Source organism: Halorhodospira sp. 9621 (genome assembly GCF_022228055.1).
In the GTDB taxonomy this organism is placed as follows: domain Bacteria; phylum Pseudomonadota; class Gammaproteobacteria; order Nitrococcales; family Halorhodospiraceae; genus Halorhodospira; species Halorhodospira halophila_A.
In genome coordinates this window covers 1-57,671 of sequence record NZ_JAJNRD010000011.1, presented here as the reverse complement: position 1 = coordinate 57,671, position 57,671 = coordinate 1, and the positions used below count along the sequence as shown (strand labels likewise).

General features: G+C 68.1%; 48 protein-coding genes and 1 tRNA gene (1 of these 49 running past the window's edge). 12 read left to right on the top strand and 37 right to left on the bottom strand.

Going from position 1 to position 57,671, the window contains the following annotated elements; genetic code table 11:
• The 3 genes in view from LRF89_RS07210 to LRF89_RS07200 are tightly spaced (at most 11 nt apart) and all read left to right on the top strand, a layout consistent with a single transcriptional unit that may run on beyond the window.
• A protein-coding gene (locus tag LRF89_RS07210) for an NAD(P)/FAD-dependent oxidoreductase (protein ID WP_201171154.1) crosses the window boundary here: on the top strand, positions 1–180 show its final stretch. 882 nt of this gene lie to the left of the window's left edge; 180 of the gene's 1,062 nt are visible here — the last part of the coding sequence; the start codon falls outside the window, past its left edge; it ends in the stop codon at positions 178–180.
• Positions 177–758 (top strand): tRNA (mnm(5)s(2)U34)-methyltransferase, encoded by a 582-nt coding sequence (locus tag LRF89_RS07205; protein ID WP_201171155.1) that lies wholly within the window; start codon positions 177–179, stop codon positions 756–758. Before LRF89_RS07210 ends, LRF89_RS07205 begins: the two co-directional genes overlap by 4 nt.
• 11 nt (positions 759–769) lie before the next feature.
• The gene (locus LRF89_RS07200; protein ID WP_238632506.1) at positions 770–1,441 is read left to right on the top strand and encodes an SDR family oxidoreductase; all 672 of its coding nucleotides are present in this window, start codon (positions 770–772) and stop codon (positions 1,439–1,441) included.
• Here LRF89_RS07200 and LRF89_RS07195 read toward each other — a convergent pair.
• Positions 1,416–1,742 carry a HigA family addiction module antitoxin gene (locus LRF89_RS07195; RefSeq protein WP_201171163.1) on the bottom strand — a complete coding sequence of 109 codons (327 nt, stop codon included), beginning with the start codon at positions 1,740–1,742 and terminating at the stop codon, positions 1,416–1,418. The genes LRF89_RS07200 and LRF89_RS07195 overlap by 26 nt on opposite strands.
• A 141-nt stretch (positions 1,743–1,883) precedes the next feature.
• On the opposite strand from LRF89_RS07195, the gene LRF89_RS07190 reads away from it, so the two are divergent.
• Positions 1,884–3,662, top strand: coding sequence for a phosphoenolpyruvate carboxykinase (GTP) (locus LRF89_RS07190; protein WP_201171165.1), 1,779 nt, complete (start codon positions 1,884–1,886; stop codon positions 3,660–3,662).
• Positions 3,663–3,758: 96 nt separating this feature from the next.
• Here the strand turns inward: LRF89_RS07190 and metF are convergent, their stop codons facing one another.
• The 9 genes from metF to guaB form a co-directional block, all read right to left on the bottom strand.
• The gene (gene metF / locus LRF89_RS07185) at positions 3,759–4,673 is read right to left on the bottom strand and encodes a methylenetetrahydrofolate reductase [NAD(P)H] (RefSeq protein WP_201171167.1); all 915 of its coding nucleotides are present in this window, start codon (positions 4,671–4,673) and stop codon (positions 3,759–3,761) included.
• 223 nt (positions 4,674–4,896) lie between these two features.
• Complete coding sequence (gene ahcY, locus LRF89_RS07180) at positions 4,897–6,189, bottom strand: adenosylhomocysteinase (RefSeq protein ID WP_201171169.1); 1,293 nt, start codon at positions 6,187–6,189, stop codon at positions 4,897–4,899.
• A gap of 28 nt (positions 6,190–6,217) precedes the next feature.
• Positions 6,218–7,384: a methionine adenosyltransferase gene (gene metK, locus LRF89_RS07175; protein ID WP_201171171.1), complete on the bottom strand. Its 1,167-nt coding sequence runs from the start codon at positions 7,382–7,384 to the stop codon at positions 6,218–6,220.
• 96 nt (positions 7,385–7,480) lie between these two features.
• Positions 7,481–8,317 carry a sarcosine/dimethylglycine N-methyltransferase gene (locus LRF89_RS07170; RefSeq protein WP_201171173.1) on the bottom strand — a complete coding sequence of 279 codons (837 nt, stop codon included), beginning with the start codon at positions 8,315–8,317 and terminating at the stop codon, positions 7,481–7,483.
• Between the two features lie 4 nt (positions 8,318–8,321).
• Positions 8,322–9,128 carry a glycine/sarcosine N-methyltransferase gene (locus LRF89_RS07165; RefSeq protein WP_201171175.1) on the bottom strand — a complete coding sequence of 269 codons (807 nt, stop codon included), beginning with the start codon at positions 9,126–9,128 and terminating at the stop codon, positions 8,322–8,324.
• A gap of 349 nt (positions 9,129–9,477) precedes the next feature.
• Positions 9,478–11,253, bottom strand: a complete 1,776-nt coding sequence (locus LRF89_RS07160; protein WP_238634426.1) for a helix-hairpin-helix domain-containing protein — start codon at positions 11,251–11,253, stop codon at positions 9,478–9,480.
• Between the two features lie 51 nt (positions 11,254–11,304).
• Positions 11,305–11,763 carry a tRNA adenosine(34) deaminase TadA gene (gene tadA / locus LRF89_RS07155; protein ID WP_338018466.1) on the bottom strand — a complete coding sequence of 153 codons (459 nt, stop codon included), beginning with the start codon at positions 11,761–11,763 and terminating at the stop codon, positions 11,305–11,307.
• Entirely contained in the window at positions 11,760–13,349 is a 1,590-nt protein-coding gene (guaA, locus tag LRF89_RS07150) for a glutamine-hydrolyzing GMP synthase (protein WP_201171202.1), read from the bottom strand. Before guaA ends, tadA begins: the two co-directional genes overlap by 4 nt.
• Positions 13,350–13,368: 19 nt before the next feature.
• Positions 13,369–14,835 (bottom strand): IMP dehydrogenase, encoded by a 1,467-nt coding sequence (gene guaB, locus LRF89_RS07145; protein ID WP_201171214.1) that lies wholly within the window; start codon positions 14,833–14,835, stop codon positions 13,369–13,371.
• Between the two features lie 150 nt (positions 14,836–14,985).
• Here guaB and xseA point away from each other — a divergent pair, with 150 nt between their 5' ends.
• From xseA to LRF89_RS07130, 3 genes are read left to right on the top strand one after another with little or no spacing between them, the layout of a single operon-like run.
• Complete coding sequence (xseA, locus tag LRF89_RS07140) at positions 14,986–16,362, top strand: exodeoxyribonuclease VII large subunit (protein WP_201242946.1); 1,377 nt, start codon at positions 14,986–14,988, stop codon at positions 16,360–16,362.
• Positions 16,352–17,185 carry a peptidoglycan DD-metalloendopeptidase family protein gene (locus LRF89_RS07135; RefSeq protein ID WP_238636842.1) on the top strand — a complete coding sequence of 278 codons (834 nt, stop codon included), beginning with the start codon at positions 16,352–16,354 and terminating at the stop codon, positions 17,183–17,185. The genes xseA and LRF89_RS07135 overlap by 11 nt, the downstream gene beginning before the upstream one ends.
• 28 nt (positions 17,186–17,213) lie before the next feature.
• Positions 17,214–18,398, top strand: a complete 1,185-nt coding sequence (locus tag LRF89_RS07130) for a thiolase family protein (protein ID WP_201171223.1) — start codon at positions 17,214–17,216, stop codon at positions 18,396–18,398.
• 122 nt (positions 18,399–18,520) lie between these two features.
• Here the strand turns inward: LRF89_RS07130 and LRF89_RS07125 are convergent, their stop codons facing one another.
• From LRF89_RS07125 to LRF89_RS07115, 3 genes are all read right to left on the bottom strand, one after another.
• A complete protein-coding gene (locus LRF89_RS07125) occupies positions 18,521–19,474 on the bottom strand; it encodes a glutathione S-transferase family protein (RefSeq protein WP_238636841.1) in 954 nt (317 codons plus the stop codon).
• A gap of 102 nt (positions 19,475–19,576) precedes the next feature.
• Complete coding sequence (locus tag LRF89_RS07120; protein WP_238636840.1) at positions 19,577–20,158, bottom strand: hypothetical protein; 582 nt, start codon at positions 20,156–20,158, stop codon at positions 19,577–19,579.
• Between the two features lie 108 nt (positions 20,159–20,266).
• The gene (locus LRF89_RS07115) at positions 20,267–20,851 is read right to left on the bottom strand and encodes a DUF4175 domain-containing protein (RefSeq protein ID WP_238636839.1); all 585 of its coding nucleotides are present in this window, start codon (positions 20,849–20,851) and stop codon (positions 20,267–20,269) included.
• A gap of 269 nt (positions 20,852–21,120) precedes the next feature.
• On the opposite strand from LRF89_RS07115, the gene LRF89_RS07110 reads away from it, so the two are divergent.
• Positions 21,121–21,867 (top strand): glutathione peroxidase, encoded by a 747-nt coding sequence (locus tag LRF89_RS07110; protein WP_238636838.1) that lies wholly within the window; start codon positions 21,121–21,123, stop codon positions 21,865–21,867.
• A 75-nt stretch (positions 21,868–21,942) separates the two neighbouring features.
• Here LRF89_RS07110 and LRF89_RS07105 read toward each other — a convergent pair whose 3' ends face one another.
• The 21 genes from LRF89_RS07105 to LRF89_RS07005 all read right to left on the bottom strand — a co-directional run bounded on the left by LRF89_RS07105 (position 21,943) and on the right by LRF89_RS07005 (position 47,112).
• Positions 21,943–22,632, bottom strand: coding sequence for a TIGR04219 family outer membrane beta-barrel protein (locus LRF89_RS07105; RefSeq protein WP_238636837.1), 690 nt, complete (start codon positions 22,630–22,632; stop codon positions 21,943–21,945).
• Between the two features lie 80 nt (positions 22,633–22,712).
• Entirely contained in the window at positions 22,713–24,272 is a 1,560-nt protein-coding gene (locus tag LRF89_RS07100) for a SpoVR family protein (RefSeq protein ID WP_238636836.1), read from the bottom strand.
• Positions 24,273–24,327: 55 nt separating this feature from the next.
• The gene (locus LRF89_RS07095) at positions 24,328–25,608 is read right to left on the bottom strand and encodes a YeaH/YhbH family protein (RefSeq protein ID WP_201171240.1); all 1,281 of its coding nucleotides are present in this window, start codon (positions 25,606–25,608) and stop codon (positions 24,328–24,330) included.
• Between the two features lie 24 nt (positions 25,609–25,632).
• Entirely contained in the window at positions 25,633–27,579 is a 1,947-nt protein-coding gene (locus LRF89_RS07090) for a PrkA family serine protein kinase (RefSeq protein WP_201242955.1), read from the bottom strand.
• Positions 27,580–27,771: 192 nt separating this feature from the next.
• On the bottom strand, positions 27,772–28,743 hold the full coding sequence (locus LRF89_RS07085; protein WP_201171245.1) for a cysteine synthase A: 972 nt from the start codon (positions 28,741–28,743) through the stop codon (positions 27,772–27,774).
• Between the two features lie 143 nt (positions 28,744–28,886).
• Complete coding sequence (gene secF / locus LRF89_RS07080; protein ID WP_201242956.1) at positions 28,887–29,849, bottom strand: protein translocase subunit SecF; 963 nt, start codon at positions 29,847–29,849, stop codon at positions 28,887–28,889.
• Positions 29,850–29,851: 2 nt separating this feature from the next.
• On the bottom strand, positions 29,852–31,708 hold the full coding sequence (secD, locus tag LRF89_RS07075) for a protein translocase subunit SecD (RefSeq protein ID WP_201242957.1): 1,857 nt from the start codon (positions 31,706–31,708) through the stop codon (positions 29,852–29,854).
• 3 nt (positions 31,709–31,711) lie between these two features.
• A complete protein-coding gene (yajC, locus tag LRF89_RS07070; RefSeq protein ID WP_201171261.1) occupies positions 31,712–32,053 on the bottom strand; it encodes a preprotein translocase subunit YajC in 342 nt (113 codons plus the stop codon).
• A 17-nt stretch (positions 32,054–32,070) separates the two neighbouring features.
• Positions 32,071–32,436: a preprotein translocase subunit YajC gene (gene yajC, locus LRF89_RS07065; protein WP_201242969.1), complete on the bottom strand. Its 366-nt coding sequence runs from the start codon at positions 32,434–32,436 to the stop codon at positions 32,071–32,073.
• 83 nt (positions 32,437–32,519) lie between these two features.
• On the bottom strand, positions 32,520–33,632 hold the full coding sequence (gene tgt / locus LRF89_RS07060; protein ID WP_238634654.1) for a tRNA guanosine(34) transglycosylase Tgt: 1,113 nt from the start codon (positions 33,630–33,632) through the stop codon (positions 32,520–32,522).
• Positions 33,633–33,748: 116 nt separating this feature from the next.
• Positions 33,749–34,396: a carbonic anhydrase gene (locus LRF89_RS07055; RefSeq protein ID WP_201171251.1), complete on the bottom strand. Its 648-nt coding sequence runs from the start codon at positions 34,394–34,396 to the stop codon at positions 33,749–33,751.
• Between the two features lie 86 nt (positions 34,397–34,482).
• Positions 34,483–35,145: an MOSC domain-containing protein gene (locus LRF89_RS07050; protein ID WP_201171253.1), complete on the bottom strand. Its 663-nt coding sequence runs from the start codon at positions 35,143–35,145 to the stop codon at positions 34,483–34,485.
• Complete coding sequence (locus LRF89_RS07045; RefSeq protein WP_201242959.1) at positions 35,142–36,020, bottom strand: ribonuclease H-like domain-containing protein; 879 nt, start codon at positions 36,018–36,020, stop codon at positions 35,142–35,144. The genes LRF89_RS07050 and LRF89_RS07045 overlap by 4 nt, the downstream gene beginning before the upstream one ends.
• Positions 36,021–36,042: 22 nt before the next feature.
• Positions 36,043–36,864, bottom strand: coding sequence for a TlpA disulfide reductase family protein (locus tag LRF89_RS07040; RefSeq protein WP_201171272.1), 822 nt, complete (start codon positions 36,862–36,864; stop codon positions 36,043–36,045).
• Positions 36,861–37,484: a gamma-glutamylcyclotransferase gene (locus tag LRF89_RS07035; protein ID WP_238636835.1), complete on the bottom strand. Its 624-nt coding sequence runs from the start codon at positions 37,482–37,484 to the stop codon at positions 36,861–36,863. The genes LRF89_RS07040 and LRF89_RS07035 overlap by 4 nt, the downstream gene beginning before the upstream one ends.
• Before the next feature lie 19 nt (positions 37,485–37,503).
• Positions 37,504–39,477 (bottom strand): putative bifunctional diguanylate cyclase/phosphodiesterase, encoded by a 1,974-nt coding sequence (locus LRF89_RS07030; protein WP_238636834.1) that lies wholly within the window; start codon positions 39,475–39,477, stop codon positions 37,504–37,506.
• 176 nt (positions 39,478–39,653) lie between these two features.
• Positions 39,654–40,385: a sulfite exporter TauE/SafE family protein gene (locus LRF89_RS07025; protein ID WP_201171280.1), complete on the bottom strand. Its 732-nt coding sequence runs from the start codon at positions 40,383–40,385 to the stop codon at positions 39,654–39,656.
• A 75-nt stretch (positions 40,386–40,460) separates the two neighbouring features.
• A complete protein-coding gene (locus tag LRF89_RS07020) occupies positions 40,461–41,894 on the bottom strand; it encodes a coniferyl aldehyde dehydrogenase (RefSeq protein WP_238636833.1) in 1,434 nt (477 codons plus the stop codon).
• Positions 41,895–41,942: 48 nt separating this feature from the next.
• Positions 41,943–44,366, bottom strand: coding sequence for a DEAD/DEAH box helicase (locus tag LRF89_RS07015; protein ID WP_238636832.1), 2,424 nt, complete (start codon positions 44,364–44,366; stop codon positions 41,943–41,945).
• 73 nt (positions 44,367–44,439) lie between these two features.
• Positions 44,440–46,527, bottom strand: a complete 2,088-nt coding sequence (locus LRF89_RS13575; protein WP_238636831.1) for an ATP-dependent helicase — start codon at positions 46,525–46,527, stop codon at positions 44,440–44,442.
• A 3-nt stretch (positions 46,528–46,530) separates the two neighbouring features.
• Positions 46,531–47,112, bottom strand: coding sequence for a DUF1439 domain-containing protein (locus LRF89_RS07005; RefSeq protein WP_201171289.1), 582 nt, complete (start codon positions 47,110–47,112; stop codon positions 46,531–46,533).
• Positions 47,113–47,503: 391 nt separating this feature from the next.
• On the opposite strand from LRF89_RS07005, the gene LRF89_RS07000 reads away from it, so the two are divergent.
• The 3 genes from LRF89_RS07000 to LRF89_RS06990 are packed head-to-tail and all read left to right on the top strand — an operon-like array spanning position 47,504 to position 52,820.
• The gene (locus LRF89_RS07000; protein WP_201242965.1) at positions 47,504–48,775 is read left to right on the top strand and encodes a metallophosphoesterase; all 1,272 of its coding nucleotides are present in this window, start codon (positions 47,504–47,506) and stop codon (positions 48,773–48,775) included.
• Positions 48,772–52,308, top strand: a complete 3,537-nt coding sequence (locus tag LRF89_RS06995; protein ID WP_238636830.1) for a hypothetical protein — start codon at positions 48,772–48,774, stop codon at positions 52,306–52,308. The genes LRF89_RS07000 and LRF89_RS06995 overlap by 4 nt, the downstream gene beginning before the upstream one ends.
• Entirely contained in the window at positions 52,305–52,820 is a 516-nt protein-coding gene (locus LRF89_RS06990; RefSeq protein WP_201171298.1) for a SprT family zinc-dependent metalloprotease, read from the top strand. The genes LRF89_RS06995 and LRF89_RS06990 overlap by 4 nt, the downstream gene beginning before the upstream one ends.
• A 29-nt stretch (positions 52,821–52,849) precedes the next feature.
• Here LRF89_RS06990 and queA read toward each other — a convergent pair whose 3' ends face one another.
• Together queA and LRF89_RS06980 are read right to left on the bottom strand one after the other, a co-directional pair.
• Positions 52,850–53,887: a tRNA preQ1(34) S-adenosylmethionine ribosyltransferase-isomerase QueA gene (gene queA, locus LRF89_RS06985; protein ID WP_238636829.1), complete on the bottom strand. Its 1,038-nt coding sequence runs from the start codon at positions 53,885–53,887 to the stop codon at positions 52,850–52,852.
• Complete coding sequence (locus tag LRF89_RS06980) at positions 53,884–55,905, bottom strand: methyl-accepting chemotaxis protein (RefSeq protein WP_238636828.1); 2,022 nt, start codon at positions 55,903–55,905, stop codon at positions 53,884–53,886. Before LRF89_RS06980 ends, queA begins: the two co-directional genes overlap by 4 nt.
• A gap of 176 nt (positions 55,906–56,081) precedes the next feature.
• Here LRF89_RS06980 and LRF89_RS06975 point away from each other — a divergent pair.
• Positions 56,082–56,167, top strand: a tRNA-Leu gene (locus LRF89_RS06975).
• A gap of 599 nt (positions 56,168–56,766) precedes the next feature.
• Here the strand turns inward: LRF89_RS06975 and LRF89_RS06970 are convergent.
• Positions 56,767–57,671, bottom strand: a 905-nt coding sequence (locus tag LRF89_RS06970) for a tetratricopeptide repeat protein (protein WP_238636827.1), incomplete at its 5' end; no start/stop codon positions are given.

Here is a 57,671-nt window from a genome sequence, read left to right as displayed (position 1 = left end):
GCCACCCCGCAGCGCTGCCCGGTGCTCGGCCGAATCCCCGGCCGACCGGCCGCCGTACTCAACGGCCTCGGCGCCCGCGCCATGCTCCAGGCCCCCTACCTAGCCGAGCGGCTGGCCGAGCACCTGCTCGAGGACGCACCACTGCCCGAGGGTTGCCTGGCACCCGCTCGCCCGGAATGAGCGAACCCCTGACGCAGACCGCTCACCGCCACGTGGCCCAGGTGCTGGGCCGTGGCGGCCGCGCGGTCGACGCCACGGCCGGCAACGGCCACGATGCCTGCTTCCTGGCCGCCCAGACCAACCCCGGAGGCAGTATCCTGGTCATCGATCTGCAGTGGGACGCCCTGCAGAATACGCGGGCTCGCCTAGCAGCACGCGGACACCTGCCCGCCTGCCACCTGGTCCAGGCCGATCATCGGCACCTTGCCGGCTTGACGCCGCCGGACTGGCACGGCAGCGTCGATACCGTCATGTTCAACCTCGGCTACCTGCCCGGAGGCGACCGAAGCGTCACGACGCACCCGGAGCGGACCAGGCCGGCACTGGACGCCGCCCGGCAACTGCTCAGGCCCGGCGGCCTGATCAGCGTCATCGCCTACCGGGGGCATCCCGGCGGTCCGGATGAGGCCCGCTGTGTGGCGAGCTGGATGGCCACCGCCGCGGCCGCCGGCGACCTCTGGCAGGAGCGGGGGAGTGGCGGCGATACCGCCCCGATCCTCCACCTGCTCTGGCGCCGCGCCGAGGGCGATCACCACTAGGAGGCAGCATAATGGCGAAATTGATCCTAGGCGCCAACCGAGGCATCGGCCTGGAGACCACGCGGCAGCTTTGTGCGCGCGGCGACCACGTAATCGCTACCGCGCGCAGCGCCTCGGAGGAGTTGCGCAACACCGGCGCCCAGGTCCACGAAGGAGTGGACATCACCCGGCACGACACGCTCGATGCCCTGGCCGACCAACTGTCCGGGCAACCCCTGGAATGGGTCCTGGTGGTCTCCGGGCTGATGCGGGTCCAGCGCCTGGGCGCCCTCGACGAGGCCGCAGTGGCGGGTATCCGCGCCCAGTTCGAGACCAACGCCCTCGGCCCGCTGATGGCCGCGGAAGCTCTCCATCCCCTGCTCAGCGACGGCGGTAAACTGGGGATCGTCACCAGTCGCATGGGCTCGATCGGCGACAACACCTCTGGCAATAGCTACGGATACAGGATGTCGAAAGCCGCGGTGAACATGGCGGCCGTTTCGCTGGCCCACGACCTACGCCCGCGCGGGATCGCCGTGGCCCTGCTACACCCCGGCTGGGTGCGCACGGACATGACCAGCCAAAACGGCCTAATCGACCCGCCGGAGTCCGCTGCCGGGCTGATCGACCGGATGGACCACGTCAGCCTGGAGGACTCGGGGCGCTTCTGGCACGCCCCTAACCGGGAGATCCTTCCCTGGTAGCCAGCGGCTGGATCGTCTCCAACTTGCCCTGCAAAACGATCTGCGCACGATCCAGGTCGTACTGATTCTGCAGCTGCAGCCACAGTTCCGGCGCAGTGCCGAAAAAACGGGCCAGACGCAGCGCGGTATCCGCTGAGATGCCGCGCTTGCCCAATACCAGTTCATTGATGCGCCGGGGCGGCACGCCGATGGCGCGGGCCAGCTTGTACTGGGACAACCCGGCCGGCTCAAGGAACTGCTCGAGCAGCACCTCGCCCGGGTGGATAGGCATCCCGGCGGTGGTGTTCCGTCTTTGGCTCATGCCGTAACCATAACGCACCCCGTTCAGGCCGCAAACGCGGACACCGTGGTAGGCTGCGACTTAACAATCGCGAAACCATGACCCATCATGTTCATTGATAGGTCGTTGCTAAAACCGACGCCGTGCCCCACGGGAGGAACCATGACGGAACACCAACAGCTGCTTCGTTGGGTCGAGGAGATCCGCCAGCTGTGCCGACCGAGCAACGTCCACTGGTGTGACGGGTCAAGGGACGAGTACCAGGCCATGTGCCAGCTCATGGTCGCCGACGGAACCGCCCAGTGGCTCAACCCCGAGCTACGCCCCAACAGCCTGCTCATTCGCTCGGACCCGGCCGATGTGGCTCGGGTTGAAGACAGCACGTTCATCTGCTCGACCGATCCCGACGACGTCGGCCCCACCAACAACTGGGCCGACCCGGAGGAGATGCGCAGCCACCTCCGCGGCCTGTTCGACGGCTGCATGGAGGGCCGCACCCTCTTCGTGATTCCCTTCTCGATGGGGCCGGTGGGCTCGCCGATCGCGCACATCGGCGTCCAGCTCACCGACTCGCCCTACGTCGTGGCCAACATGCACATCATGACCCGTGTAGGTCAGCCGGTGCTCGACGTCCTCGGCCGTGACGGACGCTTCGTCCCCTGCCTCCACTCCGTGGGCTATCCGCTGCGTGACGGCGACCCCGGCGTGCCCTGGCCCTGCGATCCGGACAACCGTTACATCGTCCACTTCCCCGAGTCCCGGGAGATCTGGTCCTACGGCTCGGGCTACGGCGGCAACGCGCTACTCGGCAAGAAGTGCTTCGCCCTGCGCATCGCCTCGGCCATGGCCCGGGACGAGGGCTGGCTGGCCGAGCACATGCTGATCCTCAAGCTCACCAGCCCCGATGGCGACGTCCAGTACATGGCCGGGGCATTCCCGTCGGCCTGCGGCAAGACCAACCTGGCCATGCTGCGGCCGCCCATGCCGGGCTGGAAGGTCGAGACCATCGGCGACGACATCGCCTGGATGAAGTTCGGCTCTGACGGGCGCCTCTACGCCATCAACCCCGAAGCCGGCTTCTTCGGGGTGGCGCCGGGCACCTCGTACAAGTCCAACGCCAACGCCATGGAGGCCCTCCACGGCAACGTCATCTTTACCAACGTCGCCGGAACGCCCGAGGGCGACGTCTGGTGGGAAGAGATGACCGACGAGCCGCCGGCCGAACTCACCGACTGGAAAGGACGCCCGTGGACGCCGAACAGCGGCGAGCCGGCAGCCCATCCCAACGCCCGCTTCACGGCCCCGGCCCACCAGTGCCCGGCGATCGCCCCCGAGTGGAACGACCCGGCGGGTGTGCCCATCGACGCCATCATCTTCGGTGGCCGCCGGGGCGAGACCATCCCCCTGGTCCAGGAGGCGCGAGACTGGCAGCACGGGGTCTTCCTCGGCTCGGTCATGGGCAGCGAGAAGACCGCCGCTGCCACCGGCAACCTGGGGGCCCTGCGCCGCGATCCCATGGCCATGCTGCCGTTCTGCGGCTACAACATGGCTGACTACTTCGCCCACTGGCTCCGGCTGGGCGAGCAGTCGGGACGCCAGCTACCGACGATCTATCACGTCAACTGGTTCCGCAAGGACGACAACGGCCGCTTCATCTGGCCGGGCTTCTCCGATAACGCCCGGGTCCTGAAGTGGATCTTCCAGCGCAACCGAGGCGAGATCGACGCCCTCGAGAGCCCGATCGGGCGGCTGCCTCGCCCCGGCGACGTCGACCTCAGCGACCTGGAGATCGGCCCGGAGACCCTCACCGACCTGCTGGAGGTGGACGCCCCGGGCTGGCGGCGGGAGATCGAGCTTATCCGCGATCACTACGCGCAGTTCGGCGACCGGCTCCCGGCGCAGCTCTGGCAGGAGCTGGAATGGCTGGAGGAGAACCTCTAAAACCGACCCATCGGCCCCAGCCCATTGCAAAAGACCCCCGCCAGGCACCTGCCCGGCGGGGGTCTCGTTCCGGCCGATTCTGGTGCAGCGCCGGTCTCAGGGCTGCGCCGGCACCTCGACCTCGTCCGGCTTGCGCACCTCGCCGCCGGTCTGCTCCGACAGCCCGAGGTTGTGCCAGATGCGCTCGACCACCGGCGCCTTGTTCAGGGCGTAGAAGTGGATACCGGGCGCACCGTTGTCCAGCAGGTCCTCGCACAGCCGCGTCACGACGTCGATGCCGTACTCCATCCGCGACTGCGGGTCATCCTTCCAGGCCTCCATCCGCTGTGCCAGCCAGCGCGGCATATCGGCCTTGCAGGCCGCGGCGAAACGCGCCTGCTGCTCGAAGTTCATCAGCGGCATGATGCCGGGGACGATCGGGATGTCCACCCCGCGCTTCTCGCAATCTTCGACAAAGCGGTAGTAGCAATCCGCGTTGTAGAAGAACTGCGTGATTGCCGAGTCCGCGCCGGCCTTGGCCTTGCGGACGAAGTTCTCAATATCGGTCAGGGCGTCCGGGGCCTCCGGGTGGAACTCCGGATAGGCACCCACCTCGATGTAGAAGTGGTCACCGGTGACCTCGCGGATGAGCTCGACGAGCTCGTTGGCGTAACTCAGCTCGCCCTGGCCCATGGATCCGGAGCCGGACGGCCGATCGCCGCGCAGGGCAACGATGTACTTCACACCCTGCTCCTTGTAGTCGAGGATCATCTGCTTGAGCCGATCCCGACTGGCGTCGATGCACGACAGGTGGGGCGCCGCGTCGGCGGTGCTGCTGCGCTGGATGTCGATGACCGTCTCGAAGGTGCGATCCTGGGTCGACCCCCCGGCGCCGAACGTCACCGAAAAGTAGGCCGGGTTCAGCCGCTCCAAGCGCTCCCGCGTGGCCTTCAGGTTCTCGGCCCCCTCGTCCGTCTTGGGCGGGAAGAACTCGAAACTGAAGACGCGGGGGTGTTTCTTTTGACTTTCCATTGAACCCCTCCGATTGACTCGAAGCGTTCAGTGCTCAGTGTTCAGCGTTCGGACCGCTTGGCCCGAACGCTGAACGCTGAACGCTCTGGGCGCTCAACCGAGACCCCGGGGGGGGGGGGGGGGGCCCCGGGGGGGGGGGGGAGGGGGGGGGCCTCCCCCCCCCCCCGGGGGGGGGGGGGCCCCCCCCCCGGGTCTGTCGGTCAAGCCGTAGTGGCTTACCGGCTTAGTAGCGGTACCACTCCGGCTTGAACGGCCCATCCACGGAGACGCCGATGTACTCGGCCTGCTCCTCTCTGAGACGGGTCAGGTTGGCGCCGACGCGGCCCAGGTGCAGCGCCGCAACCTTCTCGTCCAGGTGCTTGGGCAGCACGTAGACGTCCTTCTCGTACTTGCCAGGGTTGTTGTAGAGCTCCATCTGAGCCATGACCTGGTTGGTGAACGAGTTGGACATCACGAAGGACGGGTGGCCGGTGGCGCAGCCCAGGTTCACCAGACGGCCCTCGGCGAGCAGGGTGATCTTCTTGCCGTCCGGGAACTCGATGTGGTCGACCTGCGGCTTGATCTCGTCCCACTTGTACTGCTTCAGGCTCGCCACGTCGATCTCGTTGTCGAAGTGGCCGATATTGCAGACGATGGCCTCGTCCTTCATCGCCTTCATGTGATCGTGGGTGATCACATTGTAGTTGCCCGTGGCGGTGACGAAGATGTCGGCCACCGGGGCGGCCTCTTCCATGGTGACGACCTTGTAGCCGTCCATGGAGGCCTGCAGGGCACAGATCGGGTCGACCTCGGTGACCCACACCTGGGCGCCCAGGCCACGCAGCGACTGCGCCGAGCCCTTGCCGACGTCGCCGAAGCCGGCCACGACAGCCACCTTGCCGGCGATCATGACGTCGGTGGCGCGCTTGATGCTGTCGACCAGCGACTCACGGCAGCCGTAGAGGTTGTCGAACTTCGACTTGGTGACCGAGTCGTTGACGTTGAACGCCGGCATGCCGAGCTCGCCCCTGCGGCTCATCTCGTAGAGACGGTGCACGCCGGTGGTGGTCTCCTCGGAGACACCGTAGATGTCCTTCATCATGTCCGGGTACTGCTCGTGGATCACGGCGGTCAGGTCACCACCGTCGTCCAGCAGCATGTTCGGCTTCCAGCCGTCCGGACCGTTGATGGTCTGCTCGATGCACCACCAGTACTCCTCCTCGGTCTCGCCCTTCCAGGCAAAGACCGGGGTGCCGTTGGCCGCAACGGCAGCGGCCGCCTGGTCCTGAGTGGAGAAGATGTTGCAGGAGGACCAGCGAACCTCGGCCCCCAGCTCCTGCAGGGTCTCGATCAGGACCGCGGTCTGGATGGTCATGTGCAGGCAGCCGGCGATGCGCGCACCCTTGAGGGGCTTCTGCGCGGCGAACTCGCGCCGGGTCTCCATCAGACCCGGCATCTCGCTCTCGGCGATCTTGATCTCCTTGCGGCCCCAGTCGGCCAGGGAGATATCGGCAACCTTGTAGTCTTGATTACTCATGCTATCGAGTTACTCCTTGCGTATTCAGTTACTTGAGGCCAGCGGCGTCCTTGAGGGCAGCAGCACGGTCGGTGCGCTCCCACGGCACGTCGATGTCCTCGCGGCCGAAGTGGCCGTAAGCGGCGGTCGGGCGGTAGATCGGCTGCTCCAGACCCAGCATCTTGAGGATGCCGTACGGACGCAGGTCGAAGTTCTCGCGGACCAGCTTGTTGATCACTTCCTCGTCGACCTTGCCGGTACCGAAGGTCTCGACGTTGACGGAGGTCGGCTCGGCGACGCCGATGGCGTAGGAGAGCTGCACCTCGCAACGATCGGCCAGGCCGGCGGCGACGACGTTCTTCGCCACATAGCGGCCGACGTAGGCGGCCGAACGGTCGACCTTGGACGGGTCCTTGCCCGAGAAGGCGCCACCACCGTGGCGACCCATGCCGCCGTAGGTGTCGACGATGATCTTCCGGCCGGTCAGGCCGCAGTCACCCAGCGGGCCGCCGGTAACAAAGCGCCCGGTCGGGTTGATGTGGTACTTGGTGTCGTTGGTCAGCCAGCCGGTGCTGCCGAGCACGGGCTTGATGATCTCCTCCATCACGCCCTCGTGGACGGTCTTCTGGTCCACGGTCTCGTCGTGCTGGGTGGAGAGCACCACCGCATCGCAGCCAACGATCTTGTCGCCTTCGTACTGGAAGGTGACCTGACTCTTGGCGTCCGGGCGCAGCCACGGCAGCTTGCCGTTCTTGCGCACCTCGGCCTGGCGCTTGACCAGCAGATGGGAGTAGTGAATGGCCGCCGGCATGAGCACGTCGGTCTCATTGGTGGCGTAGCCAAACATCAGGCCCTGGTCGCCAGCGCCCTGCTCCTCTTCCTTCTCGCGATCGACGCCCTGGTTGATGTCGGGCGACTGCTCGCCCAGCGCGTTCAGGACCGCGCAGGTGTCGGCGTCGAAGCCCATGTCCGAGCTGGTGTAGCCGATCTCCCGGACCACGTCGCGGACCAGCGGCTCGACGTTGATCTTGGCCGTGGTCTTGATCTCGCCGGCAACGACGACCATGCCGGTCTGGATCATGGTCTCGGCGGCGACGCGGGACTTCGGGTCCTGGCGCAGGAACTCGTCCAGCAGGGCATCGGAGATGGCATCGGCCATCTTGTCCGGATGGCCCTCGGACACCGACTCAGACGTAAAGAGGTAGCGCTTGCTCATGGTTACTCCTTCTCGCTAAGGATTCTCAGGTTATACAAACCCGGCGGCGCGGCCGCAGCCGCGCGCGGCCCGGGAGAAATGGATAAGTGCGCGGGATCAGTCCTTCCGGAAGTGGAAGATGCCCCAGGTCAGGTAGCCGTTGTTGCCACCCTCGACCCAGTGCTGCAGACCCTTCTTCATGCGGGCGACGTAATCGTCGGAGACGATGCCGTCGAGCTCGTGCCCGCGCCGCTCCAGTTCCTTGTGGACACGGCCGTAGTGGCGCGGAAGCTGGGGCGTGTTGTCCTCGAACTCCAGCTCCGTCATGCCGTTCTTCTTCAGCTCGTCGCGGTAGAAGCTCGGCGTGCCCATGGTGGAGAGGTGGATCCGGTCCAGGATCGGCTGAATGACGCCCTCGGGGCAGTCGTCGGCCTGCATCGGGTCGGTGAAGATGAACTCGCCGCCCTTCTTGAGCACACGGGTCACCTCGCTCATCACCCGGGGGCGATCACCACTGTGCAGGAACGAGTCCTGGCACCAGACGATGTCGAAGGTCTCGGCGTCGAACGGGATGTCCTCAAAGGCACCATCGACCACCTCGATCAGGTGATCGACGCCCTGCTCCTTGTTCATCTGCCGGTCGCGCTCGTTCTCGCGCTCGGAGAGGTTCAGGGCGACCACACGGCAGCCGTAGGTATGCGCCAGGTAGCGCGCCACGCCGCCATAACCGGCGCCCACGTCCAGCACGTAGCTGTCGGCGCTCAGGTTGCTCAGCTTCGAGGCCATGCGCTCGACGGTCCGACGACTGGCGTCGAAGATCGGCTCGTCCTCGTCATGATAGATGCCGACGTGCAGATCCTCACCACCCCAGATGTGGAAGTAGAAGTTGTCCGCATCGCGACTGTTGTAATATTGGCGGGCCACCTCGATGGCCTCGTCATCATACTGACTCATCAGGTTATTCCTCCTCCCGATAGGCCTTCTCGGCGACATGGATGAAGAAGTCCGGATCGGCGTCCCGATAGGTCTCCTTGAAGTCGCCGTAGGTCTCGATTTTCTGGAAGCCGACCTCCCGCATCAGCCGCCGCGTGTACTCCTTGCGCAGCGGGAACATGTTCAGGAAATAGGTCGACCCATCGGAGAACGCGTACTTGAACCGCGCCAGCCCGTCGTCCACGTGCTCGGGATAGACCGAGACGTCGTCTCCGCAGTAGTAGTAGGTGTGGCTGGAGTCGTAGCCGTGATCCAGGATGCCGTCGTAGTTGCGCTGGTCCAGGATCAGGACACCGTCGTGGTTGAGGGCGGAGTAGAACTCGGCGAGGGTCTTGCGGCGGTCGCGTTCGTTGAATAGGTGGGTAAAGGAGTTGCCGAGGCAGATGATGGCGTCGTAGCGACCGTGGATGTCTTGGTTCAGCCATCGCCAGTCGACCTGGACGGTGCGCAGAATATGGCCACGTTTTCGCCCATTCTCGAAGGCCTTGGCCAGCATCTCCGCGCTACCATCGGCACTCACGACCTCGAAACCGGCCTCGCGCAGACGAACCGAGTGAAAACCCGTGCCGGTTGCGACGTCGAGTACCCGCTTGGCACCCCGTTTCTTGAGCTCTTGGATGAAGAAGTCACCCTCGCTCTGGGCCCGACTGTCCCAGTCGATCAGGTCGTCCCACTTGTCCACGAACCCGTCGACGTACTCCTCCGTGTAGTGGTCGGTGTCCCGCACCTGGGTCGGGTCCGCCCCGAAGTCCTGCTCAGTCTGAACACTCATAGGTCACCTCTGTCTGGCGATCTTCCCTATCGGCGCACGCGCGCCATGGATACAGTGCCCCGCTTCGGATCGGAGACTTCCACGTCACCGCCAACGCTTGGGCAGGTTGCGAATTGTTCGCCTCTCTACTGCTTCCGATGGTTCTTGTGCGGCATGCGCCCGCGCACCGTGCGGGGCGTGTCTCGGACAGGGGCCTAGGCCCATTTGACGATGCCGAGCCAGCCGCGGGCCGTCGAGCGACTCCGGGTCTCGGCACCTTCCTTTACATGCCTATACGACCGCGTCGGCCGTTAGCGTGGGCATACTGTGCGCGAGATCGGCGGCGAATTCAAGCCCCGGCCCCGCAGGGTCACCGGACCGGACGCAGGCGCTGCTCGGCCGACGCGGATTCCGGAAAGTACTGACGTGACGGGACACAGGCGAGCACGTCGAGTTCGCGCTGGAAGGCCCACCCCTCCCCGGGGTCGACACCCCCCCAAGCATCCAAACCGCCCGGCACAGAGGAGCTTGCCCACCCATCCGCGGCGTATTGCCACCCCTGGCCGACCCGCGCCTCGTCCAGTTCCCTGCGCAACCGCCAGCGATCCCGGCCGAACGGATCCAATGCACCGGAGAAGATCAGCGGCTCAATCTGCTGCGCCGGCGCCGTACCCCCGAAACCGCGGATGATGAGGTCCATCACGCTGCGGTACTCGCCGCCCCGGCGGCGAAGCACCAGACGCTCGGCGGTCTGCCGATCGATCTGCGCAACGGCCCCAAGGCCGAAGAGGACCGTATCCCGGTCCAAGGGACGAAACCCCCAGTCGCTGCGGTTAATATCCGGCGGTAGTACGATCACCCCGTCACTAAGCGCCTCCCGGCACAGATCGACGAGTGCCTCGCGATGGGGGCAAGCCACCCCTTCCGGCCCTCCACCGGCGCCGTAGCGGACGCCGTTGCGGGGGGTAATCCGCTGCAGCGCCCGGTTCAGACGCGCCGCCTGGAACACCGCAGGATAGCGCGCCCGGTAGTAGGCCTGGCGGTAGGCCTCGGTGATCTCGATCAGCGCCGCCGCACGATCGACCACCTGGGCCAGTGCCTGACGGAGCGTGCGCAGCAGGTAGAGCCCCCGGGCGTGAGGCAGCTGACATTGGGTGGCTATGCGCTCGCCCAGCTGGCGCGACAACTCACCCTCATGAGCGTCGGCCCCCTCCTCGCTCAGCCGCTGTGCAAGCGTCACGGCCTCGGCCAGCTCGCAACCGAGCAACCGCGCCAGCGCCACGATGACCTGCTCGCGATAGAGCCAGACGTTGGCCGTCGGGTTGAGGATGTCCTCCAGCTCCGGGTGGGACAGCGGCGGGCGGGTGGCGCCGGTGCGCGCCGCCCGGTAACGCTCCGTCAGGCCCTGCGGCGCCCCGTCCCGGGCGACCACCACGACCTGCGTCACCTCCTCCAGACTGCGCGGCGCCGCCTCGCGCAGGCGCGCCTGCAGCTCCGCCCCCTCCAGCAAGGGGATGCCGGCGGTCTCGCCCCGAGCGATCAGACGCAGCGTGTCCGGGTCATCCCACGGGTAGGCCCAGCGCAAAGGATCGCAGTCACGCCCGCCGTTCAGCGCCCGCGCCAGGCGGGCCATCTCGCGCGTCAGCGCCAGTGTCGGCTCATGACCGACCACGACCTCGATCCCCTGCTCGGGCGCGTCGGCCGGCGCCGGGCCACCGCGGCGCAGTGCCGAGGTCAGCTCGGCCTGCTCGGCACGGCTGGCCACGCGCAAGTGCAGGCGCCGCGCCTCCAGCTCGCGCCCGAAACCGAGGAACGGCAGCCCGTGATCGATGGGGTCGATCCCGTTGAGACCGAGCAGGTTGAGCAGCAGGGAGCCGCTCTGCGGGCCGTAGCCCGCGCCGAAGGTGACGCCGCGGGCCGCCAGGTCCTGAACCACCCAGGAAAGCTCCAGGAGTACGCCAGGCTCCAATCCGAGGCGCGCGAAAGCCGCCATCTCCTGCTCAACCCGGCGGTGATAGCGAACCCGCCGCTCGCCCAGCGCCCGGCGCACGCAGCCGCTGTCGGCAGCGTCCCACAGCCGGTCCCAGGCAGCGCGCTCCAGCGCGCCGCCCCGGAACGGGACAATGGTGGTGGCGTCGTCGTGCATACCGTGACTATAGCCGCGCCGGTGCCAGAGCGTCGACGCGGCCCGGGACAGCTAGCGCCGGGCGCGGAAGAACTCGCGCAGCAGCTCGGCGGCCACAGTGCCGGAGACCCCGGCCGTCACTTCAACGCGATGGTTGTGCCCCGGCAGGCCGAGCAGATCGAACTGACCGCCGCAGGCGCCGGTCTTCGGATCGGAGGCGCCGTAGACCAGCCGACCGATCCGGGCATGGATCATGGCCCCGGCGCACATGAAACAAGGCTCAAGGGTGACGTAGAGGGTGGCCCCGGGCAGACGGTAGGCCCCGGCGGCCTGGCCGGCGGCACGCAGGGCGTTGAGCTCGGCGTGGGCGGTCGGGTCCCGGCTGGCGATGGGGTGGTTCCAGCCCTCGCCGAGGAGCGCCCCGTCGCGGACCACCACCGCCCCCACCGGCACCTCGCCCTGCCCGGCGGCGCACCGGGCCAACTCCAGCGCCCGCGCCATCCACTGCGCGTCGTCCGATGCCCCGTTCACTCCCACTCGATGGTGGCCGGGGGTTTGCCGGAGATGTCGTAGACCACGCGCGAGATGCCGTCGATCTCGTTGATAATGCGCCGCGAGACGTGGTCGAGGAACTCGTAGGGGAGCTGCGCCCAGCGGGCGGTCATGAAATCCACCGTCTCAACGGCGCGCAGGGCGACGACGTACTCGTAGCGGCGGCCGTCCCCGGTCACGCCCACCGATCGCACCGGCAGGAAGACGGCGAAGGCCTGGCTGGTGCGCTCGTACCAGTCCCATCGGCGCAGCTCCTCGATGAAGATCGCATCCGCCCGCCGCAGCAAATCGGCATAGCGCTTGTGGACTTCGCCCAGGATCCGCACCCCCAATCCCGGCCCCGGGAAGGGGTGACGGTAGAGCATATCCGCCGGCAGCCCCAGTTCCAGCCCGACGCGCCGCACCTCGTCCTTGAACAGCTCGCGCAGCGGTTCGACGAGCCTGAGCTTCATCGTCTCGGGCAGCCCACCCACATTGTGGTGCGACTTGATGACGTGGGACTTGCCGCCGGCGTTGCCCGCCGACTCCACCACATCGGGGTAGATCGTGCCCTGGGCCAGGAACTCCACGTCCTCGAGCTTGCCGGCCTCCTCGTCGAAGATCTCGACAAACAGGTTGCCGATGATCCGACGCTTCTCCTCGGGGTCCTCGACCCCGGCCAGCGCGGCCAGGAAGCGATCCTCGGCATCGACATGGATGACCCGCACCCCCATGTGGCGGGCGAAGGTGGCCATAACCTGCTCGGCCTCGCCCAGGCGCAGCAGGCCATTGTCGACGAACACGCAGGTCAACTGCTCACCGATGGCCCGGTGCAGCAGCGCGGCCGTCACCGAGGAATCGACACCGCCGGAGAGCCCGAGGACCACGTGGCGATCACCAACCTGCTCGCGCACCCGCGCGATGCTATCCTCGACGATGTTCCCCGGTGTCCAGTCGCCGGGGCAGCCACAGATCTCGCGCACGAACCGCTCGAGGATGCGGCCGCCCTGGGCGGTGTGGGTGACCTCGGGATGGAACTGCAGGCCGTACCAGCCGCGGGCGTCGTCGCCGATGCCGGCCACCGGCGCCGCCTCGGTCTCGGCAATCACCTGGAAGCCTTCCGGCGGCACCTCGACCCGATCGCCGTGGCTCATCCAGACGTCGAGCAGACCGAAGCCGTCCGCGCTGGCGTGGTCCTCGATATCGCGCAGCAGCCGCGAATGCCCCCGCGCCCGGACCTGGGCGTACCCAAACTCCTTGTGATCCGACGGCGCCACGCGCCCGCCGAGCTGGGCGGTCATCGCCTGCATGCCGTAGCAGATCCCGAGCAGCGGCACTCCGAGTTCGAACACGGCCGCGGGGATGCGCGGGGTCTCAGCGTCGGTGACTGTCTCCGGGCCGCCGGAGAGGATCACCCCGGACGGTGCGAAGTCGCGCACGGCCCGGTCATCGGCATCGCAGGCGCGGATCTCGCAGTACACTCCGCACTCCCGTACGCGACGAGCGATGAGCTGGGTGTACTGCGAACCGAAATCGACAATAAGGATGCGGTGGGCGTGGATATCCGCCCCGGACTGCTCGCTCACAGGCAACGGCTCCGATTGATTACTCGACGCGGTAGTTGGGCGCTTCCTTGGTGATGGTCACGTCGTGGACGTGGCTCTCACGCATGCCGGCGCCGGTGATGCGGGCGAACTGCGGCCGTGTACGCATCTCCTCCATGGTGGCGCAGCCGACGTAACCCATGCTGGCCCGGATCCCGCCGATGAGCTGGTTGACGATGGTGACCATGCTCCCCTTGTAGGGCACCCGGCCCTCGATCCCCTCGGGGACGAGCTTATCCACCGACTGCGACCCCTCTTGGAAGTAGCGATCAGCGCTCCCCTGGCTACCGGACATGGCCCCGAGGGACCCCATCCCGCGGTAGGCCTTGTAGGAACGCCCCTGGTAGAGCTCCACTTCGCCCGGCGCCTCCTCGGTACCGGCCAGCAGGCTGCCGATCATGACCGTGTGCGCCCCGCTGGCCAGCGCCTTGGCGGCATCCCCGGAGAAGCGGACGCCGCCATCGGCGATCAGCGGTACGTCGGTCCCGGCCAGCGCCTGGGAGACGTTGGAAATCGCCGTCACCTGGGGCACCCCGACCCCGGCCACAACGCGGGTGGTGCAGATCGAACCCGGGCCGATGCCCACCTTAACGGCGTCCGCACCGGCCTCGGCCAGCGCCCTCGCCGCATCGCCGGTGGCGATGTTCCCGGCCACCACCTCGACATCGGGGTAGTGCCGTTTGACCCAGCGGACCCGGTCCATGACCCCGCGGGAGTGACCGTGGGCGGTATCCACCACGAGGACATCCACCCCCGCAGCGGCCAACGCCTCGGCGCGCTCTTCGGTGCCCTCACCGACCCCGACAGCGGCGCCGGCCCGCAGACGGCCGTGCTCGTCCTTGCAGGCATTGGGGAAGTCCTGGCTTTTCTGGATGTCCTTGACGGTGATCATGCCGCGCAGGCGGAAGGCGTCATCGACCACCAGGATCTTCTCGATGCGGTGCTGATGCAGCTTGCTCAGCACCTCGTCGCGCTCAGCCCCCTCGCGCACCGTGACCAACCGCTCCTTCGGCGTCATGGCCACGGAGACCGGCTCGCTGACCCGGCTCTCGAAGCGCAGGTCACGCCCGGTCACGATGCCGACGAGCTCCTCGCCGTCGACCACCGGGACCCCCGAAATGCCGTGCTGGCGCGTGAGCTTGAGCACCTCGCCAATGGTCATGAAGGGCGAGACGGTGATCGGCTCCTTGATGATCCCGCTCTCGAACTTCTTGACCCGGCGCACCTCGGCGGCCTGTTGCTCGACGGTCATGTTCTTGTGGATGATGCCCAGCCCGCCTTGCTCGGCCAGGGCAATGGCCAGTCGCGCCTCGGTGACGGTATCCATGGCTGCGGACACCAGCGGGACGTTAACCTGAATTCGGCGCGTCAGCGGAGTGCTCAGATCCACATCCCGAGGGAGCACGTGCGATTCAGCGGGAAGGAGAAGAACGTCATCGAAAGTCAGGGCTTCCTGGGCGATTCGCATGGTGTCGGGACCTCGGGCGGAGACGCTGTCTGAAGATGGAAAAGAGCAGGGTATTTTACGGTGCAGCAGCACCCCCACTCAACAAACTTCCCATGGGCGATAGCGGCGTGTAGGTTGTAATCAGCCAACTGGAGCGAGCCGCCGCCGAGTATGGAGCGCCGCAGCGACGATATCGCCGTCTACAGCCCCTCGCAGCTCAACCAGGAGGTGCGGGGCATGCTCGAGACGGTCCTGCCGTCCATCTGGGTCGAGGGCGAAATCTCGAACCTGGCCCGGCCCTCATCCGGGCACCTGTATTTCACGCTTAAGGATGCCAGTGCCCAGGTCCGCTGTGCGCTGTTCCGCGGCCGCGCCTCGGCGCTTCGGCACCGGCCCGCCGACGGCGACCAGATCCGCGTCCGCGCCAAGGCCAGCCTCTATCCCGCCCGCGGCGAGTTTCAGCTGGTCATCGAGCACCTCGAGCCGGCCGGCGAGGGGGCCCTGCAGCGCGCCTTCGAAGCGCTCAAGCAGCGCCTGGGCGCCGAGGGATTGTTCGACGCGGCAAGCAAGCGCCCCCTGCCCCGCCTGCCGCGCCGGCTCGGGGTCATCACCTCGCCGACCGGCGCCGCCATCCGCGATGTGCTGCAGGTGCTGCAACGGCGCTTCCCGGCGCTGCCGGTGCTGGTCTACCCGGTACCGGTCCAGGGCGATGCCGCCGCACCGGCCATCGTCCGGGCCCTGGAACTCGCCGGCCGCCGGTGCGAGGTCGATACCCTGCTGCTGACCCGGGGCGGCGGCTCGCTGGAAGATCTCTGGCCCTTCAATGAAGAGTCGGTGGCCCGGGCGATCCGCGCCTGTCCGATCCCGGTCGTCAGTGCGGTGGGCCACGAGGTGGATGTCACCATCGCCGATCTGGCGGCGGACCTGCGCGCGCCGACCCCCTCGGCCGCCGCCGAGACCCTGTCACCGGACCGGCACGCCTGGCAGGAGCGACTCGAGCGCATCGGCCACCGCCTGGAGACCGCCGCGCGAAGGCGCCTCGGCCGCGACGCCGAACAGCTGGCGGCGCTCCAGCGCCGGCTGGCAGCACAGCACCCGGGACGGCGGCTGCGCGACCGGGCGCAACGCCTCGACGAGCTGGAGAGTCGACTACACCGCCTGGGCCGACAGGCCCTCGAGATGCGGGGTGCACGGCTTGAAACCGCCAGGCAGCGGCTTCAGGTCCAGGATCCACGCCGGCGCACGGCCCACGAGCGCCGGCGGATCGAAGAGCTGGCGCAGCGGCTGCGTCAGTCCGTGCGTGGCCGGCTGGAGGCCTCGCAGCAGCGCCTCGGCACCGCCTCCCGTGCCCTGCACGCGGTCAGCCCTCTTGCCACGCTGGAGCGCGGCTACGCGGTGGTGCAGCGGGTGCAGGACGGCGCCATCCTGCGCCAGGCCGAAGCCGTGGAGGTGGGCGAGCGCATCCGTGCCCGCCTGGCGCACGGGGCGCTAGACTGTCGGGTCGAAGCCAGACGCACCACGGAGGACCCGTTGCCCGATGCCGACTGAATCCTTGCTCCCCCGCGTCGGAAAAGCAGTCACGGCACTCGCCGCCGCGGTCGGGCTGCTGCTGGCCTCTGCGCTGCATGCCGCCCCATTGCCCGACTGGCCCGTCCCCGGCGGCGTGGCACGGGTTGATCTGGAGACCGATAGGCGGCCGGGCGACGTACGCTATGACGACGAGCCGGTGATGGTGCGCTCCACGCCGGAAGGCTGGCAGGCGGTGGTGGGGATCGGCCTGGACGCCGACCCTGGAACCCACACCCTCAAGGTGGATGGGACCCGGCACACCTTCGAAGTCGAGCCCATCGACTACGAGGAGCAGCACCTGACCATCGACGACGAAGACATGGTCACACCCCCCGAGGAGACGCTGGAGCGCATCTGGGCCGAACAGCGCGAGATCCGAGCCGCCTTTCGCAGCCGCGAGGTCGACACCCAGCCGCGGCTGCACCTGCACACCCCGGTCGCAGAGCACCGGGTTTCGGCCACGTTCGGGCTGCGGCGTTTTCTCAACGGCCAACCCCGCAATCCGCACAATGGTCTCGACATGGCCGCCCCCACCGGCACGCCCATCGAGGCGGCCGAGTCCGGCCGCGTGGTGCAGACCGGAGACTACTACTTCAACGGCAAGACCGTGTTCATCGACCACGGCGCCGGCCTGGTCACCATGTACTGCCACCTGGACGAGATGGACGTCGAAAAGGGCCAGTGGGTAGAGCGTGGCGAGGCAATCGGAACCGTCGGGGAGACCGGACGGGTGACCGGGCCTCATCTGCACCTGAGCGTCATCCTCAACGGCAACACCGTTGACCCCAACCTATTCCTTTAGGACCAACGCGATCGAGAAAGGAGGCATCATGTCCCAGCGTCGAGTCGTCATCTGCTCGCCCACTCGCACACCCATCGGGACGTTCGGCGGGGCCCTCAAGACCGTCCCCGCACCGGATCTCGGTGCCACTGCCATCCGCGGGACACTGGAACGCTCCGGCCTCGACCCGGCGGCCGTGGATACCGTTGTCATGGGCAACGTGATCCAGGCCGGCTGCAAGATGAACCCGGCCCGCCAGGCCTCGATCAATGGCGGTGTCCCCGCCGAGACGCCGGCGCTGACGGTCAACCGCGTCTGCGGCTCCGGCGCCCAGGCCATCGCCAACGCCTTCCAGGAGGTGGCACTCGGCTTCGCCGAAACCGCTGTCGCTGGCGGCATGGAGAACATGGACCGCGCCCCCTACCTGCTGATGCAGGGCCGCTACGGCTACCGCCTCGGCCACCAGCAGATCCTCGACGCCGTGCTCAGCGACGGCCTGAACGACGCCTTCTCCGACCAGCACTCGGGCTGGCATACCGAGGATCTGGCCGAGCAGTATCAGATCACCCGGCAGGAACAGGACGAATGGGCCCTGCGTTCGCAGCAACGCTTCAGCACCGCCCAGTCCGCCGGCCACTTCGAGGCGGAGATCACCCCGGTGGACGTGCCCGGCCGCAAGGGGCCCACGCGCTTCGAGACCGATGAGCACAACCGCGGTGACACCACCCTCGAGGGCCTGCAGAAGCTGCGCCCGGCCTTCCGCAAGGAGGGCACCATCACCGCCGGCAACGCCCCTGGCGTCAACACCGGGGCCGCGGCCATGGTGGTCGCCGAGGAGGAAGCCGCCCGTCAGCACGGACTCACGCCGGCAGCGCGGCTGGTGGCCTACGGCGTCGGCGGGGTCGAGCCGGGGATGTTCGGGATCGGCCCGGTACCGGCGGTCAGGCAGTGCCTGCAGCGCGCCGGCTGGTCCACCGATGAGGTGGGGCGCTGGGAGATCAACGAGGCCTTCGCGGCCATCGCCATCGCCGTCACCCGGGACCTGGGTCTCGATCCGGAGCGGGTTAACGTCGAGGGCGGCGCGGTGGCACACGGCCACCCGATCGGCGCCACCGGCGCGGTGCTCACCACCCGACTTATCCACGCCATGCAGCGCGACGGTGTGGACAAGGGCGTGGTCACCATGTGTATCGGCGGCGGCCAGGGGGTGGCCCTGGCCATCGAGCGGTTGTAAGGCGCGCCCCCCGGACGCCGATCCCCGTCGGCCGATGGCCGTCGGGGACGGAAACGCAGCAAGCCCCGCGGTGCGCGAGCACCCGGGGCTTTTTTGCGTCCTCCGGCCGGACTACGGCTCGGCTACACCGCCTCTCGGCCGTGGGGGGCGTCCAGATCCAACCGCGGCATGCGCGCCACCAGGCCGGTGGGATTGAGAAAGGCGTGGCTCCGGTAGTAATGGTGGCGGATGTGGTCGAAATCCGTGGTCTCGCCGAACGCCGGCATCTGGTAGAGCTCACGCAGGTAGCCCATCAGGTTCGGGTATTCACGGATCTGGCGCTGCGAGCACTTGAAGTGCACGGCATAGACGGCGTCGAAACGGATCAGCGTCGTGTACAGACAGATGTCCGCCTCCGTGAGCCGGTCCCCGCAAAGATAGCGCTGCCGGCCCAGCACCTCCTCCCAGTGGTCCAGGGCCGCGTAAAGGGCATCGGCGGCCTCTTCGTAGGCCTGCTGGCTACCGGCGAAGCCGCAGCGGTAGACGCCATTGTTGATGGGCTGGTAGATGGCGTCGATGGCCGCATCCACGGCCTCGATGCGATCCGCCGGGGCCAGATCCACGTCGTTACCGGCCAGCGCCTCGAAGCGGTGATCGAACATGCGAAGCAGGTCCCGGGACTCGTTGTTGACCAGCGTGCCCTCCCGGCAGTCCCACAGTGCCGGCACGGTCACCCGGCCATTGGCGCGAGGCTCGGCGGCGGTGTAGACCTGATGGAGGTAGTCCGCCCGGTGGATCGGGTCGCCGGTGGCACCAGGGAAGTCGTCGCTCAGCTCCCAGCCATTCTCCAGCATCAGCGGGTGCACCACCGAGACCGAGATCACCGGCTCGAGACCCTTCAGCCGACGGGCGACGAGCACCCGATGCGCCCAGGGGCAAGCCAGGGAGACATACAGATGGTAGCGGCCCGCCTCCGGCGCGAAACGCCCGCCTGGCTCGATCCACTCCCGAAACCGACTCACGTCGCGCTGAAAGCGGCCGGTCTCGTCCCGCTTGTACGACTCCTGCGTCCATTGCCCATCCACCAGCAAGCCCATCATTCCCTCCGGGGCGGCCTCGGCACCGCCTTGGCTGCTAAAAAAAAGGCGGGATGACCACGCTGGTCACCCCGCCCACTCATCCCGGGAGCGTTGCTCCCCTTACTCCAGGCCTTCCGGGACCTGCTGCTGCATACCTTCCTGAACGCGCCGCTGGAGCTCCTCGAGTTCTGACATGAGTTCGGCCGTCTCGGGGTAGTCTTCCTCCATGGCCGCGAGCAGATCCTCTTGGAACTCGCGCATGTCGCGCTCCATGCTTTCGCGAAAATCGTCGTCGCGCATGGCTTCCTGCTGCTCCTGCTGGAGCTGCATCTGCGCTTCGTGGAACTCCTCGGCCAGCTCCTGCTGCTCCTCCTGGGAGACGTCCCCGGCCTCGAAGCGCTCGTAGATCTCCTGCATGCGCGCATAGTGGCGCTCGGGATCGTAGCCAAGATCCTCCATTTTGGCCGTGGCGCGCTCCTCCAGGTGACGCTGCTTCTCCTGGAGTTCGTCGCTGGCCTCGAAGGTCTCCTGCTGGATCTGCCCCAGCTGCCGCTGCAGCTCCTGGAGCCGCTGCTGCGCCTCCATCAATTCCGCGTCCTGGGCCCCGGGGGCCTGTTGCTCGCCCCCCTGAGCCAGCGAGGCCTGCAGCGGGGCTGCGGCAATGAGCAACGCCAGGAGCGCCGCCGTCGTCGTGCGAATCATTGGTGAACTCCCTTAGCTATTCCCACCACGGAAGCGGCCCGGTCGCCCCCGCGCTTGTCCATGGTAGCACTCGAGGACGACGGCGCACCTGTTTCCCCGAGATGCCGTTTACTGAGGCATCTCGCCCTCAGGCATCGGCTGCTCACCGCCCATGCCCTGCTGCATCTCGGCCTGCAGCTCCTCCATCTCCTGCATCAGGGCCTCGGCCTCGGGGTTCTCGTCATACATGGTGTCGATCAGGTCCTGCTCCAGCTGCTGGCGATCCTCCTGCCACGGCTGGACGAAGTCCTCATCCTGCATGGCCTCCTGCTGGGCCTGCTGCAGCTCCATGTGGATCTCCTGATCCTCCTGCATGCGCTGCTGGACCTCTTCCTGGGACATCTCGCCGGAGTGCATGGCCTCCATGGTCTCCTCCAAGCGCTCGATGTCCTGGCGGACGTTGTCGTAGCCCATGTCCTCCATCTGATCCAGCAACCGGTCGTCCAGCTCCTCGGCGCGCTCTTCCAGCTCCGGGTTGGACTCGAGGGTGTCCTGCTGCATCTGACCCAGCTGCTGCTGGATCTCCTGCATGCGCTGCTGGCCCTCGGACATCTGCGGCTGCATGCCCTGGCCGCCCTCCGGAGCCATCTGAGCGTAGGCCCCCGAGGTGGCGAGCATCAGCACAATCGCGGAAGCGGCAGTCTTGCGGAACATATACAACTCCTCATCAAACGGGTTCGGTGCGTTGAAACCGTCGCAACGGCCTTACCCCGGCTGACAGCATCCCGGGGTGGATGGTTCCGGGATAGCGGCACCGAATCGCTCTCCGGCGGACACCGTCGCAAACCGTGCAGCCCCCCATACGGCGCGTATCAGGACTTGAGGCATCTTGTATCAGTTTTTCTTATTGCAACGCTCGGACCGCTGCCGACAGAATATGGATAGTTTTGATCTGTTCTTATTCCAGAACCAAGGAGGCAACGATGTCGCACCCGATGGAAGGACAGCCTATCCCGCGTGTCACCTTCCGGACCCGCGTAAACGGCGAGTGGCAGGACGTCAAGACCGACGAGCTGTTCAAGGGCAAAACGGTGGTGGTGTTCGCCCTGCCGGGGGCTTTCACTCCGACCTGCTCCTCCACCCACCTGCCGCGCTACAACGAGCTGGCGCCGGTGCTCTGGGACAACGGCGTAGATGACATCGTCTGCCTTTCGGTCAACGACGCGTTCGTGATGGAGGAGTGGCGGCGGGATCAGCACGCCGAGAACGTCACCTTCATCCCCGACGGCAACGGGGAGTTCACCGAAGGCATGGGCATGCTGGTGGACAAGAACGACCTGGGCTTCGGCAAGCGCTCCTGGCGCTACGCGATGCTGGTCCGCGACGGCGTCATCGAGAAGATGTTCGTCGAGCCGGAGAAGCCCGGCGACCCGTTCGAAGTCTCCGACGCCGACACCATGCTGCGCCACATCAACCCGGATGCACCACACCCGTCTTTTGTGACCCTGTTCAGCAAGCCGGGGTGTCCGCACTGTTCCCGCGCCAAGGCGCTGCTCGAGGAGCACGGCTACGACTACGAGGAGATCTGCCTCGGCGAGGGCATCACCACCCGCTCGGTACGGGCAGCCACCGGCTCGGGCACGGTGCCGCAGGTCTTGATCGACGGGCGTCTGGTCGGCGGTGCCGACGACCTGGAGGCGCGACTGGGCCGGGCCCGCTCGGCGGCCTGATCCGGCTGCGGCCGTGTCAAAAGACCCGGGGCGGCCCCGCGCTGCCCCGGGTCTTTTATTGTGTCGGCATCCGGCCTAGAAACGCAGGAAGGCGCCGGCGTACGGTCCGCTGAAGTCCACGTCCAGGGTCACGTCACTGAAGTCGTCCATGTCCACCGAGAACTCCCGATAGCCAAGCATCGCCCCCGTGTACCAGCGCCGGTAGACCAGGTGGGCGCGGAAGTCGGTGATCGAATGATCCCCCACCGGCAGCGTCTGCAAAGAGCCCTCGAACCCAATCCGCGAGCCGGGGATATCCACACCCACCCGGCCGAAGAACATCGGTAGGGTTCCGGAGAGTGAGGTGTCGGGATCTACCTGAGCCTGCGGGGTACGCACCTCGCCATCGAAGTGGCGCGCGGTGACGCCCACATCGATGCCCACCATCGGCAGCGGCAGCGGCGACCAGAACAGGGTCAGGTCCGTGTGGTCGAGGTTGACCACGGTGCTACCGGTCCCCTCCTGCTCCAGGTTGGTCTGCTCAAGCCGGACACTGGGCACGCCGGGGAGGATGTGATCCCACTCGAACCAGAGGTTCCAGTCCCGATCGCTGTCGAGGTCGATGCCATCCCCCTCGACGTCTTCGCCAAGAATCTCCCCTTCCGGGTCGTGGAACCAGAGATTCGCACCGCCGGAGATGCCCATGATCCCGCCGGTGGCGTGCGCGGCCCCGGCTCCGAGAACCAGCGCCGCCGCCGTGAATCCACTGAGTAGGGTTCGCCGCATGCGTTACTCCTGCACTGTCAAAAGCGTTGCCCTGAGCATACCACCCCGCCGCAGCCGCCCCAATCGGCGTCCGCCGCCCTTCAGGCCACCGGATCCGCGGGGGACATCTGGGGAAACTCGTTGATCACCCGTTCCGTCTCCGGGTCCACCTCGTAGAGCTTCACATCGTAGCCCCAGAGGTTGGCCAGGTGCCGCAGCACCGCCGTGGCCTCGCCCTTGTCCAGGATGACCCCGTCGCTGACCCGGTGCTCGAGCACCAGGGTCCGGTCCCCGGCCAGATCCACGTCCACCACCTGGATATCCGGTTCCAGCCGGGCCACGTCGTGGCGCTGCGCCAGTGAGCGCCGCACCGCCCGGTAGCCGGCATCGTCGTGGATCGCGTCGACCACCAGCTCGGGCTCGTCGGCGTCATCGTGGACCCGGAAGAGACGGAAATCGCGGATGACCCGGGGGCTGAGGAACTGCAGGATGAAGCTCTCGTCGCGGTACTCCTGCCAGGCGTGGTGCCAGACACCGAGCCAGTCCCCGCTGCCGGCCACCTCCGGGAACCAGCGCCGGTCCTCGTCAGTGGGATCGGTGGCCATGCGCCGGAGATCCTCCAGAATGGCGAACCCGAGGGCGTAGGGATTGATGCCCGAGTAGCGCGGATCGTCGAACTCCGGCTGGAAGACCACGCTGGTGTGGCTGTGCAGGAACTCCAGAAAGGCGCCGTCGGTCAACTGCCCGTTCTCGTGGAGCCGGTTCATGATGTAGTAGTGCACCGCCGTGGCGCAGCCCTCGTTCATCACCTTGGTCTGCTTCTGCGGATAGAAGTACTGCGCCACATTGCGCACGATGCGCAGCACCTCCCGCTGCCAGTGCTCCAGGCGCGGCGCGCGCTTTTCGAGGAAGTACAGGAGGTTCTCCTCCGGCAGCCCCAGCCGCTGCATACGCAGCTCCACCGGGTCCGCGCCGCCGGGCAGCTCGCCGTCCGGATCCGTGGGCACGGTGCGCCAGAGATCGTTGTAGGTCTGCTCCTCGTAGCGAATCCGCTCGATCTCGCGGTCGCGCTCCTCGCGCAGGCTACGCGTCTGCGGCTTGGGGTAGCGGTGCACCCCCTGGCTCATCAGGGCGTGGGCGGCGTCGAGCACCCGCTCGACCGCCTGCACCCCGTAGCGCTCCTCGCACTCGGCGATGTAGCCCTTGGCGAAATCCAGGTAGTCGAGAATGCCCTCGGCGTCGGTCCACTCCCGAAAGAGGCGGTTGTTCTTGAAGAAGTGATTGTGGCCGAAGGCGGCGTGGGCCACCACCAACGTCTGCATGGTGAGCGTGTTCTCCTCCATGATGTAGGAGATGCACGGCTTCGAGTTGATGACGATCTCGTAGGCGAGCCCGGTGTAGCCCTTGCGATAGAGCATTTCGTCCCGGGCGAAGTGCTTGCCGAAGGACCAATGCCGATAAAACAGCGGCATCCCCATCGAGGCGTAGGCATCGAGCATCTGCTCGGAGCTGATGACCTCGATCTGGTTGGGATAGATGTCGAGCTTGAGCTCCTCGCCGGCAATCCGCTCGATGGCGTCGTAGACGCGCATCACATCGCGGTAATCCCAGTCGAGGCCGGTGAACAGGGGTTTTTGCTGAACCGCCGCATTCGATGCCATCGGGATCCTCTCCAGTCTCTGAGGGTTCAGGGGGTCAAGGTTCAGCGCTCAGGGTTCAAGCCTTCAGTTCAGCCGGCGTGAAGAGGTCCCGGAACACCGGGAAGATGTCTCCGCGGGTCTGCACCCGGCGCATGGCCAGGGGCGACTCCCCGCGGGCCAGCCGGTCGTAGGCCCGCCACAGGTCCGACGGGACATGGAAGGCCTGCCCGCCACCCACCTCGATGTAGGCGAAGTACTGGCACAGGGGAAGGATCCCGTCGGCCATCAGCCGGGTGGTGGCCGGGTTGTCCGCGGGGGTGTTATCCCCGTCCGAGGCCTGCGCCCCGTAGATGTTCCAGTCGTTGACGGGATAACGGTCCTCGATGATGTCACGCATCATCGTCAGCGCCGGCGAGACCAACGTCCCCCCAGTCTCGCGGGAGTAGAAGAAGGTGTCCTCGTCGACCTCCTGCGCGATGTGGGTATGGCGGATGAAGACGATATCCACATGGCGGTAACGGCGCTCGAGGAAGAGGTAGAGGAGCATGAAGAACCGCTTGGCAAGATCCTTCATGTCCTCGGTCATTGAGCCGGAGACGTCCATCAGGCAGAACATCACCGCCTGGGAGATCGGCTGCGGAACGTGGTCAAAGCGGTTATAGCGGATGTCGACCGGATCGATGTAGGGGATCGCCCGGGACCGCTCCTGTTTGCTTCGGCGGAGCTCGATGAGTTCGCGCAGCCGCTCCGGCTCGGCACCGGAGCGCTCCAGACGATCAATCTCCTCGTCTAGGGCCTGCAGATCCTCCCCCTTGGGGCGGCGCAGGGCAATGCGCCGTGACAGGGAGTTGCGCATGGTCCGCTCGACATTGAGGTTCGAGGGGGAGCCGCTGACCGAATAGCCCGCGCGCTGCTGGGTGTACTGCTCGGTCTTCTTGACCTGGCGCTTGACCAGATCCGGCAACTCCAGGCCCTCGAAGAAGAGGTCGAGGAACTCGTCGCGGCTGACAGCAAAGGTGAACTCGTCTTCCCCCTCGCCATCGGGGCTACCCTCGCGCCCGCCACCACTGCCCTGCCCTTCGGGGCGCGGAATGGTATCGCCGACCACGTACTCCTTGTTGCCGGGAACCACGTGCTCGCGCACCCCGCGGTCGGCGGCCTTGCGAAAGCTCGGCTCGTGGAGGCCGTCGGCGGGGATGGTGATCTGCTCCCCACCGGCCACGTCGGTCACCTTGCGCCGGCCGGAAGCCTCGTTGACGGCATCCAGCACCTGGCGCTTGGCCCGTCTGAGGAAACGCTGGCGGTTGGCCAGGCTCTTGCCCTTCGGATTGCGGCGCCGGTCGATGATATTGACCAAGGACGCACCCCCCTTCTTGCCGGATCAGCCGGCCTGCTTGACGCGCATGTACCACTCCACCAGGCGTCTCACCTGGCGCTCGGTGTAGCCCCGCTCGACCATCCGCCGGACGAACTCGCTGTGCTTGCGCTCCGTCTCCGAGTCGCCCTTGGTGGTAAAGCTGATCACCGGCAGCAGATCCTCCACCTGACTGAACATCCGCTTCTCGATGACCTCGCGGATCTTCTCGTAGGAGGTCCAGCTCGGCATCTGCCCGCCCTGCTGCGCCTTGGCACGCAGCGCGAACTTGACCACCTCATTGCGGAAGTCCTTCGGATTGGCGATGCCCGCCGGCTTCTCGATCTTAGTCAGCTCCTGGTTCAGCGCCTGGCGGTCCATCAGCTGCCCGGTGTCGGGATCTTTGAAGTCCTGGTCCTCGATCCAGGCATCGGCATACCCCACGTAGCGCTCGAAGAGGTTCTGACCGAAATCATCGTAGGACTCCAAATACGCCTTCTGGATCTCGTTGCCGATGAACTCCGCATACCGCGGGGCCAGCTCGGCCTTGATGATCTCCAGGTACTTGCGCTCGGTCTCCTCCGGGAACTGCTCGCGCTTGATGTTCTGCTCGAGCAGGTACAGCAGGTGGACCGGGTCAGCGGCCACTTCCTCGGTCTCGTAGTTGAAGGTCTGCGAGAGGACCTTGAAGGCGAAGCGCGTCGAGATCCCGTCCATCCCTTCGTTGACCCCGGCCTGGTCCCGGTACTCCTGCATCGACTTCGCCTTGGGATCCGTCTCCTTGAGGCTCTCGCCGTCGTAGATCCGCATCTTCGAGTAGAGGCTGGAGTTCTCGTGCTCCTTGAGCCGGGTGAGCACCGAGAACCGCGCCATGATCTCCAGGGTCCACGGCGCGCAGGGCGCGTCGGCGAGCTCGCTCTCCCGGATCAGCTTGTCGTAGATCTGCCGCTCCTCGGAGACGCGCAGGCAGTACGGCACCTTGATTACCGAGATCCGGTCGAGGAACGCTTCGTTGTTCTTGTTGTTGCGGAAGCTCTGCCACTCCGACTCGTTGGAGTGCGCCATGACCAGGCCGTGGAACGGGATTGCACCGATGTTCTCGGAGCCGACGTAGTTGCCCTCCTGGGTGGCCGTGAGCAGCGGATGGAGCATCTTGATCGGCGCCTTGAACATCTCCACGAACTCGAGGATGCCCTGGTTGGCGCGGTTGAGGCCGCCGGAGTAGCTGTAGGCATCCGTATCGTTCTGGCTGTAGAGCTCCAGCTTGCGGATGTCCACCTTGCCCACCAGCGAGGAGATGTCCTGGTTGTTCTCGTCGCCGGGCTCTGTCTTGGCCACCGCGATCTGCCGCAGCTTGGACGGATAGAGGCGAACCACCCGGAAGCGGTTGAGATCGCCGCCGAACTCGTCGAGGCGCTTGACCGCCCAGGGCGAGAGCAGCCCGCTGAGCTTGCGCCGCGGGATGCCGAAGCGCTCCTCCAGCTCCGGGCCGTGCTGGTCCGGATCGAAGAGCCCCAGCGGGCTCTCAAAGATCGGGCTGATCTCCTCGCCGGCCTTGAGGACGTAGACCGGGTAGCGCTCCATCAGCTGCTTGAGCCGCTCGGCCAGCGAGGACTTGCCACCGCCGACCGGACCGAGGAGATAGAGGATCTGCTTGCGCTCCTCCAGCCCCTGGGCCGCGTAGTTGAGGAAACCGACCAGCCGCTCGATGGTCTCCTCCATGCCGTAGAAGTCCTCGAAGGCCGGATAGATCTTCAGGGTGCGGTTGAGGAAGATGCGCCCCAGTCGCTCATCCTTCGAGGTGTCGTAGACCTGCGGCTCACCGATCGCCGCTACCAGCCGCTCGGCCGGGGAGGCGTAGGCCATCGGGTCGTCCCGGCAGAGTTCCAGATACTCGGCCAGGGTCAGCTGCTGCTCCTGGCGGCGTTCGTAGCTGCGAGCGTAGCGGGCAATCAGGTCTTCGGCGGTATCCATATGCAGCACCCCCCTCACGGAGTCTTGAGGTGAAGTCGCGAAAGAACGAAGGCGGCTCCGTTTGATTGGACGCAAAAATGCGCACGAATGTTCCGGAAGAAAGGCGGCGCCCGGCGCAAACCGCCGGCGGGGTCGACTGGCCATGCCCCCGGACGAGACCGGGCGGCGACCGAACCACGGCAGCGGAGGGGTTCAGGCGAGTCCCCGCTCCGCCAGCCAGGCCTCGTTGAAGAGTCTCGAGTAATAGCGGCCCCCTCCATCACAGAGGATCGTCACCACCGTGTGCCCGGGACCGAGCTCCTCGGCGGCGCGGATCGCCCCGCAGACATTGACCCCCGACGAGCTGCCCAGGAACAGCCCCTCTTCCCTCAGGAGCCGGTAGACCATCGGCACCGATTCGGTATCCGGTATGCAGAACGCGTCATCGATGTCCGTATCCTGAAGATTAGCTGTTACACGGCTACTGCCAATCCCCTCGGTGATGGAATTGCCTGCCGACGGGGATGGCTCACCCTCGCGCACGAAACTATAGAGGGCGCTGCCCGCCGGGTCGGCCAAGTAGATGCGCGTATCCGGCGCGCGTTCCTTGAGCGCCCGAGAGACCCCGGCCAGGGTCCCGCCGGTTCCGGTAGCCGCCACGAAGGCGTCCACCCGGCCACCGGCCTGCGCCCAAATTTCCGGCCCGGTGGTGCGGTAATGGCCCTGGCGGTTGGCGGTGTTGTCAAACTGGTTCGCCCAGACCGCGTTGTCCATCTCTGCAGCCATGCGGCCGGCAACCTTCTGGTAGTTGCCCGGATCACGGTAGGGGGCGGCGGGTACGGTATGCACCTCGGCACCGAGGGTGCGCAGCAGGTCGATCTTCTCCTGGCTCTGCGTCTCGGGGATGACAATGACGCAGCGATAGCCGCGTGCGTTACAGATATGGGCAAGCCCGATCCCGGTATTCCCGGCGGTGCCCTCCACTACGGTCCCGCCGGGGCGCAACTCGCCGCTGCGCTCGGCGGCCTGGATGATCGCCAGCGCCGCCCGATCCTTGACGGACCCGCCCGGATTCATGAATTCAGCCTTGCCGAGGATCTCGCAGCCGGTCTCCTCGCTCAGCCTCGGCAGGCGAATCAGCGGCGTATTCCCGACCGCGCCGACGAACCCATCGCAGATCGACATGCTTGACTCCCGCTTGCTTGACTTTCCCCAATCCTCAGGGGGTGTGGGGACAGCATAGCGCGGAGCCGTCGCAGAAATCAGCGGGAAAGTTGCAGGGCTGACACACGCCGGCTCCCGGGGGGGCGCCCCCGGGAGCGCAGCGGTCACGGGCGCTCGGCGGGGGGAATCGCCGATTCGTGATCCTCCTGGTCCTGTCCCTCCTTCTCAGGCGGCAGGAGGTCCTGCTTGCTCACGCCCATGGCCAGCGAGGAGGCGCTGGCGATGAAGATCGACGAGTAGGTACCAACCAGGACACCGACGAGCAACGCCATGGCGAAGCCGTGGATGATTTCGCCGCCGAGCAGCAGCAGCGAGCCGACCACCAGCAGCGTCGTGAACGAGGTTACCAGGGTCCGGGACAGTGTCTGGTTGATCGCCAGGTTCATGACGTACTCGGTGGTGCCCTTGCGCACCTTGAGGAAGTTCTCGCGGATCCGGTCGGAGACCACGATGGTGTCGTTGAGCGAGTAGCCGATGGTCGCCAGCAGCGCCGCCAGCACGGTCAGGTCGAAGGTCAGGCGGGTGAGCGAGAAGAACCCGAGGATGAGCACGATATCGTGGACCAGCGCCGCCACCGCGCCGAGGGCGAAGCGGTACTCGAAACGGAAGGCCACGTAGACCAGCACACCGCCGAGGGCGTAGAGCAGCGCCAGCAGGCCCTGCTCGGTGAGTTCACGGCCAATCTGGGGGCCGACGAACTCGACCCGCCGGAGTTCGACGCCGTCGTGGGCCTCGCGCAGCTTGGCCAGGATCTCCTCGGAGACCGCCGCCTGCTCCACGTCCTCCATCGGCGGGATGCGCACCATGATCTCGCGCGGCGAGCCGAAGTGCAGAACCTGGGCATCCGCATAATCGGTCCCCTGCAGCGCCGCCTCGACCTCGGCGACCTCCACGGACTCCTCGTAGCCGACCTCGACCAGGGTCCCGCCGGTGAAGTCGATGCCCAGATTCAGCCCCTGCCAGAGCAGCGAGCCGATGGAGAGCACCAGGAGCACCGCCGAGAGCCCGAAGCCGATACGGCGCCGGCCGAGGAAGTCGAAGTTGGGATCGTTCTTGAAGATCTCCATGGCTAGATCTTGAGCTCCGAGACCTTACGCCCGCCGTAGATCAGATTGATCACGGCCCGCGTGCCGACAATGGCGGTGAACATCGACGTGGCCAGACCGATGGCCAGCGTCACGGCGAAGCCCTGGACCGGCCCCGTGCCGAAGAGGAACAGCACCAGGGCGGCGATCAGCGTGGTGACATTGGCGTCGGCGATGGTCGACAGCGCCTTGCCGTAGCCCGCATCGATGGCGGTCTGGATCGGCGCGCCGGCCTTCAGCTCCTCACGGATGCGCTGGAAAATGAGCACATTGGCGTCCACCGCCATACCCACGGTCAGCACGATCCCGGCAATGCCCGGCAACGTCAGCGTCGCCTGGAGCATAGAGAGCACGGCGACGATGATCACCAGGTTGCTTAAAAGGGCCAGGTTGGCCACCAGGCCGAAGGTCCGGTAGTAGAGAGCCATGAAGGCGATCACCAGCAGGAAGCCGATCACCACCGCCATGAAGCCGCGCTCGACGTTTTCCGCACCCAGGCTTGGCCCGATGGTGCGCTCCTCGACGATGTCGATCGGAGCCGCCAAGGCACCGGCACGCAGCAGCAGCGCCAGGTTGCTGGCCTCTTGGCTGGAGTCCAGGCCAGTGATCCGGAAGCGGCTGCCGAGCCCCTCACGGATCCGCGCCACCGAGATCACCTCCTCGATCTCGCGGATCACTCGCTCCGGCTCGCCATCGATCATCTCGGTCTCGGAGACCCGCTCCTGGAAGAGCACGGCCATGTGATCGCCGACCCGATCCCGGGTGGCGCGATTCATGATCCGCCCGCCGGTGCCCGAGAGGCGGATGTTCACCTCCGGCGAACCACTCTCCTGATCAAAACCCGACGAGGCGTCGATGATCCGATCCCCCGAGAGGATGCGCTGGCGCTCCAGGGCCACGTAGCCGCCATCCCGCTGCGGGAAGACCTCTGCGCCCTCAGGCGGATCATCCGGGTCGCCGGTGAAAGGGAAGTTGGCGTGATCGACAAAGCGGAACTCCAGGGTCGCCGTGGCGCCGAGGATCTCCTTGGCCTGCCCCGGGTCCTGGATGCCGGGCAGCTGGACCACGATCCGATCCGCCCCCTGGCGCTGGACCACCGGCTCGGCGACGCCCAGCTCGTCAACCCGGTTGCGCAGCGTGGTGATATTCTGCTGGACCGCCAGGTCCTTCATCTCCTGAAGCTCCTCCTCGTCCATGGAGGCGATCAGGAGGTAGGCGTCTTCGTTCGTCTCCTCGCTGTAGGCGAGCCCGTCGATGTGCTCCTCAAGCGCGCTGCGGGCCCGCTCGCGCAGCTCCGAGTCCACGAAGGCCATGCGGATCTGCTGCTCGTCGGTCACCTCCAGCGCGGAGAAGCGGATCCGCTCCTCCCGGAACAGGGTCCGGATATCCTGCTGGTGCCCCTCCATGGTCTCGCCGACCATGGCGTCGATGTCCACTTGGAGCAGGAAGTGCACCCCACCGCGCAGGTCCAGCCCGAGGAACATCGGCTCGGCTCCCAAGGCCCGGAGCCATTGCGGCGTCGACGGCACGAGCGTCATCGCAACGGAGTAGTCCCGGTCGAGCTTGGCGGAGATCAGATCCGAGGCCCGCATCTGCTCGTCCGTGGAGCCGTAACGCAGCACCCACTGCCCTTCCAGCACCTCCGCCGAGAGTGGCTTGTAGCCTTCCTCCTCGAGGAAGGAGAGGACATCGGACTGGACTTCCTCGCTTGGCACCTCGTCGTCGCCGGTGGTGATCACCACCGACGGGTCCTCGCCGAAGAGGTTGGGCAGCGCGAAGAGGCCGCCGACCACCAGGACGGCGACCACCAGCAGGTATTTCCAGAGCGGATAGCGGTTCAAGAGCTACTTGCCCTTCTTGTCCTGTTCCTTGAGGGTGCCCTTGGGCATGACATTGGCCACGGCGTTCTTCTGGATCTGCAGCTGCACGCCATTGGCCACCTCGATGGTGGCAAAGGTGTCGCCCACCTCGGTGATTCGCCCCAGCGTGCCACCGTTGGTGACCACCTCATCGCCCTTGGAGAGCTCCTCGACCATCTGCCGATGCTCCTTGGCCCGCTTGGTCTGGGGGCGGATCAGCAGGAAGTAGAACAGGGCGATCATGCCCACCAGCAGGATGATGCTGAACCAGACGTTGGGCTCCTCCGGCTGCTGTTGAGCGTGCGCGGCAGAAATCAGAAAATCCATAAGGCTCTCCATGGTGTTCACTCAGTGGATTCGGTCGGGGCGTGGCTCTTGCCGCTGCGGGCCTCGTCCAGCGTCCCCTTGGGCAGGACGTGGCCGATCATGTCGCGCTTGACGTTCCACTCGACGCCCTTGGCCACCTCAACACGCACGAAATCCTCGCCCAGGCGCGTGATGCGACCCAGCTCGCCCCCGCTGGTCACGACCTCATCGCCCTCGGCCAGCCCCTCGACCATCTGCTGATGCTGTTTCATGCGCTGGCGCTGCGGGCGGATCAGCAGGAAGTAGAAGACCGCCACCAGCAGGACGGTGAAGATCAGGAAAAACAGCATATCGCCCCCGCCGCCTGCCTGCTGGGCGTGGGCCGGCGAGATGAAGAAGTCCATCAACATGCGCGCATTCCCCCTTCAGAATCTGTCGGTTAGCGCATTGACACCGCCCTCCGGCGGCCCGGATGCGGCGTATTATGTCATAGGGTCGGCGGCGTTTGCCCACGCCGCGCGTAGAAATCGTCCACGAAGCCCGCCAGTGCGCCGTCGCGGATCGCCGCACGCAGGCCGGCCATCAGCTGCTGGTAGTAGTGGAGGTTGTGCAGTGTCGCCAGGCGAGCCCCGAGCATCTCGTTGCACCGCTCCAGGTGCTTGAGATAGGCCCGCGAGTAGTTGCGGCAGGTATAACAGTCGCAGACCGGGTCCACCGGCGTGGTATCCGCGCGGTAGCGGCTGTTGCGCAGCCTTACCAGTCCCTCGGAGGTGAACAAGAAACCGTTGCGTGCGTTGCGTGTAGGGATCACGCAGTCGAACATGTCCACACCGCGCCGGACGCACTCGACCAGATCCTCCGGCTTGCCCACGCCCATCAGGTAGCGCGGCCGGTCGGCCGGCAGGCACGGCTCCAGGTCCTCGAGCACGGCGTCGCGCTCCTCGCGGGGCTCACCCACCGACAGGCCGCCGATGGCGTACCCGTCGAATCCGATGTCCATCAGCCCCGCCAGCGAGGCCCGGCGCAGCTCGGGGTAGATGCCGCCCTGGACGATCCCGAACAGCGCCGCCGGATTGTCGCCATGGGCGCGGCGGCTGCGCGCCGCCCAGCGCAGCGACAGCTCCATGGAACGCTGCACCGCCTGACGCTCGGCCGGGTACGGGGGACACTCATCAAAGATCATGACGATGTCCGAGCCCAACTCGCGCTGGACGGCCATCGACTCCTCCGGCCCCATGAACACCCGGGCGCCGTCCACCGGTGAGCGAAAGTGCACCCCCTCCTCGGTGACCTTGCGCAGTTCGCCGAGGCTGTAGACCTGAAACCCGCCGGAGTCGGTGAGGATCGGCCGGTGCCAGTTCATGAAGTCGTGCAGATCGCCGTGGAGGTGGACCACTTCGGTACCGGGGCGCAGCCACAGATGGAAGGTGTTGCCGAGGATGATCTCCGCGCCCAGCTCGCGTAGCTCCTCCGGCGTCATGCCCTTGACCGTGCCGTAGGTGCCCACCGGCATGAAGGCCGGGGTCTCGATGGTCCCGCGCGGCAGATGCAGTCGTCCGCGGCGCGCCGCCCCATCCGTCGCCATACGCTCAAAGCGCAGCGCCCCGGTATCCGTCAATGCCGCATCCGCCTGCACCAGCCCCTCCAAGGTCGCCCAAAACGAAAACGGCTCAGGATAGCGATGCAGCGGCCGCAGTGCACCCGCCAGCGCCCGCGTTAGCGCTGCTCAGGTGGCGGCAGCGCCCCCGTCTCGGCCACCCCGTCAAAGAAGTGCACCGCCCCGGAGGCCAGGTCGTATTCGGCACCGACCACAGCCAACCCCTGCTCGGCGCGCAGCCGGGCGAGGATCGGCGACTCCTCGCGCAGCATCTGTGCCGCCATGCGCACGTTGGCCCGCACCGCCTCGCGGGCCAATTCCTGCGGATCGAGGGACTCGGCAAACAGCGGCTCCACCGCCGGGCGCACCCGGTCGAGGATCTTGCGCAGCCCCTCGGTGGGGGCCTCGACCTGTTCGCGCAGCGCCTCTACGGTGGCGTCGATGGCCCCGCAGCAGGAGTGGCCGAGGACCACCACCAGGCGCACGCCCAGTTTCTCGGCAGCGAACTCAAGGCTACCCATCTGCGAGGGCGCAGCGATGTTGCCGGCCACCCGGACCACGAACAGATCCCCGAGCCCTTGATCGAAGACCACCTCGGCGGGCACCCGCGAGTCGGCGCAGGAGAGGATCGCCGCAAACGGGGTCTGGCCGCGGACGAGTTGCCCGCGGCGCTCGGCATTGAACCGGTCGGGGTCACCGGGGGCATCGGCCATGAACCGCTGATTGCCTTCGATCAGCCATCCCAGGGCCTGAGCGGGATCCACCATCGGGAAGCTCCTTATGTTCTAACGTTTGCCCGTGTACCGCATCGCGCGGCACCCGATACTACGGCACGGCGAAGGCTTCGGGCGCATCAGAGGCGACCCTGGCGCTGCAGCCACACCACACGCTGCTGGAAGCGATCGCGCCACGCCGCCGCCAGCTCCGGCATCTCGGCGGCCAGGGCCATACGCTCCGGATCCGCCTGCGGCTCGCGATGCAGCGCCCAGAGTTCATCCATCGTCAGCCGCTGCGGGTGGCTCGTGCACCGCTCCAGGGCCGCCCCCGGCTCGACCGTACCCGGCTCGATGACCCGGTAGAGCCAACCGGTCCGCCCGGTCTCGACCATGGTCCGCGCCATGCGCTCGACGTCGAACCGGCGATCCACCTTCCAGCAGGGCAGCCGCGGCTGCGATACCTCGATCAATGCCGCACCGAGACGGAAACGATCCCCCACGGCGACATCGCCCTCCAGCCACCCTTCGGTGGACAGGTTCTCGCCGAACGCCCCGGGAACAAAGCGGTGCGCCGCCGTCGGGAACCGTTGCGACCACCACGGCAGATGCTCGGCAGGATAGTGATTGACGGCCCGCTCGGGGCCACCGTGAACGCGCCGGTCGGCGTGGTGATCCCCTTCCAGGCCCTCCGGCCCCAACCAGCAGGCGGCGGCAATCTCCTGCTTGTAGAAGCCCGTGGGATGGCGATCCGGCGGCAGCGCCCCCGGCCCACCGGCGAAGACCCGCGCGTTCGTCGTCACGGGGCTCTACCCTCCTCGCAGTAGACCCGATCCAGTGCCGCCCAGAGGGCCGCAAGGGCCAGGATATCGTCGCTGTTATGACGCACCACGGCCGGCAGCTGTCGCGGATCGCCCCGTTGTAGGAAATCGAGCCAGGCCGCCGGCGCCTCGGCACCGGGCAGATCGTCGAGCCGCTCGTGACCGAGGAGCCGGCGCTCAGCGGTCGCCAGGCGGCAATTGGGCCAGCGGCTGCGGAAGATCCGCCGTGTCGGATGCAGCAGATCCAGGTGCTCCCGGTTGTCCAGGCCCAAGTCGACCCCGTGGAGCCGCGCACGGCTCTTGAGCAACGGGGCATCGAAGGACTTCCCGTTATAGGTCACCAGTGCCTGCGTCTCATCCAGCACCTGGCCCAGCCTCGCCAGCAGCGCCGGCTCGCCGCTGAACCCGGTCAGCAGCCAGTGGCGCACTGTCAGGCCGCCGCCCCCCAGACTGCCGACGCCGATCAGGAACACCACGGTGCCGGCCCCGCCCGCCAACCCGGTGGTTTCCGTATCCAGCAGCAGCGCCCGCTGCGGGTCCAGCCCGCCCCCCTCCGGCACCCCATCCAGGCGCCCCGCGAGCGGTGCCAAGGGCTGCTGCCCGTAGGCCGTCTCCAGCCCAACCACGCGCTCGACCTCGACCAGCCCGGGCGCGCACACTGCACCACCAAGCTGCTCGGCCACCGCCTGATCACCGGGGCGCTGACCACCGGCTCGCGACGCCGAGCGCCGCTGTCGCGTTTGGACACGCGCCAGGCGCTCGCGCACCCCCGGTGTCGCCGGCTGCTCCGGCGACACCGCCGCCGGACGCCCGCCGGCCTGGGCCCGCAGCCGGTCGATCCGCTTGGACAGGCTCACTGCTTCGCTTCCCTCCCTCGAGTCAACGCAGGCGCTCCAGCCCCCGTTCCAGCGAGGCGCTCGATACCTGGCCGGTGTGGGAGTCGACCAACTGGCCGTGTTCATCGTAGAAGAAGGTGGCGGGCAGACCGCGGGTGCCGGTGGCATCACTCCAGCGCTGGTGCGGATCCATCAGGATGTTCTCCAGCGATGGCGCATGCTCTTCCAGGTAGCCCTGCACCTGACCGGCATCCTCGCCCTGGTTGACGAAGACGAACTTGACGCCATCCTCGCGTTCCTGCGCCTGCTCGAAGACTGGCTTCTCCTGCTGGCAGGCCGGGCACCACGTCGCCCATAGATTGACCACCACGGGCTGGCCGGTCTCATCGATCAGGCTGGGCAGATCCGTGCGCTCGCCCTCCAGGGTGCTCACCGCTACCTCCGGCGCCGATCGGGATTGCTGATCGATCACCAGCAGCGGGCCCGCGGTCACTCCCCAGACGATGCCGCCGGCGACCACCGCCGTCGTCAGGGCCCGGCGCTGCTGGGGAACCCGCCAGAAACGCCAGACCAGGTAGGCCAGACCGGCGACAACACCACCGAGGGGATCGAAGCCGCCGTCGCGGATATCCACCACCCCCCAGAGGCTGTCGAAGCTCTCCCAGTAGTGGACGACGAACAGCAGCCGCGCCCCCACCAGCCCAACCAGGACCAGGCTGAACAGGCTGTCGCTGACCCGCACACCGCTGCGCCGAGCGGCCAGGCCACCGGCGACCAGGGCGACGGCCAAGGCCAGAACAAGCAGGATCTGTCCGATGGAGAGCACAAGGGGGCCCAGCGCCACCGTCTGATTCAGGACACTCATGGGCGGACGACTCCGGTTGAATGGGGAAAAAACTCCTCGATGGCCTCCTCCAGGGCGAACACGTGCCGATCCTCCTCGCCCAGGGCGCGCAGGGCCCGCGCCAGCTCGATCAGGTAGTCGCGGTTGGGACCGCTCGGACCGCTGCAGCTGGCAATCTGCCGGGCCATCTCCGGAATCGGCGCAGGCCCGAGGAACGCCGGGTTATCCGCGGTAGCGATGTAGACCAGCCCCTGACCCTCGCCGCCATCTAGAAACCGCAGCGGCGTGGTCAAGCGGAGATAGCCGTTCTTCTCACGCAGATCCAGCGGTCCCAGGGCCTCGGGCGGGATCCGGTAGGCCATGCCGACACAGCGCACCCCCGGGGCTTCGATCAGGGTGGCCACCCGCCCGGGCGCCTCCGGCGTACCCCGGTGATCGTGGGAGCCCTGCCAGAAACGGCGCTTCCAGCCGTGGATAGCAGCCGGACGGCACTCGAAGTACGGGAAATCGGCCTTGTAGATCAGGGAACCGTATCCGAACAGCCAATGGTGGCCCTGATCGGGGAGTGGCTGGTGCTGCCGGTTGATCGCCCTAGTATCCGCAACCATGCCGTCGAGGATACCAGACCTTCGCCGCCGCACTCTGCCCGCCTCGGGCGATCTACCCCGCGCCGAAGAGCCGGGGAGTGACCTGTGCGGCCGGCTCCGGGCGCGCGAAGAAGAACCCCTGGCCCAGCGGGCAACCTTCATGCAGCAGGATATCGCGCTGCTCACGGGTCTCGATGCCCTCGGCGAGCACCGAGAACCCCAGGCTAACGCCGAGATCGATGATTGCCCGGTTGATCTTGATCTGGGTCGCATCCGACGGCAGGCCCCGCACGAAGGAGCGATCGATCTTGAGCTGGTCGATGGGCAGACCGCGCAGGTAGCTCAACGACGAGTACCCCGTACCAAAATCATCCAGGGCGATCAGCACGCCCCGGGCGCGCAGGGCCTCGAGCTGGGCCACCACCGTGCGATCCTGCTCCATCAGGACGCTCTCGGTGATCTCCAGCGCCAGCGCCTCGGGCGGGACACCGGCGTGCGCCAGGGCATGCTCCACATCGTCGACCAGGCCGCCGCCGACGAGCTGCGGTGCCGAGACGTTCACGCCGACGCGGCCGAACGCCAACCCGGCATCCCGCCAGGCCCGCGCCTGCTCGCAAGCCTGGCGCAGCACCCAGCGGCCCAGCTCGCCAATAAGCCCCACCCGCTCGGCAACCGGCACAAACTGCGCCGGAGAGACCCAACCGCGCTCCGGATGCTCCCAGCGCAGCAGCGCCTCGGCCCCGACCCAGCGGCCACTGCTCAGCTCCGTCTGCAGCTGGAAGTGCAGCGCCAGCGCATTCGACTCCATGGCCTGCCGCAACTGCGAGCCGAGCTCCAGGCGCTCGCGGGCCTCGGTCGTCAGCTCCTCGCTGAAGAAGCGCAGACTGACGCCCTCCTGACGGGCCTGGTACATGGCGGCATCGGCCTGCTGCACGAGCTGCGCCGCGGAAGCGGCCGGCTCCGGATAGCTGCTGACCCCCACGCGCAGGTGGATGGGCACCTCCTGGCCCTGCACCTCGAACGGCGCCCCGGTCACCTCGAGGAAGCGACGGGCCAGCTCGGTGGCGTCACCGGCGGTCCGCAACCGGGGGAGAACGACGGCAAACTCGTCCCCGCCGAGCCGCGAGACCTGCACCGGGCCGCACAGGTGCGAGGGCACATGGACCTCGCTAAGCCGCTGACCCAACCGTTTGAGCACGTCATCACCGGCCTGGTGGCCATAGCTGTCGTTGATCGTCCGGAAGTCGTTGACATCGATGACCACCAGCCCCAGGGGCGCCCAGGGCGGAAGCGCCTCCAGAGTGCGGGCCAGGCGATCCTGGAAGAGCATACGGAGCGATTCGCGGTTGGTGACGTCGTGGAGGTTGATCACCCACGCGCTCCTGCCTTCCCAACCGATGGGCTGGGCGCCCATCTCCACCGTCCGTAAGCCACCCCCGGGGGCAAACAGCTCGACCTGCTGCGGCGCCCCCTGGGGAATCGCCTGGCCGAACCAAGCCCCGACCAGCGCCTGCGGATCCTGCCCGAGAAACCGCCCCGCAGCCGCGTTGGCATAGAGGATGCGACCCTCCGTATCGACGATCACGATCCCCTCTGCGGTGCTGGCCAACAACTGGTGGTACTGCCAGTCGCGCTCGTGCAGGGCCTCGCGGACCGCTTCGCGCTCCGTCACATCCTCCAGGATGTGCAGCGAGTAGGCGTAGCGACCCGCCTCGTCCACCACCGGGTAGGCCCGCGACTTCAGGATCTCGCCCGCGTCCAGGACAAGGTCACAGCACGGCTCCTGCGGGGCGACATCAGCGGAACGCGCAGCTGCGAAGGCCCGCATCCCCGCGGCACAGCGGGGTAGCGGCCCCTCGCGCACGGGGAACACCTCCCAGTAGCAGCGTCCCAGCGCCTCATCGGCCCGGCAGCCGGCCCGCTCCAGATAGGCGGCATTGGCGCCGAGGATGCGGTACTCGTGGTCGTGGACAAAGGCCGCATGGGCAATCGCCTCAATCGGGACCGGCCAGCCCGCCACTCCCTGCTGTCGCTTATCGCGCCCCATCACCTCCACCAGAGGGTCGCCGTCGCCCGACCGGCCGGCACCGGGAGGACGGCCCGCCGCCATCGAACCGGTTCAAGGATAGCCGCGCGGTGTGCAGCAGCACGCCCTTCAGGGCGAACACCCCCGCAGCCGCAAGCACCACACCCCACGCCATCGCGTCCATTCCGCCCTCGCACTCAACCCAGCGCGCGTACACCGTCGACAATCACCGCGACAGCCGACAGCGTACACAGAATCAGGAGAATCGGTCGAATCCGGCCGGCATCCACCCAGTGGAGGATCGACCCAGAGATCCACAGCCCCAGCAACGCCGCCGGCGTAACAGCCAGGGAGAGCATGAGTTCGTCGTGGCCGAAATACCCCAGCAGGACCATCCCCAGCAACGAGACCACCGAGCCGACCAGGAAATACCCCCCCAAATTGGCCCGGATATGCGGTCCCCGGGCGTGCTGATAGAGCAGTGCCATCGGCGGACCGCCCACCGAGGTCGCCGTACCCATGAAACCGGAGAGGAACCCGGCCCCCAGAAGCCGGTTGCGGGTCGGGCGGATATCCCCGGGGAGCAGGCTGACCACCACACCCAACAACACCGCCACCCCGAGAACCAGCGACAGCATCCACTGCGATGCCACCGCAAGCAGCCCAAAGGCCGCCACCATCCCCGGCATGCGTCCGATCACCGCGGCCCCGAGTTCGCCGATGGCCAGCCCCGCCCGATTGCGCCAAAGGATGATCGCCGAGATGACCATGGCCACGAAGAGCACCGGCCCAGGGATGAAGGCCGGGTCGATGAGAAACAGCAGCGGGGCAGCGAAGATCGCCAGCCCGAAGCCCAAGGCCCCCTGGAGCAGACTGCCAATGGCCACCAGCAGGGAAGCGAGCGCGAGTTCGAGGGGAGGCAGGGGCAAGAACGGACTCCGGCGGCTTCGTGAAGGCGGAAGTCTATCACCCCGCCACGCGGGGACGCCGGACGCCGCCGGGGGTCAGCGCACCATCAGCCGCCGGACCCAGCGGTGAATCCTGCGCCCGTAGGGCGGCTCGACCAGGCGCGCGCTGTTCCACCGCCCCTTGCGCAGGACCGCTTTCTCGTTCGAGAACGTCCGGAAGCCTTCGAAGCCGTGATAAAGCCCCATCCCCGACGCCCCCACACCGCCGAAGGGCAGGTTGTCCTGGGCTACATGGAGCACGGTGTCGTTGATACACACCCCACCGGAGTGGCTACGATCGAGCACCTGTTGCTGACGGCGGCGATCGTGCCCGAAGTAGTAGAGCGCCAGCGGGCGCGGTCGCGCGCGGATGTAGGCCAGCGCCTGTTCCAGGTCCGCCACGGTGACCACGGGCAGCACCGGACCGAAGATCTCCTCCTCCAGCACCCGCGCGGAAGCCGGGGCATCCAGCACCAGCCAGGGAGGCATACGACCCGACTCTGGGGCGTTTTCGACCGCCTCGGCCATGGACACCAGCTCCGCACCCTGCTCCCGGGCATCGGTGAGCAGCGCCTCCAGACGCTCGCGGTGCTGACGGGTGATCACAGCGGCGTAGTCGGGATTGTGCAACGGATCGGGATAGAGGCGCGTAGCCGCCCGGCGCAACGCGTCCACCAGGGCGTCACGCCGATCCGGCGTGCACAGCACATAGTCCGGCGCAATGCAGGTCTGGCCCGCATTGAGCAGCTTGCCGTAGGCGATCCGCCCGGCCGCCGTATCGAGATCGGCGTCCCCATCGACGACCGCCGGCGACTTGCCCCCCAACTCCAGGGTCACCGGGGTGAGGTGGGCCGCCGCGGCGGCCATCACCTGGCGTCCCACGGCGGTGGAGCCAGTAAAGAGCAGATGATCGAAAGGCAGCGCCGCGAACGCCCGGCTCACCGACTCACCACCCTCAACCACGGCCACCTCCTCGGCGGAGAAGGCCTGACGAATCACGCTGCCGAGCACCGCGTTGGTCGCCGGCGTCAGCTCGGAGAGCTTGAGCAGCACCCGATTACCCGCCGCCAGCGCCCCGGTCAGCGGGCTCAGGGCCAGGTAGACCGGGTAGTTCCACGGCACCATGATGCCCACCACACCCAAGGGCTGGTCGTGCACCCAGGCCGAGGCCGGCTGCATGAGCGGGTGGGGCCAGCGCCGGCGGAGACGCATCCAGCGGCGCAGGTGGCGCTGCGCGTGGCGGATCCCGGTCAGCGCCGGCAGCAGGTCCACGGTGGTCGACTCCTCCACCGAGCGCCCCCCGAAGTCCTCGTCCAGCGCCGCCGTCAACGCCTCCCGATGGTCGAGCACCGCCCGCCGCAGCCGATCCAGTCGCCCCCGGCGCACCGCCAGACTAGGGGCCGGATCCGCGGCGAAGGCCTGGCGCTGGCGATCCAGCAACGTCTGCAACTCCGCGGCTTGATCCTCCGGCATGGGGGTATGTTCGCCCATCCTGTCTCCGCCTCTTCTCCGTTCAGGGGCGCTAGGAATCGTTCGTGCTCATTGCAGGGCCCCGCTTGCATCCGGGTCCGCGGCCGGGCCGCTGCCCATCAGCAGCTCAAGCACCGTCAGCGCCGCAGCCCGCGGCGACTGCCCGCGGGTCTCCTCCGAGGCCAGCACCGGCCCCACACAGGCCGGACAGCCGTGGGTGCAAGCGCACCCCTGGACCAGGTCGTGGGCATCGGCCACCACGGCGGCCCGCTGGTCGAACAGCGGCGCCGAGAGCCCCACACCCCCCGGGTAGTTGTCGTAGAGGAAGACCGCCGGCTGGAACCGCTCGGCCTCCTCAACCCCGCGCACCTCGCCGCTGGCATCCCGGAGCTGGCCGCGCCCGCGTGGACCGGTGACGGCGAACCACTCGGCGTCCCCATCGCCCACGGCACGGCCCAGATCACCGGGCTCGGACATCAGGCGCAGCGCCGCCACATGGTGCAGGGCGTAGGCCGCGCCGAGGAACCCATCCAGCGCGCGGTGGCGCGTCTGGAAGGCCCGCTCCAGCGCACCCGGCTCGATGGTCCACCAGGCCGCCGTGGTGTGCATCTCCTGATCGGGGAGTTCGATCTCCCCGAAGCCGATGTTCTCGTGGGTGTAATAGCGAATCTTCTTGTAACCGGCGATGCGCCGGACCAGGTGCACCTCACCGTGGGCGGCCTCGGCATCGCCACCGCGCTGGCCCTCGAAACGCTCGAGGATCTTGAGCCGGCTGTAGTCGATGGCATCGGTGTAGTAATCGGCCCGCGTCTCCCGGACGTAGGCCTTGCGGCCGTCCCAGTCGAGACGCTCCACCTGGTAGGGGCGCGCCTGGATCATATAGATGGCGCCCTCGTAGAGCGTCATCGGTGCGGCGGTGTAGTCCACCTCGGCGATCACCCGCTGGGCGCCGTCGGTGGTGTCGATGACCACGAAGTTGCCGTCGGCCACCGAGCGCAGGCTGACCTCGCTGGCCGGGTAGCTGTCCGCCACCCAGTGCCAACGCTCACCCTCGCGGTGGAGCACCCCCTGCTCGACCAGGTAGTCGAGCAGCTCCTCCAGATCCTCGCCGCCGAAGGTCTCGCCGCGGCGAAAGGGGAGCTCGAAGGCGGCGCAGCGCACGTGATCGAGCAGGATCAGCAGCTGGTCCGGGTCGATGCGCGCGTGCTCCGGCGAGGCACCCAGGAAGAAGTCCGGGTTGCGGACCATGTACTGATCCAGCGGCTCGCTGGTGGCCACGACGATGCCCAGCGCGGTGCGGTTGCGCCGCCCGGCCCGGCCGAGCCGCTGCCAGGTGCCGGCGATGGTCCCTGGGTAGCCGTTGAGCACCCCCACGTCGAGGCTGCCGATATCCACCCCGAGCTCCAGCGCCGAAGTGGCCACCACGCACTCGACGTCGCCGGCGCGCAGGGCCTGCTCGGTCTGCCGGCGCTCGGTGGGCAGGTAACCGCCTCGGTAGGCGGCCACCCGCGGTGGCCGGCGCGGGTCCTTGTCGAAGACGTCCTTCAGATACTTGGTCAGCACCTCGACCATCAGCCGGCTGCGGGCAAAGAGGATGCTCTTCAGGCCACTGCGCACGGCCAGACGCGCGATGCGGGTGGTCTGCGAGCGCGCCGAGGCGCGGATCCCCAGATCGGGGTCGATCACCGGTGGGTTCCACAGCAGCAGCCGCTTCTCTCCGGCCGGGGCGCCGCTTTCGGTGATGGCCTCGACGCCTGACTCACCGATCAACCGCCCGGCCAGCTCGCCCGGGTTGGCGATGGTCGCCGAGGTGAAGATGAAGACCGGATCAGCCCCGTAGAAACGGCAGATGCGCCGCAACCGCCGGAACAGATTGGCCACGTGGGACCCGAACACTCCCCGATAGGTGTGCACTTCGTCCACCACCACGTAGCGCAGCTGCTCGAACAGCTGCGCCCACTTGGTGTGGTGGGGCAGCACTCCCTGGTGGAGCATATCCGGATTGGAGACGACGATATCGCCCTTGGTCCGCACCGCCTTGCGGGCATCCCCCGGAGTGTCGCCGTCGAAGGTAAAGGCGCGCAGCCCCAGCCCGCCGGCCTGATTGAGCTCGTGCAACTCGGCCACCTGATCCTGGGCCAGCGCCTTGGTGGGAAAGAGGTAGAGGGCCTTGCCACCGCCGGTCAGCGCCTCGTGGAGGACCGGCAGGTTGTAGCAGAGCGTCTTGCCCGAGGCGGTCGGGGTGACCACCACCGTATGCCGCCCGGCGCGGATCCGCTCCCACGCCTGGCGCTGATGGCTGTAGAGCTGCTCGATACCGCGCTGGCGCAGCGCTGTGGCCAGGGCCGTGGCCAGCTCCTTGGGCAGCGCCGCGGTGCGCGCCGGACGGGCGGGCAACACCAGCTCGCCGGCGATCCGCTCGCGGTAACGCCGCTGCAGCCGCCCGGCCAGCCCGCGGACCGGATCCTGCTCACCCTCTGTGCGCTTGGCCAACGTCTCTCCCCCACAACGGCTCACCCCCGGCGCGCTCCGAGCCTAAGCACTGCACCCGGCGGCGTAAACGGATTCAGCCGAGGACCACCTCGTGCGCTTGCAAGGCCGCCAGATAATCGCCAACGACCTGCGTACGCAGCCGCTTATCAGGCACCTCTCCTCGATCCAGGGCCGCCCCGGCAGCGATGGAGCGCTCCGGCTGCGCCTCGGCGAGAAAGCGCGAGGCCACCGCCCGGTGCGGATCGAACTGCTCCGCACGGCCGCGCTGCAACGCCCGCTCCAGACGCGGGTCTTGGGGATGGACCAAATAGAGCCGCTGCTGGGCCCGGGTCACCGCCACATAAAACAGCCGCCGCTCGGCCTCCAGATCCGCCGCCGTGGCCTCACCGGCGCCGTAGGGAAAGGTCCCCTCCGCCAGCCCGGGGACGATCACCACGGGCCACTCCAGCCCCTTGGCCCGGTGAATGGAGGTCACCCGCACGGCCTGCTCGGGGGGCGCGTCCTGCCACTGCGCCGAGCGGGCGATGAGCTCGTCGCAGCGCTCCAGGAACTCGGTCAGTCCCCAACCGCCACTGGCGGCGAAACGGCGCAGGGCGTCGACCATCATGGTGCGGTCGGTGGCCGTCTCAGCGCTCGGCGAGCCGCTGGCGATGGCCTCATAGAGCGACAGCTCGGTGACGATCTCATCGAGCACATCGGCCACCGGATCGTCGCGCCGGAATGCCCCCAGGGCCTCCAGAGAAGCCATCCGCTGGCGCAGCCGCCGCGCCTTCCAGCGGGGCAGATCCCCGGCGGCACGTGAGAGGCTGCGGGTCAGCGGCAGGCGGGCATCGGCATAACCGTGCGCGACCGTCTGCGCCTCCGGCCGGCGCAGACCGGCCACCGGCAGCATCAGCATCTCGGTCAGCAGCTCCCGCGGGCCGGCACCATCGGGCAGCGGCTCGCGCAGCATTCCGGCGGCATACCGCAGGTAACCGAGGAGCGCCCGGATCTCGCGACGCTGGAAGAGCCCGGCGCGCCCCTCCAGACGCAGCGGCACCCCGGCCTCGAGCAGCTCCAGCTCCAGCGGCGCGGCCAGGCTATAGAGCCGGACCAGAACCGCCACCTCACTCAGGCTCCCCCCGGCGGCCCGATGCTCGGCGAGGATGCGCCGGTAGAGCTCCGGGTCACTGTCGACGCACCGGCGCACCTCGGTGGCCGGATTATCGGGCGCCGCCAGGCAGAGCTTGCCGTCCCGCTGTCGGTTGCGCACCACCGAGTGGTTGCCCAGCAACGCCACGGTGTGGCCGAAACGGAAGGTGTGCGGCAGGGTGTAGCTGGCGGCACCGGGGAAGTCCTCGTCGAAACGGCGCACGATGTACTCCGGCCGCGCCCCGCGCCACTGGTAGACGCACTGATCCGGGTCACCGACGACCATCACCGCAGCCCGCTCACCGGCGATGCAGCGGATCAGCTGCTGCTGCGCCTCGTTGACGTCCTGATACTCGTCGATGATGACGTGATCGAAATGATTCCGGAAGCGCCGGGCCAGGGCCTCGTCGGCCAACAGAGCCTGGACTGGCTCGTGGATCAAGTCATTGAGAAGGCGCAGCTGCTGGTCGTCGCGCAGGGCCTCGAAGCGCCGGTAGGCCTCGAGATAATGGCCCGGCAGCGACGTGCCCAGCAGGGCGGGGGCCTCGGCATGGATGACGGACGCCTCGCGGGTATCGGCCTTGACCACGTCGACGAAGGCCAGGAAGGCATCGACGGCATCGTCTTCCACCGCCTCCGCCTCGTCCCGATCCTCCAGCGCGGCCTCCAGCGCATTGCGCGCCAGCTTGCGGGCGACCCAGTCGGCACTCTCGAGCCGGCGCCGTGGCACCACCCCCTCGGCCTCGAGCCGCTGGAGCAGCCGGTAGCCCGCGCTATGGAAGGTCTGTACCGAGACCCGCGCCGGCGAGCCGGCCTCGCGGATGGCCACCGTCAAGCGACGCTCGAAGTCCTCCCGGGCCGAGCGGTTGAACATCAGGACCCGGATTCGTGCCGGGTCCGCGCCGCGGCGCAGCAACTCGATCACCCGGGCCACCAGGGTCGCCGTCTTGCCGGACCCGGCCGCAGCGCTCACCCGGGCGTGCCCACCCGGGTGCTCGATGACCTGCCTCTGTTCGGGGGTGAATGCCACGGTCTAGCGCGGCCTTAGCACAAGCCGCCCCGGCTCGACCCGCACCTCCGCCGGGACCCGACCCAGGACCCTCCCGGTGGCGCTGTCGCGCTCGATCTCGTAGACCGGGGTCCGCTCCAGGTGTTCGCCGACCAGGCCGACCACCGGATCGACGAGTTCCGTCACCTCGCCGTTGAACCAGCGCGACTCCACCCGGCTGGTCACCAGTTCCAGCTCCCGGACGTAGACCGCACCGGCCTCATGGTCATAATCCGGCAGGCCGCGCAGGCGCAGCGCCACGCCCGCGGACTCCTGCCCCATGAGCAGGTCCACGCCGGCACGCCCCAGGATATCGAGCTGGATTCGGTCCGGCGCCTCTTCCGGACCCAGGGTGACATCGGCGGTGCGCACCGAGAAGTCGAAGGCCGCTAGCGGGCTCTGCAGACGCACATCCCGCAGCGCTTCCAACCGGGTATCGAGGTGGGCCTGGACCTCGTCCTGCTCCACCGAATAGCTAACCAGCTGCGCGCAACCGGACAGGACCGGGAGCGCCAACACGAAAAGCATGCGGCACAGCGCTCCGCTCAGGGATCGCCGACGGTTCACCAGAGCCACCTCCTTCTGCGCGGCGAGGGCCGGCGCTGGACGGCGCGAGGCACGTCCGGCACCACGGACGCACCTAGTATAAAGGCTTTCGGCCAGGAGGCGGGCCCCGCGGGCGGGTGGTCGTCCTTGACCACCCCGCCCCAGGCCCCTACATTCGGCGGGATTCACCGCGGATCTCCCTATCCGCCCCTATCGGGCTCTCACGCCGTTGCTCGGGGTGGCTCGGCAAGCTCCCTTTGCCGAATGCGGGGTTAACGATACCCGCCCCGCGATCCCCCGCGCATGCGACACCTCTGATGGATGCATCTTCCTGCATCCGTTTGTCGACAAGCGCTGCTTGCCGCTTGCGGGTGTTAGCATAAATGGGTTTCCACCACATAATGGGAAAACCGTGCCCGCGCGCATTCTTGCCATCGGCGATCTGCACTTGGGGCGCCGCCCGAGCCGCATCCCCTCGACCATCGATCCGGCCGGCCGTCTGACCCCGGCGGCTGCCTGGGCCATGTGCGTGGAGCGTGCCGTGCGGGACGGTGCCGACGCCGTCCTGCTGGCCGGAGACGTCGTTGAGGACAGCGACGACCTCTATGAGGCGTTCCCCGATCTGCGCAGCGGCGTGGAGCGCCTGGCTGCCCACGGCATCCCGGTCGCCGGCGTCTCCGGGAACCACGACGGCGACGTCCTACCCCGCCTGGCCGAGAGCCTCCCGGCCTTTCAACTGCTCGGTCACAACGGCACCTGGGAAACCGTCGAAATCGGCGGGGTGGAGATCCTCGGCTGGTCCTTCCCCGGCACCACCGCCCCCGACAGCCCCCTGGCGCACCCTGTCCCGCGGCGGACCGGCACCCGGCCACGCATCGGCCTGCTCCACTGCGACCGGGACCAGACCGGCAGCCGCTATGCGCCGGTGCGCTCGGCGGATCTGGAAGCCGCGGACACCGACGCCTGGCTGCTTGGCCACATCCACCGTCCGGACATGCTGAGCGGCCCCCGGCCCATCGGCTATCTAGGCAGCGTGCTCGGCCTCGACCCCGGCGAACCGGGCGCCCGCGGCCCCTGGTGGATCCAGGTCGACGGTCCCGGGCGCATCGAGGCAGAGCATGTCCCGCTGGCCCCGCTGCGCTGGGAGTCGCTGGCGGTCAGCGCCGACAGCATCGACCACGCCGATGAGCTCCACCCACGGGTGATGGCGGCGCTTGACGCCCTCCACCTGGAGCTGAGCCGCAACGGCGCCGAAGCCCAGGCGGTGGGTTGCCGGCTGCAGATCACCGGGCGCCCCGCACCCGGTGCCGGAATCGAGGCGCGCCTGCAGGAGACCGGTCTGGCCGAGCTCCACGAGGTGCGCGATGGGGTCCACTACTTTGTCGAGGCCGTGCGCATGGCCACGGAGCCAGCGCTCGACCTGGAACGCCTGGCACAGGGCAGCGATCCGGTTGGACTCCTGGCACGGCGCCTACTGATCCTGCGGCGCCAGCCGGGCGATGCCGAGCGTGCCGAACTGATCCGCCGCGCCCGGCCGGAACTCGAGGCGGTCGCCCGGCAGCGCACTTTCTGGGGGCTGGAGTCTCCCCGCCTGGACGAGGCGCGCATCGCCGAAGCCCTCGAACAGGCTGCCCGCCAGGCCCTGGAGCGCCTCCTGGCCCAGGACCGGGAGGCCGCATCGTGAGACTGCGCCGGCTGCGAATCCTGCGCCTGCCCGGCATCGATCCGGGCTTCACCGTCGAGGATACCGCCGACGGGCTGCAGCTGATCGTCGGCCCCAATGCCTCGGGCAAGAGCAGCCTGATCCGTGCCCTTCGCGCCCTGCTTGAGCCGGGGCGGCGCATAGCGGGCACGGTGCACCTGGAAGCCGACGTGGAAACGGCCGCCGGACCCATGCAGGTCACCCGGGTCGGCGACCGGGTCACCTGGTACCGCGACGGCGCCCCGGCCGATCCGCCGGCCCTGCCCCCGCCCCACCTGCTCGGTTGCTACGCCCTGCAGGTGGAAGGACTGACCGATCCGGGGGCCACCGACGCCGAAATCGGCCGAGAGCTGGTCCGCGAACTCGCCGGCGGGTATGACCTGGCGGCGCTGACCGCCCAGAACGGCCCATTCCACCTCAAGCGCAACCACGGCGATGCCGAGGCCCGCGCCCTGGAACGGGCGCGCAAGGAGTGGCGGGAGCGGCGCCATGAACACGAGAACCTGATCGCCGACGAGCAGCGCCTGGCGGAGCTCGAGGCGGAGTACCGCGCCGCCGAGCAGGCCCGACACGAGGCCGAGCAGCTGCGCCAGGCCGGCGAACTGGCGGCGGCGCGGACCGAGCTGCGACGCATCGACGACCAGCTGGCGCACTTCCCCACCGGGATGGACCACCTGCACGGCGACGAACTCCAGCGCCTGGAGCAGGAAGAGGCGGCCCGGGACCGCATCCACACCGAGCAGGAGAAACTCGCCGAGGCGGAACAGGCCTGCGCCCGGCAGCTGGCCGATACCCGCCTGCCCGATGCCGCCCCCGACGCTGAGACCCTGCAGCGCCACCGGCAGCTGCTGCGCGAACTCAGCGAACGCGAGCGGGAGGGCCGCCAGGCCGAGGAGGATGCTGCCGCCGCCCGGCGGCGGCAGCAGGAGATCGCCGAGGCCCTCGGCGCCCCGGAACCCGCCGCCGTGCGCATCGACCCGGCGGCGCTGCGCACCCTGGAGGAGCAGCTGGAGCCGTACCAGCGCGCGGAGGCGGAGCTAACCGCCCTGGAACGGGAGCTGACCCGCCTCGCCGATCCGGACCATCCCCGCCTGCCCCGGGCCGAAACGGTGCGCGCCGGACGGCGCGAGCTGATCCACTGGCTCAGCGCCCGCCAGCCGACCCGCCCCGGCATCCTCGCCGGCACGGCCGGCGTGCTGGGCATGGGCGCCCCGCCGGCGCTGGTCGGCACCCTCTTCTGGCTCGAGCCGCAGTGGCAGTGGCATCCCGGTTGGGTGGCGGCCGCCGTCGGTACCACCGCAGCCCTGATCTACGCCGCCAGCGCGGTCCTGCGTGCGCCTCAGGCCGACGCGCTGCGCGATGCCGCCCGGCGACGCTACCCGACCGAGCTCCCCCAGCCCCGCACCTGGGAACACGAGGCCGTCGGCTCCTGCCTGGAACAACTCGACGCCCTGCTCCACGCCGCGGAGCGGCGCGAACAGCACAACCAGCGCGCCGCCGAACAGCAACGGTGCAAGCGCGAGCTGCAAGGCCTGCGCGAGGATCTCTCGCGCCGCGCCCGCCAGCTCGGCGGCGACGGCAACCGGCTGGCAGCGAGCACCCTGCACTACCTGCAGAGCCTACGCGACTGGAACCAGGCCGCCGCCGACCGGGCCGAGGCCGAAGCCCGGCGCGAGGCGCGCCGCAACGAGGCCGAGCGCCTGCGCACCGAGATCGGCGACTTCCTGAAGACCTGGCAGTCCTTGCCTCCAGATGGCGGTGACGACGTCGAGGCCCTGATTGCCGCCGTCGACGCGCTGGCCAACCGGGCGCAGCAGCGCACCGAGGCACTGCGCCAGCAGCAGGACCTGGAGCGCTGGCGGGCCGATCTGGCTCGACAGACCGAGGAGCGGCGCCAGGCCATCGAACAGCTCTTTGCCCGCGCCGGGATCACCGACCAGGATCGGGACACGCTGCACCGGCGACTGGAGCAGCGCCCGGAGTGGCAGCAGCTCCAGGAACAGCGCCGTCAGTGGCAGGCCGAAGAGCAGGCCGCCCGCCGCGCCCTGGCCGACGCCCCGGAGCTCCTCGAACGCGCCGGACAGGTCTCGGCCGAAACCCTGCACGCCGAGGCCGCCGATCGCCTGGCGCGGGCCGGCGACGCGCAGCAGATCAGCGAGACCATCGGCTCGATCCGCCAACGGATCCGTGACGTCCAGCAGACCCGCCCGCTGGAACAGGCCCGCGCCGAAATCCAGGCCGCCAGCGATGCGCTGGGTGAACGCCTGCAAGAGGCACTGCTCAGCCACGCCGGGCGCTGGCTGATGGACGATGTCCGCCAGGAGCACACCAGCGAACGCCGCCCCGAAGCACTTCGCCGGGCGGAGGCGTGGCTGCAGCGCTTCACCGACCACCAGTACACGTTGCGCTTTGTGCCCGATGCCGACGGCAACGGCCGTTTCCTGGCCCGGGATCAACACGTCGGCACCGACCGCAGCCTGGCCGAGCTGTCCACCGGCACACGCATGCAGCTGCTGCTGGCCGTGCGGGTCGCCTTCGCCCTGGAGGCCGAGCGCGGCCGCGAGCCGCTGCCGCTGTTCCTCGACGAGGCCCTGACCACCACCGACCACGACCGCTTCGCCGCCGTGGCCGGCGCCCTGACCACCCTGGCCGAGGAGGACGGGCGGCAGATCTTCTACCTCAGCGCCCAGACCACCGAGCCGCAGCTCTGGCGCCAGGCGGGCGTCGAGCCGCCGGTGATCGACCTGGCCGAGGTCCGCCGCCTGGCCCGCGGCAGCGCCTCCGCCGGGGATCTTTCCCTGCCGCAGCGCCACCCACTGCCGGCGCCGGAGGACCACACCGCGGCCAGCTACGGCGCCGCGCTGGAGGCCCCATGGATCGATCCCTGGCAGGGCACCGGGGCCATCCACCTCTTCCACGTCCTGCGCGACGATCTCGACCGGTTGCACCGGATCCTCGCCGCCGGCTTCGAGTACCTCGGCCCGCTGCGCGGCCTGCTCGACAGCGACGCGGCGCAAACGCTGTTCACCGCGCAGGAACGCGCCGAGCTGGCCGTACGGATCATCGTCGCCGAGGCGTGGCTGGAGGCCTACGCCATCGGTCGCGGCACTCCCATCGACCGGGCCAGCCTGGCCGCCGCGGCGCCCATCGCCGGCAGCAAGATGTGCGACGACGTGGCCGCACTGGCCGACGGCCACCAGGGCGACGCCGCCGCCATCCTCCAGGCGCTGGAGAACAAGGCCGTCCCCGGCTTCCTAACGCGCAAGATCGGCGAGCTGCGCGAATGGCTCGAACAACAGGGCTACCTCGACCCCCGCCCGCCGAGCCGCCGCGAGGATCGCCTGCAGCGGGCCCTGAGCGCCGCCGGCGGGGCGATCCACGAGGAGACCGTCACTGCCGCGCAGGTCCGTCGCTGGGTGGATCAGCTGGAGGCGGGGCTGGCCCCCTTGCAAGAGGAGCACCCCGATGGGAGCGCCGCGACCACCGAGCCAGGGACCGCGGAGGCCTCCTCGTGAACGCGCCGGGGTCGGTGGCCGAACGGGCCCGGGTGGTGGAACGGGAGACCGGGGCGTGGTGGGAGCGGTTCGGCGCCACCTACCCCGCGCTGCGCCAGGCCTCTACGCCACGGGTCGAGTGGCTGCGCCGCGGCTCGACTGCCGGCCGGGCCGACCTGCGCCGCTGGGTGGTGGCCTTCAATCGGCCCATGCTCCGGCGCGAGGACGGCTTTCGCATCATCCTGCCGGATACCGTGGTCCATGAGCTGGCCCACCTGGCCGCCTTCCACCTCTACGACAGCCGCGGCCACGACGCCGCCTGGCGCGGGATGATGGAGCGCATGGGCATCCCGCCACGGCGCACCCACGACCTCGACATCACCGGCCTGCCCGGGGTCCAGCGCCGCTGGCGCTACCGCTGCGGCTGCGGCGAGGTGCAGCTGAGCACCACCCGCCACAACCGCATTCTGCGCGGCACCCAGATCTACCGCTGCACCCGCTGTCACCGGCAGCTCGAACGCGCCGACGACTAGCCGGACCGCGATGCCGGTGCCCGAGCGGATCAGACCAGCAGCATGGCATCGCCGTAGCTGAAGAAGCGGTACTCCTCGGCAACGGCGTGGCGGTAGGCGGCCATGACCGATTCGTAACCGCCGAAGGCGCTGACCAGCATCAGCAGCGTCGACTCGGGCAGGTGGAAGTTGGTGAGCAACCCGTCCACGACACGGAACCGGTAGCCCGGCGTGATGAAAAGCCGCGTCTCGCCACTGTGGGGTGCCAGCTCCCCGTCGGCCGCCGCACTCTCCAGCGCGCGGACCACTGTGGTCCCCACCGCCACCACCCGGCCGCCGCGCTCGTGGGTGGCGTTCACCGCCGCCACTGTCTCGGCGCCGACCTCTAGCCGTTCGGCGTGCATGGTGTGGGCACTCAGGTCGTCGCTCTCCACCGGGGCGAAGGTCCCGGCCCCCACATGCAGGGTCACCCGGGCTGTCTCCACCCCATCGGCACGCAGGCGCTCGAGCATGGCGTCATCGAAGTGCAGCCCCGCCGTCGGCGCGGCCACGGCCCCGGGGCGGGCGGCGAAGACGGTCTGATAGCGGGTGCGGTCCTCGTCGTCGTCCGGGCGACGGATATAGGGCGGCAGCGGCACGTGACCGACCCGCTCCAGATAGTCCCACAGGCTGTCGGCCAGGCCGGTCAGGTGCAGGCGGAAAAAGCGGCCCTCGCGCCCGAGCACCTCGGCCTGCACCCCCTCGGCCAGCTCCAGCCGGCCACCGGGCTTCGGCGCCCGGTTGGCGCGCAGCTGACAGATCAGTACCCCGGCGGCGGCATCCTCCACTCGCTCGATGAAGACCTCGACCCGCGCCCCGGTGGGCTTGGCCGCCTCCAGCCGCGCCGGGATGACCCGGGTGTCGTTGAGCACCAGCAGATCCCCGGGGCGCAGGTAGTCGGGCAGATCGGCAAAGCGGCGGTCGGCCAGCGCCCCATCCTCGGTGCGCAGCACCAGCATCCGGCTGTCGGATCGCCGCGCTGCCGGCCGATGGGCGATCAGCCCTTCGGGCAAGTCGTAATGGAAGTCGCTGCGCCGCCACTCGGTCACGATCGTTCGCTGCCCTCATCAATCTTGAACTGTTGAACAAGCGCCTGCAGCCCCTCGGCCTCGCGGCGCAGTTGCTGGGCCGTCTGCGCCGTCTGATTGACGCCGCCGCTGGTCTGCTGGGTGACCTGATTGACCGCATCCACATTCTGGGCGATCTCGGCGGCGACGTTGGACTGCTGCTCGGCGGCGGTGGCGATGGACTGCACGTTCTCGGCCACGCTCTGCGCCTTTTCGACGATCCGCTGCAGCGCCGCCCCGGCCGCCTCGGCCTGCCCCAACCCTTCGTTGACCTGCCCCGAACTCTGCTCCATGCCCGTGACGGCCGTATCGGTGCGCTCCTGGATCTGCTGCAGTGCCTCGGAGACCTGCCGCGTGGCGTCCACCGTCCGCTGGGACAGAGAGCGTACTTCGTCGGCCACCACGGCGAAACCGCGCCCCTGCTCACCGGCGCGGGCCGCCTCGATGGCGGCGTTGAGCGCCAGCAGGTTGGTCTGCTCGGCGATCCCGTCGATCATCGAGATGATCTCGCCGATCTGCTCGCCGCTGCGCCCGAGGGCGGTCACCGCCTCGCTGGCCCGCTCGACACTGGCGGCCACCTCGTGCATTCGCGTCACCAGCCCCTGGACCGTCTCCTGGCCGTCGGTGGCCGTCTCGCCGGCCTGCACGGCGGCCGTGGCCGCCTCGCTGGTCTGGCGCGAGACATCGTGGATCGAGCTCGACATCTCCTCGATGGCGCTGGAGACCTGCTGGGTCTGGTCCGACTGCTCGACCATACCCGATTCGATCTGGGCATTGCTGGCGGCGATCCGCGCCACACCGTCCGTAACATCCCGGCTGGCCCCGGAGAGCTGCACGATCATGCCGTGGATCCGGTCCATCAGGCGATTGAACCAGTAGCCGACCTCGCCCAGCTCATCGGCACGGCGCTCATCCACCCGGCGGGTCAGATCGCCGTCGCCCTCGGCGATATCGCGCAGCCCATGAACCAACTGACCCAGCGGCCGGGTCAGCGACCGCGTCGTCCACGCCGCAATCCCGAAGGCCAGCGCCCCCACCAGAAAGAGCCCCAGGCCCAGCGTAGCGCCCGCCTCGCGGACCACCGCCACCACGCCTTCGCTGGCCCGCTCACCGCTCTCGGCGGTGTGCCCGGCCAGCTCGGATACCGCAGCCAGGGCCCGGGCGCTGGTCTCGGCGCGCTCCTCGCGCAGCTCGGCCAGCTCCTCCTGCGCCTCGGCCAGCCCCGTCGCGTAATCCTGATACTCGACAATCGCGTCGTTGATCTCCTCGAGGAGCTGCCGCTCCTGCTCGTCGGCAGCGGTGGCGCGCAGGATGCTGAAGTGCACCTGCACCTGCCCAAACCCCGGCAGGGCCCCCTGCAGACGGGTCGGGTCGCGCGTCTCCAGCGAGTGCAGGGCAGCCCGGTGGATATCGCCGGTGACCATGCGGATCTCGTTGAGCCGGGAGAGATCCTGCAACCGTTGCCCGCGAGCCTCGGCGGCGCTCTGCCCGGCCGGCGCCTGGAAACCCGCCGCCTGGGCGGCCTCCACGCGCTCGCGCTGATCATCCAGCAGGTACTGCGTCTCCTCCAGGGCAATGGTCGCCGTGCGCAGAAGGCCCTCCCGCATCTCCCGCAGCCGCCGGACGGCCACCGCGGTAGCGTCGGTGGCCTCACGGTAGGCCTCCATGGCCCCCCCGGCCTCCTCGGCGAACGCCGCGGTGCGCCCCTCGCCCGCCGCGCGCACCTGCTCGATCTGCGCCACCGCCTCCTCGTGCGCCTCGGCGGCGCGCTCGGCGGCCTCGGGCGCGAGGGTCAACCCGTACTCCTGCCAGCGCTGGGCACTCTGCTGGACGTGTGCCTCGATCTGGCGCGCCGCCAGCAGCTCCGGCAGCACCTCCTCGCGGAGCTCCGAGGCGTGATCGTCGATGGTGCCCAGCTGCCAGATGGCCACCGCACCCAACGTGCCGGCCAGACCGATCACCAGGCCGAATCCCGTCCCCAACTTCCAACGGATGCGCATGCGTTGCTCCTTATCCCCGGCCGTGAACACCGCCACGCGGCAGCCCAACCACCTCACGACCGACCACGCGACTGACTGCATCATCACCCTTGGCGACCACCGACCGGATTCCTTGAACTTGCTATCCTCCCGGCGGCTGGCCGGCGCCGCGTGGCGTGGTACAATTTCGACGCAAAGCCGGGATGGCGGAACTGGTAGACGCGCTCGACTCAAAATCGAGTGGGTATAGCCCATGTGGGTTCGAGTCCCACTCCCGGCACCATGCATTGCGTGAAAACAGCAACCTGGAAACGCACGGGCACTCTGCCCCACATCCTACCCAACGACCCTCAAGGCCTTGGGGCGAGCTACTCTGTAGCGGATAATACGGGCTCATCCCGGCGAGGCGCTCAAGGGACTCTGTCTCGAGCCGAGTTACGCTACGTCCTGGCAGCCACGCACTGACGTTACCGGGCTCCCTCAAGGATGAACACCTCGGGCTTTAGCGAACGCGACATCTGCACCAAGTACATCATCCCCGCGCTCCGCAACGCCCCGGCTGGGACGAGACCGAGCAGATCCTGGAAGAAGTCATCTTCACCAAGGGACGTATCACGGTCCTTGGCAAGCTTGTATCTGTTTAACCGGGGGGCTGGTCCGTACCACCGAATAAGCAAGTCCGCCCAGACTGCAGCGACCGCTCCCGTGCATCCAGACGGGATCAAAAGGATGCGTACGAAACATAACGCACGGGCTCCGAGGTCAGGGCAGGTCTATCCATGATGTCTAGACTGAGCTTAGTGGGGCCCTGCATACCGAGCTGAAAACCGTTTCCTCACGAGCGAGGAAGGATGCAGGCCCGGCATTTCCCGCCCCGATTCCCTACCGATCAAGCTCCTCCAGCAGCATCCGGGCATCTGCATGTATGCTGGACGGTGTTTCTCTGTCGTCGTCCACAATGAAGTTGAGATGGTGTCGGGCCTGATCGTCCCGCCCCAGCCGCACGAGCGCTTCAGCGTAACGATACCGAACCGAGACTTCGTCTGGCCGTGCTTGCTGGGCCAGCCGCAAGTACTCTGCCGCCTCTTCCAACTCGCCGTTGTCTAACAAGATCATTCCAAGAGTGCCCTGGAAGTGGGGGTTGTTCGGCTCTAAACGCAGTGCGTCTCGGGCGTGCGCTTCGGCCCGCTCGTCCCCGAGCTGGTGCCGGGCGTACGCAAGGCTGTTGTGAACCGCTGCCGTTTCGGGATGGCTCTCTATTACGGCTTGGAAGTGATTCGTGGCTTCGTTGTAACGGCTGTCGGCCAGCAGGGCTGAGCCCAATAGCCAGCGGGTTTGAGCGTCGTCCGGGCGTTGCTCCAACAACGATGTGAAAAGGCGGGCGGCGCTAGCGTTCTGACCAGCCATCAAACGAGCCCCGGCAGTGAGCTCCAGCCATGCAGGGTTGGACCCGTGTACCTCACGCAGTGGCTCAAGGAGGGTGATGGCCTCCCGTGGCTTGCCGCCGTCCATGCGGTGGCGAGCGAGCACAAGACGGGGGCGCAATGCCTCGGGATGCGCGTCCTTGGCGCGGTTAAGCAGCGCCTCGCTGCGCTGATCGTGCCCCATTTCAGCCTCGAAGCGCGCAAGCTCCAAGAGCAGATCAAGGTCGTCGGTGCGGACTGTCAAGGCGCTCTGGAGGTGCTCGCGGGCCGCGTCCGTATTTCCCTGAACCTGTGCCAGCATTGCCAAGTTGCGGGTCGCTAGGAAATCGCCCGGCGCGTATTGCAAAGCAGTCGTGAAGGCGT

Excerpts from the sequence above, each read along its gene's own strand:
- LRF89_RS07205 (WP_201171155.1), top strand. The coding sequence starts at position 177 with ATGAGCGAACCCCTGACGCAGACCGCTCACCGCCACGTGGCCCAGGTG.
- LRF89_RS07200 (WP_238632506.1), top strand. The coding sequence starts at position 770 with ATGGCGAAATTGATCCTAGGCGCCAACCGAGGCATCGGCCTGGAGACC.
- LRF89_RS07195 (WP_201171163.1), bottom strand. The coding sequence starts at position 1,742 with ATGAGCCAAAGACGGAACACCACCGCCGGGATGCCTATCCACCCGGGC.
- LRF89_RS07190 (WP_201171165.1), top strand. The coding sequence starts at position 1,884 with ATGACGGAACACCAACAGCTGCTTCGTTGGGTCGAGGAGATCCGCCAG.
- metF (WP_201171167.1), bottom strand. The coding sequence starts at position 4,673 with ATGGAAAGTCAAAAGAAACACCCCCGCGTCTTCAGTTTCGAGTTCTTC.
- ahcY (WP_201171169.1), bottom strand. The coding sequence starts at position 6,189 with ATGAGTAATCAAGACTACAAGGTTGCCGATATCTCCCTGGCCGACTGG.
- metK (WP_201171171.1), bottom strand. The coding sequence starts at position 7,384 with ATGAGCAAGCGCTACCTCTTTACGTCTGAGTCGGTGTCCGAGGGCCAT.
- LRF89_RS07170 (WP_201171173.1), bottom strand. The coding sequence starts at position 8,317 with ATGAGTCAGTATGATGACGAGGCCATCGAGGTGGCCCGCCAATATTAC.
- LRF89_RS07165 (WP_201171175.1), bottom strand. The coding sequence starts at position 9,128 with ATGAGTGTTCAGACTGAGCAGGACTTCGGGGCGGACCCGACCCAGGTG.
- LRF89_RS07160 (WP_238634426.1), bottom strand. The coding sequence starts at position 11,253 with ATGCACGACGACGCCACCACCATTGTCCCGTTCCGGGGCGGCGCGCTG.
- guaB (WP_201171214.1), bottom strand. The coding sequence starts at position 14,835 with ATGCGAATCGCCCAGGAAGCCCTGACTTTCGATGACGTTCTTCTCCTT.
- xseA (WP_201242946.1), top strand. The coding sequence starts at position 14,986 with ATGGAGCGCCGCAGCGACGATATCGCCGTCTACAGCCCCTCGCAGCTC.
- LRF89_RS07135 (WP_238636842.1), top strand. The coding sequence starts at position 16,352 with ATGCCGACTGAATCCTTGCTCCCCCGCGTCGGAAAAGCAGTCACGGCA.
- LRF89_RS07130 (WP_201171223.1), top strand. The coding sequence starts at position 17,214 with ATGTCCCAGCGTCGAGTCGTCATCTGCTCGCCCACTCGCACACCCATC.
- LRF89_RS07125 (WP_238636841.1), bottom strand. The coding sequence starts at position 19,474 with ATGGGCTTGCTGGTGGATGGGCAATGGACGCAGGAGTCGTACAAGCGG.
- LRF89_RS07120 (WP_238636840.1), bottom strand. The coding sequence starts at position 20,158 with ATGATTCGCACGACGACGGCGGCGCTCCTGGCGTTGCTCATTGCCGCA.
- LRF89_RS07115 (WP_238636839.1), bottom strand. The coding sequence starts at position 20,851 with ATGTTCCGCAAGACTGCCGCTTCCGCGATTGTGCTGATGCTCGCCACC.
- LRF89_RS07110 (WP_238636838.1), top strand. The coding sequence starts at position 21,121 with ATGTCGCACCCGATGGAAGGACAGCCTATCCCGCGTGTCACCTTCCGG.
- LRF89_RS07105 (WP_238636837.1), bottom strand. The coding sequence starts at position 22,632 with ATGCGGCGAACCCTACTCAGTGGATTCACGGCGGCGGCGCTGGTTCTC.
- LRF89_RS07100 (WP_238636836.1), bottom strand. The coding sequence starts at position 24,272 with ATGGCATCGAATGCGGCGGTTCAGCAAAAACCCCTGTTCACCGGCCTC.
- LRF89_RS07090 (WP_201242955.1), bottom strand. The coding sequence starts at position 27,579 with ATGGATACCGCCGAAGACCTGATTGCCCGCTACGCTCGCAGCTACGAA.
- LRF89_RS07085 (WP_201171245.1), bottom strand. The coding sequence starts at position 28,743 with ATGTCGATCTGCGATGGGTTCGTCGGCGCGGTCGGGAATACGCCGCTG.
- secF (WP_201242956.1), bottom strand. The coding sequence starts at position 29,849 with ATGGAGATCTTCAAGAACGATCCCAACTTCGACTTCCTCGGCCGGCGC.
- yajC (WP_201171261.1), bottom strand. The coding sequence starts at position 32,053 with ATGGATTTTCTGATTTCTGCCGCGCACGCTCAACAGCAGCCGGAGGAG.
- yajC (WP_201242969.1), bottom strand. The coding sequence starts at position 32,436 with ATGGACTTCTTCATCTCGCCGGCCCACGCCCAGCAGGCAGGCGGCGGG.
- LRF89_RS07055 (WP_201171251.1), bottom strand. The coding sequence starts at position 34,396 with ATGGTGGATCCCGCTCAGGCCCTGGGATGGCTGATCGAAGGCAATCAG.
- LRF89_RS07040 (WP_201171272.1), bottom strand. The coding sequence starts at position 36,864 with ATGAGTGTCCTGAATCAGACGGTGGCGCTGGGCCCCCTTGTGCTCTCC.
- LRF89_RS07030 (WP_238636834.1), bottom strand. The coding sequence starts at position 39,477 with ATGGGGCGCGATAAGCGACAGCAGGGAGTGGCGGGCTGGCCGGTCCCG.
- LRF89_RS07020 (WP_238636833.1), bottom strand. The coding sequence starts at position 41,894 with ATGGGCGAACATACCCCCATGCCGGAGGATCAAGCCGCGGAGTTGCAG.
- LRF89_RS06980 (WP_238636828.1), bottom strand. The coding sequence starts at position 55,905 with ATGCGCATCCGTTGGAAGTTGGGGACGGGATTCGGCCTGGTGATCGGT.